This is a genomic window from Amycolatopsis sp. GM8 (genome assembly GCF_021653975.1).
GTDB lineage: Bacteria > Actinomycetota > Actinomycetes > Mycobacteriales > Pseudonocardiaceae > Amycolatopsis_E.
In genome coordinates, this window is the sequence record NZ_JAJKFK010000010.1 from 168,131 (window position 1) to 222,977 (window position 54,847).

The 54,847-nt window shown below is 70.8% G+C and carries 58 protein-coding genes and 1 pseudogene (2 of these 59 cut by a window edge); 35 read left to right on the forward strand and 24 right to left on the reverse strand.

Annotated features, from left to right (window positions below; genetic code table 11):
• Positions 1-234 carry the 3' portion of a DUF1801 domain-containing protein gene (locus LOZ83_RS35210; RefSeq protein WP_236796189.1) on the forward strand. It extends 78 nt beyond the left edge of the window, so the window shows 234 of its 312 coding nt (coding positions 79-312); its start codon lies off the left edge, out of view; its stop codon occupies positions 232-234.
• Between the two features lie 6 nt (positions 235-240).
• Here LOZ83_RS35210 and LOZ83_RS40620 read toward each other — a convergent pair whose 3' ends face one another.
• Together LOZ83_RS40620 and LOZ83_RS35220 are read right to left on the reverse strand one after the other, a co-directional pair.
• The gene (locus LOZ83_RS40620; protein ID WP_236796190.1) at positions 241-909 is read right to left on the reverse strand and encodes a CPBP family intramembrane glutamic endopeptidase; all 669 of its coding nucleotides are present in this window, start codon (positions 907-909) and stop codon (positions 241-243) included.
• An 18-nt stretch (positions 910-927) separates the two neighbouring features.
• Positions 928-1,809 carry an RNA polymerase sigma-70 factor gene (locus tag LOZ83_RS35220; RefSeq protein ID WP_236796191.1) on the reverse strand — a complete coding sequence of 294 codons (882 nt, stop codon included), beginning with the start codon at positions 1,807-1,809 and terminating at the stop codon, positions 928-930.
• 109 nt (positions 1,810-1,918) lie between these two features.
• On the opposite strand from LOZ83_RS35220, the gene LOZ83_RS35225 reads away from it, so the two are divergent.
• From LOZ83_RS35225 to LOZ83_RS35245, 5 genes are all read left to right on the forward strand, one after another.
• Entirely contained in the window at positions 1,919-2,404 is a 486-nt protein-coding gene (locus tag LOZ83_RS35225) for a carboxymuconolactone decarboxylase family protein (RefSeq protein ID WP_236796192.1), read from the forward strand.
• A gap of 91 nt (positions 2,405-2,495) precedes the next feature.
• Positions 2,496-6,935, forward strand: a complete 4,440-nt coding sequence (locus tag LOZ83_RS35230; RefSeq protein ID WP_236796193.1) for an RHS repeat-associated core domain-containing protein — start codon at positions 2,496-2,498, stop codon at positions 6,933-6,935.
• Complete coding sequence (locus LOZ83_RS35235) at positions 6,928-7,467, forward strand: Imm5 family immunity protein (protein WP_236796194.1); 540 nt, start codon at positions 6,928-6,930, stop codon at positions 7,465-7,467. Before LOZ83_RS35230 ends, LOZ83_RS35235 begins: the two co-directional genes overlap by 8 nt.
• Before the next feature lie 10 nt (positions 7,468-7,477).
• Positions 7,478-8,488 (forward strand): zinc-binding dehydrogenase, encoded by a 1,011-nt coding sequence (locus LOZ83_RS35240; protein ID WP_236796195.1) that lies wholly within the window; start codon positions 7,478-7,480, stop codon positions 8,486-8,488.
• A gap of 29 nt (positions 8,489-8,517) precedes the next feature.
• Complete coding sequence (locus tag LOZ83_RS35245; protein ID WP_236796196.1) at positions 8,518-9,534, forward strand: DUF2235 domain-containing protein; 1,017 nt, start codon at positions 8,518-8,520, stop codon at positions 9,532-9,534.
• Here the strand turns inward: LOZ83_RS35245 and LOZ83_RS40940 are convergent.
• Positions 9,531-9,764: a DUF4436 family protein gene (locus LOZ83_RS40940; RefSeq protein WP_374202759.1), complete on the reverse strand. Its 234-nt coding sequence runs from the start codon at positions 9,762-9,764 to the stop codon at positions 9,531-9,533. The two genes, LOZ83_RS35245 and LOZ83_RS40940, sit on opposite strands and share 4 nt — an antisense overlap.
• Between LOZ83_RS40940 and LOZ83_RS40945 the strand changes: the two genes are divergently transcribed.
• Positions 9,688-9,885, forward strand: a complete 198-nt coding sequence (locus LOZ83_RS40945) for a DUF4436 family protein (RefSeq protein WP_374202760.1) — start codon at positions 9,688-9,690, stop codon at positions 9,883-9,885. The genes LOZ83_RS40940 and LOZ83_RS40945 overlap by 77 nt on opposite strands.
• On the opposite strand, the pseudogene LOZ83_RS40950 reads toward LOZ83_RS40945, so the two are convergent.
• Positions 9,810-10,247, reverse strand: a pseudogene (locus LOZ83_RS40950) (DUF4436 family protein); the annotation flags it as partial. The gene LOZ83_RS40945 and the pseudogene LOZ83_RS40950 overlap by 76 nt on opposite strands.
• 88 nt (positions 10,248-10,335) lie before the next feature.
• Between LOZ83_RS40950 and LOZ83_RS35255 the strand changes: the two are divergent.
• Complete coding sequence (locus tag LOZ83_RS35255; RefSeq protein ID WP_236796198.1) at positions 10,336-10,956, forward strand: TetR/AcrR family transcriptional regulator; 621 nt, start codon at positions 10,336-10,338, stop codon at positions 10,954-10,956.
• Between the two features lie 329 nt (positions 10,957-11,285).
• On the opposite strand, the gene LOZ83_RS35260 is transcribed toward LOZ83_RS35255, so the two are convergent.
• Positions 11,286-12,161 carry an NAD-dependent protein deacetylase gene (locus tag LOZ83_RS35260; protein WP_236796199.1) on the reverse strand — a complete coding sequence of 292 codons (876 nt, stop codon included), beginning with the start codon at positions 12,159-12,161 and terminating at the stop codon, positions 11,286-11,288.
• 89 nt (positions 12,162-12,250) lie between these two features.
• Between LOZ83_RS35260 and LOZ83_RS40195 the strand changes: the two genes are divergently transcribed.
• Positions 12,251-12,382: a hypothetical protein gene (locus LOZ83_RS40195; RefSeq protein WP_255826621.1), complete on the forward strand. Its 132-nt coding sequence runs from the start codon at positions 12,251-12,253 to the stop codon at positions 12,380-12,382.
• Positions 12,383-12,474: 92 nt separating this feature from the next.
• Here LOZ83_RS40195 and LOZ83_RS35265 read toward each other — a convergent pair whose 3' ends face one another.
• On the reverse strand, positions 12,475-12,894 hold the full coding sequence (locus tag LOZ83_RS35265) for a hypothetical protein (RefSeq protein ID WP_236796200.1): 420 nt from the start codon (positions 12,892-12,894) through the stop codon (positions 12,475-12,477).
• Positions 12,895-12,980: 86 nt separating this feature from the next.
• Between LOZ83_RS35265 and LOZ83_RS35270 the strand changes: the two genes are divergently transcribed.
• The 3 genes from LOZ83_RS35270 to LOZ83_RS35280 all read left to right on the forward strand — a co-directional run bounded on the left by LOZ83_RS35270 (position 12,981) and on the right by LOZ83_RS35280 (position 16,755).
• Positions 12,981-13,709, forward strand: a complete 729-nt coding sequence (locus LOZ83_RS35270) for a TetR family transcriptional regulator (RefSeq protein ID WP_236796201.1) — start codon at positions 12,981-12,983, stop codon at positions 13,707-13,709.
• Positions 13,710-13,843: 134 nt separating this feature from the next.
• Positions 13,844-15,193 carry a M14 family zinc carboxypeptidase gene (locus LOZ83_RS35275; RefSeq protein WP_236796202.1) on the forward strand — a complete coding sequence of 450 codons (1,350 nt, stop codon included), beginning with the start codon at positions 13,844-13,846 and terminating at the stop codon, positions 15,191-15,193.
• Positions 15,190-16,755, forward strand: coding sequence for an amidohydrolase (locus LOZ83_RS35280; protein WP_236796203.1), 1,566 nt, complete (start codon positions 15,190-15,192; stop codon positions 16,753-16,755). The genes LOZ83_RS35275 and LOZ83_RS35280 overlap by 4 nt, the downstream gene beginning before the upstream one ends.
• Here LOZ83_RS35280 and LOZ83_RS35285 read toward each other — a convergent pair.
• Positions 16,740-17,543, reverse strand: coding sequence for a DUF1295 domain-containing protein (locus LOZ83_RS35285; protein ID WP_236796204.1), 804 nt, complete (start codon positions 17,541-17,543; stop codon positions 16,740-16,742). The two genes, LOZ83_RS35280 and LOZ83_RS35285, sit on opposite strands and share 16 nt — an antisense overlap.
• A 24-nt stretch (positions 17,544-17,567) precedes the next feature.
• On the opposite strand from LOZ83_RS35285, the gene LOZ83_RS35290 reads away from it, so the two are divergent.
• Positions 17,568-18,062: an emopamil-binding family protein gene (locus LOZ83_RS35290; protein WP_236796205.1), complete on the forward strand. Its 495-nt coding sequence runs from the start codon at positions 17,568-17,570 to the stop codon at positions 18,060-18,062.
• A gap of 29 nt (positions 18,063-18,091) precedes the next feature.
• On the opposite strand, the gene LOZ83_RS35295 is transcribed toward LOZ83_RS35290, so the two are convergent.
• Positions 18,092-18,742, reverse strand: a complete 651-nt coding sequence (locus tag LOZ83_RS35295; RefSeq protein WP_236796206.1) for a class I SAM-dependent methyltransferase — start codon at positions 18,740-18,742, stop codon at positions 18,092-18,094.
• Positions 18,743-18,885: 143 nt separating this feature from the next.
• Here LOZ83_RS35295 and LOZ83_RS35300 point away from each other — a divergent pair, with 143 nt between their 5' ends.
• On the forward strand, positions 18,886-20,592 hold the full coding sequence (locus LOZ83_RS35300; RefSeq protein ID WP_236796207.1) for an MFS transporter: 1,707 nt from the start codon (positions 18,886-18,888) through the stop codon (positions 20,590-20,592).
• Positions 20,593-20,644: 52 nt separating this feature from the next.
• Here LOZ83_RS35300 and LOZ83_RS35305 read toward each other — a convergent pair whose 3' ends face one another.
• The 3 genes from LOZ83_RS35305 to LOZ83_RS35315 are packed head-to-tail and all read right to left on the reverse strand — an operon-like array spanning position 20,645 to position 23,170.
• Entirely contained in the window at positions 20,645-22,285 is a 1,641-nt protein-coding gene (locus LOZ83_RS35305) for a hypothetical protein (RefSeq protein ID WP_236796208.1), read from the reverse strand.
• Positions 22,282-22,614 carry a hypothetical protein gene (locus LOZ83_RS35310; protein WP_236796209.1) on the reverse strand — a complete coding sequence of 111 codons (333 nt, stop codon included), beginning with the start codon at positions 22,612-22,614 and terminating at the stop codon, positions 22,282-22,284. Before LOZ83_RS35310 ends, LOZ83_RS35305 begins: the two co-directional genes overlap by 4 nt.
• A 10-nt stretch (positions 22,615-22,624) precedes the next feature.
• A complete protein-coding gene (locus LOZ83_RS35315; protein WP_236796210.1) occupies positions 22,625-23,170 on the reverse strand; it encodes a YbaB/EbfC family nucleoid-associated protein in 546 nt (181 codons plus the stop codon).
• A 268-nt stretch (positions 23,171-23,438) separates the two neighbouring features.
• Here LOZ83_RS35315 and LOZ83_RS35320 point away from each other — a divergent pair, with 268 nt between their 5' ends.
• A complete protein-coding gene (locus LOZ83_RS35320; protein ID WP_308190374.1) occupies positions 23,439-24,263 on the forward strand; it encodes a hypothetical protein in 825 nt (274 codons plus the stop codon).
• Between the two features lie 44 nt (positions 24,264-24,307).
• Here LOZ83_RS35320 and LOZ83_RS35325 read toward each other — a convergent pair whose 3' ends face one another.
• Complete coding sequence (locus LOZ83_RS35325) at positions 24,308-24,502, reverse strand: hypothetical protein (protein ID WP_236796211.1); 195 nt, start codon at positions 24,500-24,502, stop codon at positions 24,308-24,310.
• Positions 24,503-24,672: 170 nt separating this feature from the next.
• Here LOZ83_RS35325 and LOZ83_RS35330 point away from each other — a divergent pair, with 170 nt between their 5' ends.
• From LOZ83_RS35330 to LOZ83_RS35345, 4 genes are all read left to right on the forward strand, one after another.
• Complete coding sequence (locus LOZ83_RS35330; protein WP_236796278.1) at positions 24,673-25,467, forward strand: helix-turn-helix domain-containing protein; 795 nt, start codon at positions 24,673-24,675, stop codon at positions 25,465-25,467.
• Positions 25,468-25,574: 107 nt separating this feature from the next.
• Entirely contained in the window at positions 25,575-26,420 is an 846-nt protein-coding gene (locus LOZ83_RS35335) for a universal stress protein (RefSeq protein ID WP_236796212.1), read from the forward strand.
• Between the two features lie 96 nt (positions 26,421-26,516).
• Complete coding sequence (locus LOZ83_RS35340) at positions 26,517-26,885, forward strand: YciI family protein (RefSeq protein ID WP_236796213.1); 369 nt, start codon at positions 26,517-26,519, stop codon at positions 26,883-26,885.
• The gene (locus tag LOZ83_RS35345; RefSeq protein ID WP_236796214.1) at positions 26,882-28,081 is read left to right on the forward strand and encodes an RNA polymerase sigma factor; all 1,200 of its coding nucleotides are present in this window, start codon (positions 26,882-26,884) and stop codon (positions 28,079-28,081) included. Before LOZ83_RS35340 ends, LOZ83_RS35345 begins: the two co-directional genes overlap by 4 nt.
• A gap of 13 nt (positions 28,082-28,094) precedes the next feature.
• Here LOZ83_RS35345 and LOZ83_RS35350 read toward each other — a convergent pair whose 3' ends face one another.
• A complete protein-coding gene (locus LOZ83_RS35350; RefSeq protein WP_236796215.1) occupies positions 28,095-29,042 on the reverse strand; it encodes an NADP-dependent oxidoreductase in 948 nt (315 codons plus the stop codon).
• 48 nt (positions 29,043-29,090) lie between these two features.
• Here LOZ83_RS35350 and LOZ83_RS35355 point away from each other — a divergent pair, with 48 nt between their 5' ends.
• Genes LOZ83_RS35355 through LOZ83_RS35385 form a run of 7 tightly spaced genes read left to right on the forward strand, consistent with a single transcriptional unit; the run spans position 29,091 to position 34,465 of the window.
• On the forward strand, positions 29,091-29,714 hold the full coding sequence (locus LOZ83_RS35355) for a TetR/AcrR family transcriptional regulator (RefSeq protein ID WP_236796216.1): 624 nt from the start codon (positions 29,091-29,093) through the stop codon (positions 29,712-29,714).
• Positions 29,715-29,760: 46 nt separating this feature from the next.
• Positions 29,761-30,936: a CdaR family transcriptional regulator gene (locus LOZ83_RS35360; protein WP_236796217.1), complete on the forward strand. Its 1,176-nt coding sequence runs from the start codon at positions 29,761-29,763 to the stop codon at positions 30,934-30,936.
• A 9-nt stretch (positions 30,937-30,945) separates the two neighbouring features.
• Entirely contained in the window at positions 30,946-31,317 is a 372-nt protein-coding gene (locus LOZ83_RS35365) for a YidH family protein (protein WP_236796218.1), read from the forward strand.
• Complete coding sequence (locus LOZ83_RS35370) at positions 31,314-31,595, forward strand: DUF202 domain-containing protein (protein ID WP_236796219.1); 282 nt, start codon at positions 31,314-31,316, stop codon at positions 31,593-31,595. Before LOZ83_RS35365 ends, LOZ83_RS35370 begins: the two co-directional genes overlap by 4 nt.
• 51 nt (positions 31,596-31,646) lie before the next feature.
• Positions 31,647-32,480, forward strand: a complete 834-nt coding sequence (locus LOZ83_RS35375) for a hypothetical protein (RefSeq protein ID WP_236796220.1) — start codon at positions 31,647-31,649, stop codon at positions 32,478-32,480.
• The gene (locus LOZ83_RS35380) at positions 32,477-33,265 is read left to right on the forward strand and encodes a CoA ester lyase (RefSeq protein ID WP_236796221.1); all 789 of its coding nucleotides are present in this window, start codon (positions 32,477-32,479) and stop codon (positions 33,263-33,265) included. Before LOZ83_RS35375 ends, LOZ83_RS35380 begins: the two co-directional genes overlap by 4 nt.
• A 12-nt stretch (positions 33,266-33,277) precedes the next feature.
• Positions 33,278-34,465 (forward strand): CaiB/BaiF CoA-transferase family protein, encoded by a 1,188-nt coding sequence (locus LOZ83_RS35385; protein WP_236796222.1) that lies wholly within the window; start codon positions 33,278-33,280, stop codon positions 34,463-34,465.
• A 114-nt stretch (positions 34,466-34,579) separates the two neighbouring features.
• On the opposite strand, the gene LOZ83_RS35390 is transcribed toward LOZ83_RS35385, so the two are convergent.
• Positions 34,580-35,095 (reverse strand): DUF6069 family protein, encoded by a 516-nt coding sequence (locus LOZ83_RS35390; RefSeq protein ID WP_236796223.1) that lies wholly within the window; start codon positions 35,093-35,095, stop codon positions 34,580-34,582.
• A gap of 59 nt (positions 35,096-35,154) precedes the next feature.
• Positions 35,155-36,720 carry a CdaR family transcriptional regulator gene (locus tag LOZ83_RS35395; RefSeq protein ID WP_236796224.1) on the reverse strand — a complete coding sequence of 522 codons (1,566 nt, stop codon included), beginning with the start codon at positions 36,718-36,720 and terminating at the stop codon, positions 35,155-35,157.
• A 61-nt stretch (positions 36,721-36,781) separates the two neighbouring features.
• Between LOZ83_RS35395 and pruA the strand changes: the two genes are divergently transcribed.
• The 6 genes from pruA to LOZ83_RS35425 all read left to right on the forward strand — a co-directional run bounded on the left by pruA (position 36,782) and on the right by LOZ83_RS35425 (position 43,327).
• Complete coding sequence (pruA, locus tag LOZ83_RS35400) at positions 36,782-38,407, forward strand: L-glutamate gamma-semialdehyde dehydrogenase (RefSeq protein WP_236796225.1); 1,626 nt, start codon at positions 36,782-36,784, stop codon at positions 38,405-38,407.
• Positions 38,408-38,419: 12 nt separating this feature from the next.
• The gene (locus tag LOZ83_RS35405; RefSeq protein ID WP_236796226.1) at positions 38,420-39,346 is read left to right on the forward strand and encodes a proline dehydrogenase family protein; all 927 of its coding nucleotides are present in this window, start codon (positions 38,420-38,422) and stop codon (positions 39,344-39,346) included.
• A 345-nt stretch (positions 39,347-39,691) separates the two neighbouring features.
• Positions 39,692-41,077: an OFA family MFS transporter gene (locus tag LOZ83_RS35410; RefSeq protein WP_236796227.1), complete on the forward strand. Its 1,386-nt coding sequence runs from the start codon at positions 39,692-39,694 to the stop codon at positions 41,075-41,077.
• 67 nt (positions 41,078-41,144) lie between these two features.
• A complete protein-coding gene (locus tag LOZ83_RS35415) occupies positions 41,145-41,813 on the forward strand; it encodes a family 16 glycosylhydrolase (RefSeq protein WP_236796228.1) in 669 nt (222 codons plus the stop codon).
• Positions 41,814-41,827: 14 nt separating this feature from the next.
• Positions 41,828-42,064, forward strand: coding sequence for a KTSC domain-containing protein (locus tag LOZ83_RS35420; RefSeq protein ID WP_236796229.1), 237 nt, complete (start codon positions 41,828-41,830; stop codon positions 42,062-42,064).
• Positions 42,065-42,130: 66 nt separating this feature from the next.
• Entirely contained in the window at positions 42,131-43,327 is a 1,197-nt protein-coding gene (locus LOZ83_RS35425; RefSeq protein ID WP_236796230.1) for a CoA transferase, read from the forward strand.
• 262 nt (positions 43,328-43,589) lie between these two features.
• Here the strand turns inward: LOZ83_RS35425 and LOZ83_RS35430 are convergent, their stop codons facing one another.
• Positions 43,590-44,483 (reverse strand): LysR family transcriptional regulator, encoded by an 894-nt coding sequence (locus tag LOZ83_RS35430; RefSeq protein WP_236796231.1) that lies wholly within the window; start codon positions 44,481-44,483, stop codon positions 43,590-43,592.
• Between the two features lie 107 nt (positions 44,484-44,590).
• Between LOZ83_RS35430 and LOZ83_RS35435 the strand changes: the two genes are divergently transcribed.
• Positions 44,591-45,451, forward strand: a complete 861-nt coding sequence (locus LOZ83_RS35435; RefSeq protein ID WP_236796232.1) for an aldo/keto reductase — start codon at positions 44,591-44,593, stop codon at positions 45,449-45,451.
• Positions 45,452-45,472: 21 nt separating this feature from the next.
• Here the strand turns inward: LOZ83_RS35435 and LOZ83_RS35440 are convergent, their stop codons facing one another.
• The 8 genes from LOZ83_RS35440 to LOZ83_RS35475 form a co-directional block, all read right to left on the reverse strand.
• The gene (locus tag LOZ83_RS35440; protein ID WP_236796233.1) at positions 45,473-46,360 is read right to left on the reverse strand and encodes a winged helix-turn-helix domain-containing protein; all 888 of its coding nucleotides are present in this window, start codon (positions 46,358-46,360) and stop codon (positions 45,473-45,475) included.
• Between the two features lie 74 nt (positions 46,361-46,434).
• Positions 46,435-47,982, reverse strand: a complete 1,548-nt coding sequence (locus LOZ83_RS35445) for a metallophosphoesterase family protein (protein ID WP_236796234.1) — start codon at positions 47,980-47,982, stop codon at positions 46,435-46,437.
• Positions 47,983-48,105: 123 nt separating this feature from the next.
• A complete protein-coding gene (locus LOZ83_RS35450) occupies positions 48,106-49,530 on the reverse strand; it encodes an FAD-dependent oxidoreductase (RefSeq protein WP_236796235.1) in 1,425 nt (474 codons plus the stop codon).
• A gap of 4 nt (positions 49,531-49,534) precedes the next feature.
• Positions 49,535-50,437: a diiron oxygenase gene (locus LOZ83_RS35455; RefSeq protein ID WP_236796236.1), complete on the reverse strand. Its 903-nt coding sequence runs from the start codon at positions 50,435-50,437 to the stop codon at positions 49,535-49,537.
• 81 nt (positions 50,438-50,518) lie between these two features.
• Positions 50,519-50,734: a helix-turn-helix transcriptional regulator gene (locus LOZ83_RS35460; protein ID WP_236796237.1), complete on the reverse strand. Its 216-nt coding sequence runs from the start codon at positions 50,732-50,734 to the stop codon at positions 50,519-50,521.
• A 167-nt stretch (positions 50,735-50,901) separates the two neighbouring features.
• The gene (locus LOZ83_RS35465) at positions 50,902-51,510 is read right to left on the reverse strand and encodes a TetR/AcrR family transcriptional regulator (protein ID WP_236796238.1); all 609 of its coding nucleotides are present in this window, start codon (positions 51,508-51,510) and stop codon (positions 50,902-50,904) included.
• Positions 51,511-51,537: 27 nt separating this feature from the next.
• Positions 51,538-52,626, reverse strand: coding sequence for a winged helix DNA-binding domain-containing protein (locus LOZ83_RS35470; protein ID WP_236796239.1), 1,089 nt, complete (start codon positions 52,624-52,626; stop codon positions 51,538-51,540).
• Positions 52,627-52,629: 3 nt separating this feature from the next.
• Positions 52,630-53,193 (reverse strand): DinB family protein, encoded by a 564-nt coding sequence (locus tag LOZ83_RS35475; RefSeq protein ID WP_236796240.1) that lies wholly within the window; start codon positions 53,191-53,193, stop codon positions 52,630-52,632.
• 62 nt (positions 53,194-53,255) lie between these two features.
• Between LOZ83_RS35475 and LOZ83_RS35480 the strand changes: the two genes are divergently transcribed.
• The gene (locus tag LOZ83_RS35480) at positions 53,256-54,194 is read left to right on the forward strand and encodes a YafY family protein (RefSeq protein WP_236796241.1); all 939 of its coding nucleotides are present in this window, start codon (positions 53,256-53,258) and stop codon (positions 54,192-54,194) included.
• A 37-nt stretch (positions 54,195-54,231) separates the two neighbouring features.
• A protein-coding gene (locus tag LOZ83_RS35485; protein WP_236796242.1) for an SDR family oxidoreductase crosses the window boundary here: on the forward strand, positions 54,232-54,847 show its 5' portion. Its footprint extends 173 nt past the window's final position; the window shows 616 of its 789 coding nt (coding positions 1-616); it begins with the start codon at positions 54,232-54,234; the stop codon falls past the right edge of the window.

Here is a 54,847-nt window from a genome sequence, read left to right on the forward strand (position 1 = left end):
CGCTACGAGTCCGGCCGCGAGGGTGACATCGCGGCCGTCGGCTTCTCGCCGCGCAAAGCCCAGACGGTGCTGTACCTGACCAGTGGTCTGGACCAGTACGAAGCCCTGCTCGCCCGGCTCGGACGGCACACGACCGGCAAGGGTTGCCTGTACCTCAAGCGCGTCGACGAGGCCGATCCCCAGGCTCTGCGCGACATCGTCGAGCGTTCCTACCGCAAGGCGACGGAAGCCTGACGCACCTCACGGCTGGGCGGCGCCGTGGTAGAAGTACTGGCCCAGCCCGACCGTGAACATCAGCAGGCCGTAGAGCGAGTGCTCCACGGAGACGGTCAGGAGCGAGCGGGTCCGGCGGTAGCGGCTGCCGAAGATCACGCCGCCGGCGGCGGAAAGCACGACCGCGACCCAGTTGCCGAACGCGATGTGCACGAACCCGAACGCCGCCGCGCTCGCCGCGACCATCCCGGCCCCCTCGCCGAACACCGGGCGGTAGCGCTGGAACACGAACGCGCGGAACAACAGTTCCTGCGGGTACACGCTGGCCAGCGGATACCCGACCACGATCAGCGCCCACAGGCCGGGATTCTGGCGCGGCAGGCTCAGCAGCAGGTCCGGCGTGGCGAGCGCGACGACGACCGCGCAGCCGGCCGCGGTGATCAGCCACAAGATCAGCATCGGGCGCAGCTGCCCGCGCAGCGCGCCCGCCCGCCAGAACGACTTCCGGTCGAACGACGGCGAGCGGAGCAGGTACACCACGGCCGCCGCGCCGAGCACGAGTAGCACCGGGATCGGGCTCGTGCCACGGAAAAACACCGTGTACACGATCACCAGACCGAAGAACACCACCGCGAACTCGAGTGCGAGATACAGCCGTGGCACGGTTTTCGGCGACGTCTCCCCGGGGGCGGTCACGTGCTCAAACTACGGGAGTCAGCGGCGCAGCGTGGTCTCGCGCTCCATGTGCGAGAGCTTCGCGGGATTGCGCACGGCGTAGAGCCCGGTGATCAGCCCGTCGTCGATGCGCAGCGCGACGACGGTGTCGATCTCGCCGTCCAGCCGCATCACCAGCGCGGGGTAGCCGTTGACCTGCGCCGGCCGCAGCCACGTCGCGTCGATCCTGGACAGCCCGGCGGACAGCACCCGCGCCACCTTGTCGGCGCCCACGATCGGCCGGGGCACCGCCTGCTTTACACCGCCACCGTCACCCATCAGGACAACATCGGGTGCGAGCAGGTCGAGCAGGTCCTGCAGCTCACCCGTTTCGACCGCGTGCCGGAACGCTTCGAGCGCGTCCCGGGTCTCGGCCGCGGTCACCGTGCCGCGCGGCCGCCGCGCCGCGACGTGGGCCCGTGCCCGGTGCGCGATCTGGCGGACCGCGCCCGCGTTCTTGCCGACGGCTTCCGCGATCTCGTCGTAGCCCAGGTCGAACACCTCGCGCAGCACGAACACCGCGCGCTCGGTCGGCGCGAGCGTTTCCAGCACCAGCAGCATCGCCATCGAGACGCTCTCGGCCAGTTCGATGTCCTCGGCCACGTCGGGCGCGGTGAGCAACGGCTCTGGCAGCCAGGTGCCGACGTAGGACTCCTTGCGGCGGCCGAGCGTGCGCAACCGGGTCAGCGCCTGGCGGGTCGCGATCCGCACCAGGTACGCCCGCGGCTCCCGCACGGTGCCGAGGTCGACCCCGACCCATCGCAGCCAGGTCTCCTGCAGCACGTCCTCCGCGTCGGCCGCCGAGCCGAGCATCTCGTAGACCACGGTGAACAGCAGGTTCCGATGCGCCAGGAACGTTTCGGTGGCGGGATCTTGTCGCATGCCCTTCAGACTCCGCTCCTCGCCGTTGTGTGACACCGCGGGCTGTCACAGGAACCGCGGCGCCGGCGTCTGGTGGCCGTTCCGACAGCAAACGGCAGGAGGCCACCCCATGGACACCCGATTCGACATGCTCGGCAACGAGCTCGCCGCGAAGTTCGCCAAGCGGTTCGCCAACGCGGCACTGGTGATCCACCAGTCGCCGCTGCCGGCGTCCACCCAGGAACTGGTGTCGCTGCGCGCGAGCCAGCTCAACGGCTGCGGCTGGTGCGTCGACATGCACACCAAGGAGGCACTGGCCGCGGGCGAGTCGCCGGTGCGGCTCAACCTGGTCGCCGCCTGGCGCGAGTCGACCGTGTTCACCGAGGCGGAGCAGGCCGCGCTGGCGTTCGCCGAGGAGGGCACCCGGCTCGCCGACGCCTACCAGGGCGTGTCCGACGAGACCTGGGCCTTGGTGCGCAAGCACTACGACGAGGACCAGCTCGCCGCACTGGTCTGCCTGACGTCCCTGATCAACGCGGCCAACCGGCTTGCCGTGATCGTGCACCAGAAGGGCGGTTCGTACGAGGCCGGCATGTTCGCCGCCATGACGAACTGAGCAGACCCGGCGGCCATGCGGGCATTCAGGTGATTGTGGAACCAAATGCCCGCATGGTTACGTCGTAACCTCGACTGTCGAGGGGGTCATCATGGCGGACGGGAATCCGCTGGTCGCGCAGGCGCAGTCGCAGACCACCGCTGTCACGGGGATCGGCATCGCGGAGTCGGCGAGCGATCTGGCCAACGGTGTCAAGGACGGTTCGTGGGTCGAGTTCGGTATGGGCGCGCTCGGCGTGGGCATGGAAGCGCTGTCGATGGTGATGGATCCGATCGGCACGCTGGCGCAGTACGGAGCGTCGTGGCTGATCGAGCACGTGCAGCCGTTGAAGGAGGCGCTCGACTGGCTCGCGGGGAACCCGCCGGTGATCCAGTCCTACGCCGACACCTGGGGGAACGTCGCGAAGGAGGTCAACGCGGTCGCCGGTGACCTCGCGAACGAAGCGAAGACCGGCACCGCGGGCTGGACCGGCGGCGGTGGCGACGCGTATCGCCAGCACGTCGCGGAACAGACGGACGCGATCGCGGGGGCCTCGACGCTCGCGGACGGGATCTCCACCGGCGTGATGGTGATGGGCCAGGTCGTCGCCATGGTGCGGGAAACCGTGCGCGACCTGGTGGCCGAGCTGGTCGGCAAGCTGATCTCGTGGGTGCTCGAAGAGGCCTGCACGCTCGGCTTCGCGACCCCGCTGGTGGCGGCGCAGGCGACGACGGCGATCACGAGCACCATCTCGAAGGTCTCGGACCTGGTGCGCAAGCTGATCAAGACGATCGGCAACGTGACGCCGAAGATCCGCAAGATCGTCGACAAGCTCGGTGAGATCATCGAGAAGCTTTCCAAGCTGGGCAAGAAGTTCGCCCGCCGCGCGGACGGCGCCACCACCCCGTCGGCGGCGCATCACATCGACTCGCCGGACGTGCACGCGCCCGACACGCCGCACACCCCGGACGCGCCGGATTCGCCGGACCTGCCCGACGGCACCACTCCGTCGGGCACGCACAGCGGCGACGGCACCCCCGCCGGTTCCGACGGTTCGGTCAAGAACAGCGTCGACGACACGAAGACCGACTCGCGTGAAGGCGAATGCCTGCCGGGCTCGGGCGACCCCGTGGACCTGGCCACCGGGCAGATGTTCACCACGCAGCTCGACGTCGAGCTGCCCGGCATGCTGCCGCTGATCGTCAAGCGCACACATTTCTCGTCCTACCGTGCCGGGCGGTTCTTCGGCCGGTCCTGGGCGTCCACTGTGGACCAGCGCATCGAGGTCGAGGGCGACGGCGTCTACTTCGCCGACGACGGCGGGGTGCGGCTGATCTACCCGATGCCGGCGCCGGGCGGGGAACCGGTGTTCGCCGTGGACGGGCCCCGCTGGGAACTGTCCCTTGTGGACGGTGAGTTCCGCATCCGGCAGCCGGAGAACGGGCGCACGCTGAGCTTCCTGGCGGGCGACGGGCACGTGCACCCGCTGGGTTCGATCGTCAACCGCAGCGGGCACTGGATCGACTTCGACTACGACGCGAACCTGGCGCCCACCGAGATCCGGCACTCCGGCGGCTACCGGATCAAGGTCGAGACATCCGGCCGGCAGGTCACCAAGCTGTCGATGGCCGGCCCGGGCGGCGACCTCGATCTCATCGCCTACCACTACGACGAGTCCGGCAATCTCACCGAGATCGTGAACTCCTCGAACCGGCCGATGCGCTTCGACTACGACCTCGCGGGCCGCATCACGCGCTGGCAGGACAGCAACGGCGAGTGGTACCGCTACCACTTCGACGACCGCGGGCGCTGCGTGCGGGCCGAGGGCTCGGGCGGCGCGCTCGCCGGAACCTGGGACTACGACGAGGAATACCCGATCACCCGGTACACGAACTCGCTCGGCGAGACCACCGAGTACCACCTCAACGAGCGCAACCAGATCGTCCGCCGGATCGACCCGCTCGGCGCCGTCACCACCCAGGAATGGGACCGGTTCGACCACCGGCTCGCGATCACCGACCCGCTCGGCCGCACCACCCGGCACACCTACGACGACGAGGGCCACCTCGTCACGATCACCCGGCCCGACGGCTCGCAGGCGCTGGCCGAATACAACGAACTCGGGCTGCCGGTCGCGGTGGTCGAGCCGGACGGTTCCGGCTGGCGCTACAGCTATGACGAGCAGGGCAACCTCACGTCGGTCACCGATCCCGCCGGCGCGACCACGCGGTACGACTACGACGGCACCGGCGGTCTCGTCGCGGTCACCGACGCGACCGGCGCCGTCCGCCGCCTGCGCAACAACGCGGCGGGACTGCCGCTGGCTTCCGTCGACGCGCTCGGCGCCACCACCAGTTACGAACGCGACCAGTTCGGCCGGATCGTGGCGCTCACCGATCCGGCGGGCCACACTCACCGGCAGGCCTGGACGATCGAGGGCAACCTGTTGTCCCGCACGCTTCCCGACGGCACGACGGCCCGCTGGCGGCACGACGGCGAAGGCAACCAGATCGAGTACACCGACCCGCTGGGCCGCGTCAGCACCACCAGCACCACGCATTTCGACCTGCCCGCCGACGAGATCGCGCCCGACGGGTCCCGCCTCGAATTCGGTTACGACACCGAACTGCGGCTGGTCTCGGTCACCAACCAGCAGGGCCGGGTCTGGCGCTACCACTACGACGCGGCCGGAAACCTCGTCTCCGAAACGGATTTCAACGACCGCACCGTGCGGTACGCCTACGACGCCGCGGGGCAGCTCGTCGCGCGCACCAACGCGGCGGGCCAGACCACGAGGTTCGTCCGCGACCCGCTGGGCAACATCGTCGAACGGTATTCCGGCGAATCGGTCGCCACCTTCGAGTACGACCCGATCGGCCGCCTGCGGCGGGCGCGCAACGCCGACGCGGAACTCGTCTACCAGCGCGACGCGCTGGGCCGTGTGCTGGCCGAGACCGTCAACGGGCACACCGTCGCGTCCGGGTACGACACGCTCGGCCGCCGCGTGTACCGCCGCACCCCGACCGGGGCGGAGAGCCGCTGGCGCTACGACGGCGCGGGCCGCCCGGTGGCGCTGGAAACCGCGGGCCGCACCGTCACCTTCGGCTACGACTCCTCCGGCCGCGAGATCGAGCGGCTCCTGGACACCGGCACGATCCTCGCCCAGGCCTGGGACGCGAACAGCAGGCTGACCGAGCAGACAGTGTCCACTGTGGCCAGAACCCGGCAGCCGCGGCTGATCCAGCGCCGCGGCTACCACTACCGCGCGGACGGCCTGCTCGACGCCGTCGAGGACCGGATCCAGGGCGCCCGCCGGTTCGAGCTCGACGAAGCCGGGCGCGTCACCGCCGTGACCGGCAGCGGCTGGACCGAGCAGTACACCTACGACGCGTCCGGTCAGCTGGCCGCCGCCCGCGCCCCGGGCGACGCCACCGAGCAGGGGCCGCGAGAGTTCGACGGCACGCTCGTCCGGCGCGCGGGCAACGTGCACTACCAGCACGACGCCCAGGGCCGGGTGGTGCTGCGGCAGAAACGGCGGCTGTCGGCGAAACCCGACACCTGGCACTACACCTGGGACGCCGACGACCGGCTCGTCGCCGTGGTGACCCCGGACGGCAGCCGGTGGGCCTACCGGTACGACCCGCTCGGCCGCCGGATCGCCAAGCAGCGGCTCACCCCGGACGGCACCCGCGTCGCCGAGCAGGTCAACTTCCACTGGGACGCGGTCGTCATCGCCGAACAGGTCACCCTCGGCGGGAACGCGCTGACCTGGGACTGGGAGCCCGACAGCTTCCGCGTGATCGGCCAGACCGAGCGGACGTCCGCGCGGCACGCGCCGCAGGACTGGGTCGACCGGCAGTTCTACTCGATCATCACCGATCTCGTCGGCACCCCGACCGAACTCGTCGACCAGGCGGGCAATCTCGCCTGGCACGCCGACCGGACGTTGTGGGGCCAGGCGCTGGCCTCGCTCAACGCGACCACGTCCACGCCGCTGCGCTTCCCCGGCCAGTACTTCGACCCGGAAACGCAGCTGCACTACAACTATTCGCGCTACTACGACCCGGCGTCCGGCGGTTACGCCAGCGCGGACCCGCTCGGTCTCGGCGGCGGGTTCAACCCGCACAGCTACGTGCCCAACCCGCAGTTCTGGATCGACCCGTTCGGCCTCGCGAAACGCAAGAAATGCGAGGGCGAGACGGACGCGGTGGAGACGATGAGCGGCTGGCAGGGCAAGAAACCCGACCCGCCGAACATCACCCGCGCCGATCCGCAGGACGTGCTCGACCTGCAACAGGAGATCGGGCACCCGGCGAAACGCGCGGGCGCGATGGACCAGGGTGTGCCCGGCAAGTACTTCGCCTCGCACGCCGAGCGTCAGGCAGCCGTGCTGGACCCCGGTGCGCCCATTAGGATCAACCTGCCGATGTGCCCGGACTGCCAGGACTTCTTCAAGGCGCTCGCCGCGCACCGGCAACAGACGCAGATCGTGACCGAACCCGGTGGTATCACCAGGACCTTCCATCCAGACGGGAGCATGACAGTTGATTGACCCGGCCGTTCTCGACCGTCTCGCGGAGTCTCTGCCGGAGAACGGGGAACCGAGCTACGCCGACCGGATCGCCGTGCGCCGCGAGCTGGACGCGGAATCGTTGCTGCGCCTGGAAGAATCGTGCGCCCGCCGGGTCTTCCCGGTGTGGGAGGCGATGTTCACCGGCGACGAGCAGCCGGTGCGGGTGATGGAGGCCGCGCTGGCCGCCCGCTCGGGGCTGGCGCGTGAGCTCGGCGAATTGCGGGTGCACCTGGACAGCGCGTTCGACCGCGGTGACGAGGCCTTCGCCGCGATCTACGCCGGCAACGCCTGCTGGGCCGTCGCCCGCGACGCCGTCGGCGACGTGACCGAGGTGCCCGAGGGCGACGGCGAGTTGGAGGTCGACCCGGCTGAATGGTCGCCGTGCTTCTACGCCTCGATCGCCGAAGCGGGCGGCGCCGTCTGGGAAGAAGGCGTGGGCGACAACGAAAAGCGGCGCGCCTTCTGGCGCTGGTACCTGCTCGAGGCCGTGCCCGCCGCACAAGCCGGCTGATCCCCGCTCGATGCGCGCGTTCGTCGTCACCGCCCCCGGCGAAGCGGGCGTGAAAGAGGTCGAACCGCCGGTCGCGGTGGCGGGCGAGGTGGTCGTCGACGTCGAGCGGGTCGGGGTGTGCGGCACCGACGTCGAGTTCTTCACCGGCGAGATGCAGTACCTCCACGACGGCCACGCGCAGTTCCCCATGCGGCTCGGGCACGAGTGGACCGGCACGGTGCGCGCCGTCGGCGACGGAGTGGACCCGGGCTGGCTCGGCAAACGGGTCATCGGCGACACGATGCTCGGCTGCGGGAAATGCCGCCGCTGCCGCACCGGATACCAGCACGTCTGCGAGTTCCGCGCCGAGATCGGGATCCGCGGCGGCCGGCCGGGTGCGCTCGCCGAACAGCTGCCGGTGCCGGTCACGGCGCTGCACGAGCTGCCGGACACGGTCGGCGTCACGAGCGGGGCGCTCGTCGAGCCCGGTGGCAACGCGTTGCGCGCCGTGCGTGGCGCGGACCTGCGGCCCGGTGACCGGCTACTCGTGCTCGGACCAGGCACGATCGGTCTGCTCGCGGCCATGTTCGCCCGCGCCGCGGGGGCGGAGGTGCACGTACTGGGCCTGCCCGGCTCGCAGGATTTCGTGCGCTCGCTCGGTTTCGAGTACGCGTGGACCATGGAGTCGTTGCCGTGGCTGCCTTTCGATGCCGTGATCGACGCGTCGAACGCCCCGGCGCTGCCCGCGAGGGCCGTCGAACTCGTCGAACCGGGCAAACGGGTTGTCTACATTGGACTGTCCGGCAGCCCGAGCCGGATCGACACCCGGTCGCTGGCACTCAAGGACGTGACGGCCGTCGGCGTGCTCAGCGGGTCGCCCGGGCTGGCCGGGGCGATCGAGCACTACGCGCGCGGCGCGGTCGATCCACGGCCGCTCGTCGCCGCGACCGTCGGGCTCGACGAGGTCGCGTCCGTCCTCGCGGGCGAGCGGCCGGGTGCGGGCGGGCCGAAGATCCACGTCGATCCCCGGAAAACGCCCTGACGCAGCGGAAAACCTGCTAGCTTCGCGCGATGGCCAAGCGCATCGTGATCTGTTGTGACGGGACCTGGAACTCGCGGAAACAACCCGCCCCGACCAATGTCGTGCGAATCTCCGACGCGCTGGCGAAACGCGACGATCAGCTCGTCAACTACCACGAAGGCGTCGGCAACCAGTGGTACGACCGGTTTCTCGGTGGTGCGTTCGGGTTCGGGCTGTCCCACAACGTGCGTGACGCGTACCGGTTCGTGGCCGAGCACTACGAACCCGGCGACGAGCTGTTCCTCTTCGGGTACAGCCGCGGCGCGTACACCGCGCGCAGCACCGTCGGGTTCATCCGCAACTGCGGCGTGCTGCGGCGCGAGGAGCTCGGCCGGATCGACGAGGCGTACACCCTCTACCGCGATCGCGATCCCAGCACCCACCCCACGGAGGCCGAAGCGACGCGGTTCCGCAAGGACTACGCGGTCGAAGACGTGACGCCGATCCGCTTCATCGGGGTCTGGGACACCGTTGGCGCGCTGGGGATTCCGGTGAGCGGGCTGCCGCTGGTCGGCCTGATCAACCGGCAATGGCAGTTCCACGACACGAAGCTGACCAAGATCGTGGCGTCGGCGTTCCAGGCGCTGGCGATCGACGAGCAGCGCGGGCCGTTCGTACCCGCGATCTGGCAACCCGACGACGCGCCGGAGCAGGAACGCGAACAGGTCTGGTTCGCGGGCTGTCATGGTGACGTCGGTGGCGGGGTGCCGGATCCGACGCTGTCGGAGATCACGTTGCTGTGGATGATGGAGCAGGCTCGCCGCTGCGGGCTGGTGTTCGAGCCGGGTACGTTGCCGCAGCTCGATGCCGACGCCGCGCTGCGCGCCGTGCACAATTCGCGGACGTCGTACTACAAGCTGCTGAAACCGTTCGTGCGCACGCTCGGGGTCACCGACTCCGGCCACGAGTACGTGTCGTTCAAGACGGTCGAGCGCACCGAACGCGACCATTCGTACGCGCCGCAAAACCTGCTCGCGTACCTGCGGGGCGAACCGCAGTACCGCTAGCGGCGCCGTTCGACGACGGCACCGGTGAGCACCGCGACGACCACCGTCAGCGCGATGACCACCTCGGCCCACAGGAACGCGGTGTAGTCCAGGAGCGACCCGAGCGGCGGCGAACCCGGTGTGGACAAGCTGGACAGCCTCTTCGCGGTCGGCGTGGCGCCCGGCGGCGACAGCGGGCTCGACCTCCACCTCACCCGCTCCACCGCCGTGCTCGTCTTCGCTCTGTTCATGATGATGACCTTGCGGGCGCTGGCAATCGCGGTCGCAACGAGCGTGAGCAACACCGGCACCGGTTCTCCGTTGTACAGCGCGGCGAACTCGACGTGGGTGCGGTACCCGTCGAAGGGATAGTCGGTGACCGGGCCGCCGGACAGCGGGACCGGCAGGTCGCTGCCGGCGATGCGCTGATGCGCGGGGAGCAGCTGGTCGCCGCGCAGGCTCGACGAGGTCAGCAGCCGCAACTCGCCGGCCGGCGCGCTCCCGTCGTCCTCGCCGAGCCGCCCGCGCGGGATCACGAGCACGCGGAGCACGACCTCGCGCGCGGCGGCGTCCACCCGCTGGACCGTCGCGTACACGTCGACCCGATCCGGGCTGCCGGCCCCGATGGAATGCCAGGACTCGCCTGTGGTCCGGTCCACCGAGTGCAGCCAGAGCCCCAGCCCGACGGCGATCACCACGCCCGCGATACCGGCCGCGACGGCCCTTGAGATCACGAAGATCGATTGTGCGGGATCGGGCCTCGGCGCGCTTCCCGAGCTTATTGGCGTTGCCTGAGTTACTCAGCCGAGTTATTATCTACTCATGCAAGTACAAGTGGACCTCCAGCCCGAGCTGGGCCTGAGCGTCACCGAGGCGGCGCGGCGGGCGCAGCTCATCTCGGTCACCATCGCGGCGATCGCCGAGCTGGGCTACCGCAGGACGACGTTCGCCCGGATCAAGGAACGGGCGGGCCTGTCCAGCACCCGGATCATCGGCTACCACTTCGGCACCAAGGCCGGGCTGATGCAGGCGGTCGTGACGACCGTGCTGGGCATGAAGGAGAAGTTCCTCCAGGAGCGCGCGGGCGGCACCGCCGACCGCGGGGAGATGCTGCGCGCGCAGATCGAGACCGAGGTCGCGTTCCTGCGTGACTGCCCGGAATGCGTGAAGGTGCTGCGCGAGGTGGCGGCGAACGCGGACGATCCGGACGGCTGGTCCGTCGCCGGGCCGATGCTGAAGGACCTCCAGGCCGGCCAGATCGAGCGGCTGCTGCGACAGGGGCAACGCGAGCGCGCGTTCGGGAAGTTCGCCCCGGAGGTGATGGCCCGCACGATCGTGCACGCGATCGACGGCGCGGCCGAGGCGTTCGCCGCGGACCCGTCGCTGGACCTCGACGCCTACGCGAGTGAACTGGTCGAGACCTTCACCCGCGCGACGGGGTGACCGGCAGCCAGAGCCCGATCTCGCGGTGGTAGAACTCGACCAGGTGCCGGCTTTCGTCGGCGTCGGCGGCCGCCGGACCTCGGGCCCGATCCGCTCGTACACCCCGGGCGGTTCGCCCGTAAGGCGCTTGCACAGGTACGCGCCACCGGCGAGCGTGCCGGTCTCGAGACCGAACCGGTCGGCGGGATCGTCCTCGCGGACGGCGGCCGCGACGAGATAGTCCGGCTCCCGAACGACGCCGTAGAACTTGCGGCCGCGCAGCCCGACCCGGTCCTCGAGATCGCGCCAGCCTCGCTCCATGGCGGGCACCTCGTCGGCCCGACGAGGCGTCAGGCCAGCCGCTCCGTCAGCTTCGTCAATGCCTGTCCCAGCGGGAGATCCACCAGCACCCGGGCATGCGTGTCGCCGCGGGTGACGCCCTGGTTGATGATCAGCACCGGGGTGCCGGACTTCGCCGCGTGGCGGACGAAGCGCAGGCCGGACATGACCGTCAACGACGAGCCCAGCACCAGCAGCGCCCGGGCGTCGTCGACGAGCCGGTAGCACTCCTCGACCCGCTCCCGCGGCACGTTCTCGCCGAAGAACACCACGTCCGGCTTCAACACGCCCGACTCGCACGCGGTGCACGACACGAGCTGGAACTCCCGCACGACGTCGTCGGCCAGCTCGACGTCGCCGTCCGGGTTGATCCGGGTCGCGGCCGCGGCGAACGACGGGTTCGCCGCTCGCAACCGGCGGTCGAGCACCTCGCGAGCGCTGATGCGGCGGCAGCCCAGGCACACCACCCGGTCCAGGCTGCCGTGCAGCTCGATCACCGCACCGGTGCCCGCGGACTGGTGCAGCCCGTCGACGTTCTGCGTGATGACCCCCGACACGAACCCCCGCGCCGCCAGCGTCGCCACCGCCTGGTGCCCGGAGTTCGGCCGCGCCCGCGCGATCGTCCGCCAGCCGAGGTGGCTGCGCGCCCAGTACCGCTGCCGGCCCTCCTCGCTGGTGACGAACTCCTGGTACGTCATCGGCGTGTGCCGCCGCAGGCTGCCCTCGGCGCCGCGATAGTCCGGGATGCCGGATTCGGTGGACAGGCCCGCGCCGCTCAGGACCACGACACCGCCCTCGGCCACGGCGCGCACGACCTCGTCCAGATCGGTCGTGCGCGGTGCTGGTTCGCCGGTCGGCGTCCAGGTCAGGGTCGGTTTCGTCCGCACGCTGCCAGCTTACGGGCCGGTACGCGGTGCGATCCGGGGTGAAACTCCTTCGCCGTGCGGTATGCCGCGGTTGGGGTGACAATTCCGCCATGGCAGGTGGGGAGCAGGAGCCGACGCCGGTCTTCGACGCGGTGGTGGCGAGCGTACGGGCGACCGCTCAGGCGGAGCCGGAGCCCGAACAACAGGACACGAGCCCGGCGGAGATCGTCGCCGTCGGCTGAGCCTCGGCCGGGACTCCGGGTGCGCGGAAGCTGCCGTGCGCTCGGTCGAACGCGCCCCACGACCGTCCACATCGGACGGGAGCGCCGGAGTGTCAGGGGCGGATGCAGGCGAGCACGGCGGTCAGGCTCGGCAGCCAGCGGTTGTGCGTGTCGGGCGGGACGATCCAGTGGGTCAGCTGGTGCGGGACGCGTTCGTCCGGCAGTGGGATCGCGGTGCCGGCCGTGAGCACCCGCACGCCCGGGGGCAGCGCCCCCGGGGCGAGCACGTCGGCCTCGACCAGCAGGATCACCACCGCGCCGTGCTTGGTCGGGATGGAGACGGCCGGCCCCGCGCAGCCCTGCCGCGCCACGCTCGCCAGCACCCGCTCCGAGATCGACCGGGGAATCGCGATCGCGCCGATGCCCGAGCCGGTGACCAGGGTGAGCGCCCCGTTCTCCCAGCGCACCGGCCAGCCGAAGACGCGCCGGTAGTCCAGCGCACCGGTCCCGGCCTCCCGCTGAATGGTCATCATCGTCCCTCCGGCCGCGTCCTTGATGCCTGTCCCGATCCTAACGGCACTGAGTGCCTTTAGCAACCGCGCCTGCTAGCTTCGAGGGCATGTCCGTCGAGTCCCGGCAAGCGCCGCGTCCCCGTGCCGGCCGCACCACGGCCGGGCGCCGCAGGCTCCGTCACGCCCTCACCGTCGCGGCCATCGACCTGTTCGGAGACAACGGGTACGACGCCACCACGGTCGACGAGATCGCCGCCGCCGCGGGCGTCGGGCGGCGCACCTTCTTCCGGTACTTCCGGTCGAAGGAGGACGCGATCTTCCCCGACCACGAGGAGGTGCTCGGCGACATCGAGCGCTCGCTCGCCTCCGCGGCGCCGGCACAGGACCCGGTGAGCGTCGCGTGCACGGCGGTGCGCCTCGTGCTCGACTACTACGTCGCCGACCCCGACGTGTCGGTGAAACGCTTCGCCCTCACCAGAACCGTGCCGTCACTGCGGGATCGCGAGGTCGCCACCGTCGACCGCTACCAGCGTGTGTTCGCGAGCTATCTGCGGGAGCGGTTCGAGGCGGCCGGCGACCCGGCGGCCGGGCTGCGGGCGTCCGTCGCCGCGGCCGCGATCGCGGCGGCGAACAACCACGTGCTGCGGCGGTGGCTGCGCGGCGGCGGCAAGCACGACATCCAGGCCGACGCCACCGAGGCGTTCCAGCTCGTCGTCGACGCGTTCTCCGCGCCGGGCAAGGAAAACGAGCGGACCGTGGTCGCGGTGATGGCGTCCACGGCGTCGATGGCGGAGGTCGTTCAGCAGATTTCGGTGGCGTTACGGCCGGAGCACTGACTGGCACTGAGTGCCGCTAGCACTTACTGGCCCGCGTTCAGCGGGCAGGCGATAGGCTGCGAGACGACTTCTTTCTTGAGACCTCGCCCGTTCGGACGCGGTGCGCCGCCTGCTTTCCCGAGGAGGAAGATCGGTTGTTCGCACGTATTTCCCGGCTCGCGGCCAGGGTCGCGGATCCCGGCCGGTTCGCCGGGGTGGACGAGCTGCGCGCACGGATCGAAGAGCTCGCGCACGAGCACCCCGAGACGGCCGCGGTACGCCGGATCGGCACCTCCCGGCTCGGGGAGCCGCTGTGGTGCCTGACCGTCCACGGTGGACCGAAGCAGGTGGTGGTGGTCGCGGCCGTGCACCCGAACGAGCCGATCGGCGGCCTGACCTCGGTCGAGCTGGCGCGAGTCCTGCTGGCGGACCCCGGCTTGCGCGACGAGCTGGGCTGTACCTGGCAGATCGTGCCGTGCATCGATCCCGACGGCACCCGGCTCAACGAGCCGTGGTTCACCCGGGCGATGACCCTGGAGTCCTACGGCCGCTCGTTCTACCGGCCCGCGCCGGACGAGCAGGTCGAGTGGAGTTTTCCGTTCTCGTACAAGGGATTCTTCTTCGACCGGGTGATGCCGGAGACGATCGCGCTGATGCGGCTGATCGACGAGACCCGCCCGGCGCTGCTGTGCTCACTCCACAATGGAGAGTACGGCGGCGTGTTCTACTACCTGAGCCACACCAGTGACGTGCTCAACCGCCAGCTCGCCGCGCTCCCGGCGGGCCTCGGGCTCCCGCTGCAGACCGGCGAGGGCGAGGCCGCGTTCATCGAGCAGATCGCGCCCGCTGTGTTCCGGAACTTCACCGCCGAGCAGGAGTGCGACTTCATGCTGGCGCTGGGCATCGACCCGGCGCGGCGCACCGCCGGGGCGTCCAGCGGGGCCTACGCGGCCCGATACGGAACCGCTTACCTGGCAACGGAAGTCCCGTACTGGGCGGACGGCGACGCCGATGACCACACCCCGATCGGGATGTCGTACGCGGCCCTGCTCGCCGAGCGGGGCAAGCGCATGGAGGAGACCGCGAAAACGCTTTCCGGGATCCTCGACTGCGTGCGCGCGGACCTCACCGCGCGCTCGCCGTTCCTGCGCGCCACCGAGGCTTTCGTGCCGTACCTGGAGGATGCGGCGGGGTCCGATCTCGCCCGTGCCGCCCTGCCCGACGCCGACCGGCCCGCGGTCGTCGCCGAGCGGTTCCGGTCCACGTCGAGCCTCCAGTCCGCCCGGATCCGGTTCGGCGGGATGCTGCTGCGGGCGCTGGCGGGGGAGCTCGCCATCGGCAACGGGACCCCGGCCATCCGCGCCGGGCACGGCCGGCTCGGCGAGGTCTACGCCGGCTGGCTCGCGGAAGCCGATATGCCGCAGGCGATCCCGCTGGCCAAGCTGGTCGGGGTCCAGCTCGGCGCGATCCTGTCGACCGCGACGACGATAGCCTTAACGGCATGATCGACCTCCTGATCGAGGACGCGACCGTGCTCACGATGAACCCGGCGCGGCCGCGGGCCACCCGGGTGGGCATCTGGCAGGGCCGTCTCGCCGGCGTCGACGACGAGCTGGACGGGATGGCGGCGCGGCGCACGATCCGCCTCGGCGGCGCGACCGTGCTGCCCGGGTTCGTCGACGCGCACACGCACCTGGTGTGGTCGGGTATGAGCCAGGGCGGCACCGACCTGACCGGCCTGCGCGAGCGCGCCGAGGTGCTCGCAGTGCTGCGCCGGGCGTGCGCCGCGGCGAGCCCGGGCGACTGGGTGGAGGTGACCGGCTACGACCAGCGCGCCATCGGCGGGCATCTGACCACCACCGAGCTGGACGCGGTCGCGGACGGGCGGAAGCTGTGGCTGCAGCACACCTCCGGGCACGCGGGCGTGGTGAACAGTGCGATCCTCGACGGCCTGGACGCCGACCACGACAACGGGCTGCTGCTCGAACGCGCCCACACCGCCGTGCGCGAGGCGAGGTTGCCGTACCGGGTGAGCGAACTCGTCGACGCGATCGAGCGCGCCGGGCGCACCTGCCTGGCACAGGGCATCACGACCTGTGCCGAGGCCGGGATCGGCGGCGGGCTGATCGCCACGCCGCCGGTCGAGGTCGCGGCGTACCAGGCGGCGCGGGAGGCCGGGCGGCTGCCGGTGCGGACCCAGCTGATGGTCGCGTCCGACGGGCTGCGCGATCTCGCCGGACATCCCGGCGACGGCATCACCCGTGGCATCGATCTCGGACTGCGCACCGGGTTCGGCGACGAGACGCTGAGCATCGGGGCGCTCAAAGTGTGGCTCGACGGCGGCATCATGGCCCGCACCGCCGCGCTGACCGAGTCCTATGTGGACAGCGATAGCGCCGGGCAGCTGCAGGAGGATCCGGCGGTCCTGCGGCAGATCATCATCGACGGGCACCTCGCGGGCTGGCAGCTCGCCGTGCACGCGATCGGCGACCGCGCACTGGACATCGCACTCGGCGCGATCGCCGAGGCACAGGCCCGCAAGCCCCGCTCGGACGCCCGGCACCGCATCGAGCACTGCGGCGTGGTCCGGCCCGATCAGCTCGAACCCTTGGCGCGGCTCGGCCTCACCGCCGTGATCCAGCCGGAGTTCCTGTGGGACAACGGCGACGACTACTCCGGCGTGCTCGGCCCGGAGCGCGCGGGCTGGCTCTACCGCGGGCGCGCGTTCCTCGACGCCGGGATCCCGGTCGCGTCCAGTTCGGACCGTCCCGTCACCGGGGGAGCGCCGCTGCGGGCCATCCAGTTCATGGTCGAACGTCGGTCCAACACCGGGCGGCCCGTCGGTCCCGGCGAGAAGCTGACCGTCGGGGAAGCGCTTTCCGCGGCGACGATCGGCGCCGCCCGCGCCTGCCGCCGCGAACACCTGTCCGGCACCGTCGAAGCCGGCAAGCTCGCGGATCTCGTTGTCCTGGAACGGAATCCGCTCGACGTGCCGGTGCCGGAGCTGGCCGGTACCGGGGTGCGCGCGACGCTGCTCGGCGGCGAGGTGGTCTACGGCGCGCTGTGACCGGGCCGCCAGGGCACGAGCGCGGAGGTGTGGCGCTGGTACTCGGCGTACTCCGGGTACCGGTGCACGCTGATGCTCTCGGTGAACCGGGTCGAACCGAGGAACAGCAGCGTCAGCAGCACTGCCCCGGCCACCGTCCACTGCCACGGCGAACCGGCGGCCGCCGCGCCGAATCCGAACACCACCCACCACTGCAGCTGCTCGAAGAAGAAGTTCGGGTGCCGCGAATAGCGGAACAGCCCGGTCCGCACGAACCGCGCGGCGGGTTCGCGGCCCGCGTCGAGCTCCGCGCGCTTGCGCCGCTGGAAGGTCCACTGCTGCTGGTCGGCGATCGTCTCACCGGCCAGGAAAGCCAGGAACAGCACGGCCAGCACCGCGTCCCACGCGCCGAACGGCGAGCGGTGTCGCAGCGCCGTGTAGGCGGGGAGCGCGATCAGCAGCAGGATGATGTTCTGGTACAGCGAGATGAAGAAGAAGTTGAACAGCTGGAACTGCCATGGCTTCAGCCGGGCCCGCAGCACACCCCAGCGGTAGTCCTCGCCGCCGGGCGCGTACCCGCCCTTGCGCGCGTAGTTGAAGGTGAGCCGGGCGCCCCACAATGTGACGAGCGCGAACAGCACGTCGAGGCGGGCGTCGGCGAACCCCGCGCCCGCCGCGAACACGGCGACGTAGGCGATCGGCACGAGCGACCAGATCCGGTCGACCCAGGAGTATTCCCTCGTCGCGAGCGAGAGCAGCCAGGTGCCGAGCACCACGCCGCCGAAGATGTACACGCAGAGCAGGAGCACATGGTCACTTTACGATGTTCGTCCATGACCACTCTGCCGCTGCGCCGGCGCGGGATCGACATCTTCTTCGCGATCGTGTTCACGGCGTTCACCGTCACGTCGCTGATCAGCGACCTGCTGCCGACGGTGGGGGTGGACTTCTCGCACGCGTCCGGGAACTTCTTCGTCAACTCCAACTACTGGTACGCCCACGACACCGATCCGCTGTTCATGGACCCGCCGTCGTGGATGCGGATCATCACCGGGCTGTCCGCGTTCGGGTACATGCCGTTCTACCTGGTGCTCGTGTACGCGCTGGTCACCGGACGAGAGTGGATCCAGCTGCCGGCGGTCATCTACGCGACGATGATCGTCACGCTCACCGGGATCGTCGTGTTCGGCGTCGAGTTCTTCGGCGAGCCGCAGTGGCGCACCCCGAACCCGGCGAAGTTCCTCGCGTTCAACCTGCCGTACGTGCTGGTGCCGCTCCTGCTACTGGTGCGCATGCGCAAGCCGGCGCCCTTCACCCGCCGGTTCTGACGCGGCGGAAGCCCCACCCCGGCAGCCCGCTAAGTGCCGGTACTCATCGTGATCCGCCACAGCCGGCGCGGCAGGTCGCCTTCGCTGAACGGATGCACTTCGCGCAGCCGCCAGCCTTCGGCGAGTGCGTCGACCAGCTCGCGAGAGAAGAAGTGCACGGCGAAGCCACCGTGCTCGAAGATGTCGTCGCCGTGGGCGACACCGGCGCCGTAGTGCGCGTCGCCGGTGTGCCGCACGGTGTAGACGAAGGTGCCGCCGGGCACGAGCACACGCCGGACCTCGGCGACGGCGGTGTGGATCTGCGGTGTGGTCAACGCCATACACAACAGCATGTGTGCGAACACCCCGTCGACGGAGGAATCGGGCAGCGGCAACGGATCGCGCACGTCGTGCTCGTGCGTGTGCACCCGCTCGTCCCCTGCGGCCGCCTTCCGCAGTTGGGCGAGACCGGTCGCGCTGAAGTCCGTGGCGTGCACGACGAAGCCGCGGCGGGCGAAGAACAGTGCGTCCCGGCCGTGCCCGGCGCCCAGCTCCAGCACCGTTTTCGCGCCGGCGAAGACCCCGGCGGCGTACACGGCGGGCGCGGACGGCTCCGCGCCGTACATACCGGGGTGCTCGTCGTAGGTGCGCTGCCAGTGCCGGCGCTGCGCCGCCGCGAGGTCTTCGTCCTGTTCGGCCATATTGCGCCCTTCGTGACCGCGGAAATTGTGCGCTGCGGCGGATTTGCGCTGTTCCACCACCGTAGTGAGCTTGCCTTCACGTGGTGCGATCGGCTGGAATCGGTGTCGGTGGATACTTGCTGACGCTAAGGAGTTGAGGGCGCGTGGCCGCGGCGGACGTGCGTGGGGATCGGTACAAATGGGTGGCACTGACCAATACGACGATCGGCGTGCTGCTCGCCACGATCGACTCGTCGATCATGCTGATCGCGATGCCGGACATCTTCCGTGGCATCCACCTCGACCCGCTGTTGCCGGAGAACAGCTTCTACCTGCTCTGGATGATCCTCGGCTACCTCGTGACCAGCAGTGTGCTGGTGGTCAGCGTCGGGCGGCTCGGTGACCTGTTCGGCCGGGTCAAGATGTACAACCTCGGGTTCGTCATCTACACCTTCGCCTCGCTCCTGCTCACCATCGACTGGATGACCGGGCACCCCGGCGCGATCTGGCTCTTGGTGTGGCGGATCGTGCAGGGGGTCGGCGGCGCGTTCCTGGTCGGCAACGCCGGCGCGATCCTCACCGACGCGTTCCCGGCCGGCCAGCGCGGGCTGGCGCTGGGCATCAACAACGTCGCCGGGATCAGCGGCACGTTCATCGGGCTCGTCCTGGGCGGGCTGCTCGCCCCGATCAGCTGGCGGCTGGTGTTCCTGATCTCCGTGCCGTGCGGGGTGTTCGGCGCGGTCTGGGCCTACCGGCGGCTGCGCGACGTCTCACGCCGCTCCGGTGAGCCGATCGACTGGCTGGGCAACATCACGTTCGCGGTCGGGCTGATCCTGGTGATGGTCGGCATCACCAGCGGCATCCAGCCCTACGGCGGGCACACGATGGGCTGGACGAGCCCGCTCGTCATGGGCAGCCTCGCGGTCGGGGTCGCGCTGCTGATCGCCTTCGGGATCATCGAGACCCGGGTGCGGTTCCCGATGTTCCGCCTGCCGCTGTTCAAGATCCGCGCGTTCACGTTCGGCACGCTGTCCACGTTCCTGTCCGCGCTCGGCCGCGGCGGGCTGATGTTCATGCTGATCATCTGGCTGCAGGGGATCTGGCTGCCGTTGCACGGCTACAGCTTCGAGGAGACCCCGCTGTGGGCGGGCATCTACATGCTGCCGCTGACGATCGGTTTCCTTGCCGCGGGGCCGGTTTCGGGCTACCTGTCCGACCGGTTCGGGGCGCGGCCGTTCGCCACCTCCGGGATGCTCGGCGCGGCGCTCACGTTCGTCCTGCTGGAGTTGCTGCCGATCGACTTCTCGTATCCGGCGTTCGCGGCGATCCTGCTGCTGAACGGGCTCGCGATGGGCTGTTTCGCGTCGCCGAACCGGGCAGCGGTGATGAACAGCCTGCCGGCGGGCGACCGCGGCGCCGGTGGCGGGATGAACTCGACCTTCCAGAACTCGGCGCAGGTGTTCTCGATCGGGATCTTCTTCTCGCTGATGATCGCCGGGCTCGCCGCGACCCTGCCCTCGGCGCTGACCGCCGGCCTCTCCGCGCACCACGTGCCCGCCGCGGCGACCGCGCAGGTGGCGGGCAGCCCGCCGGTGTCGGTGCTGTTCGCCGCGTTCCTCGGCTACAACCCGATGGAACATCTGTTGGGGGACAACGTGATCTCGCAGCTGCCGCCCGCGGACGCGGCGGCGCTGACCGGGCACTCGTTCTTCCCGGAGCTCATCGCGGGACCGTTCGACTCGGGCCTGCACATCGCGTTCGGGTTCGCCATCGCCGCCTGCCTGATCGCCGCCGGAGCAAGCGCTTTCCGCGGCAGCCGCTATGTGGCGGAGCTGGAGACTCCCGTGCTGTCACAAGGAAAAGCCTCCTGAAACGGGAAACGCCGCCCCGGCTGCCGGGGCGGCGTTCTCCGTTGTGTAGCCCTCAGGCGGGGGGCGGTTGCTGACCCTGGGCGGCGGGATCGGGGTGCTCCGCGCGCCACTTCTCGTCCGAGGAGTTCCAGGCCGCCTCGGCCTGCATCTGGATGTCGGTCATCTGCCGGTCCACCTGCACGATGTCCTTGCCGACCCAGCCGGCCCAGTTCTTGGTGCTCTTGGCGTCCGACATGGTCTTGAGGATCTCGTAGGCCTTCAGCTGGGCCGGGTTGACCGGACGGCCGGCCGCCGCGTCCTCCGCGGCCTTCTTCGACCAGGCCTTGAGCTTGTCGTCGACGTACTTGACCTTCGCCCAGCTGTCCTTGAAGTTGCCCTTCAGCCAGTTCTCGTGCTTCTTCAGCACCGCGATTTCCTGCGGCTTCAAGGCGGACGCCGGATCGGGCACGTTGGTGTTCGCCGGCGGCGGGGTCTCCTCGTGCGGCGTGTTCCCGGACGGCGTGGTCTCGTCGTGCGCCGGCGGTGTCTCGTCGTGGGGGCTGGCCGGAGGAGTCTCGTCGTGGGGACTGGCTGGCGGTGTTTCGTCGTGCGGGCTCGCCGGCGGTGTCTCGTCGTGGGGAGTGTTCGGGGTGTCGTGCGGCGTGGCCGGTGGCGTCTCGTGCGGCGGGTTGAAGTGGTTGTCCGCCGCGAGCCACGTGTCGAACGGGTCGTCCTCGTGCTGGCCGGCCGGCGGTGTCTCGTCGTGGGGACTGGCCGGAGGTGTCTCGTCGTGCGGAGTCGCGGGTGGTGTTTCGTCGTGCGGGCTGGCCGGTGGCGTTTCGTCGTGGGGGGTGTTCGGGGTGTCGTGCGGCGTGGCCGGCGGGGTCTCGTGCGGCGTGCCACCGCCGGTGTGCGGCACCGGGGTCATCTCGTGCGCGCTGCCCGGCCGCGGCGTGGCACCCTTGCCGGTCTTCGCCAGGTCCGCCAGCCGCTTGGCCACGCGGCCGCCGAACGAGATCACCTTCGCCAGTTTCGCCATCATCGCGGCCACCTGGACGGTCGCCGTGATGACGCATTTGGTCACCCCGACCACGATCGAGGCGCCGAACGTGATGATCGCCGTCGCCAGCGCGACCAGCATGGTGGCGATGATGTCGCCGAGCACCGTCGTGATCATGTCGCGGACCAGCGTGCGCACCGCGGCGACGAGCGCGCCGGTGGTCTTGACCACGTACCCGGCGATGTCGACCGAGTGGCCGGCCTCGTCGACCTGGGCCTTGTGCCCTTCCATCCGGGTCTTGAAGCTGTCGTAGCCGGAGCCCTGCCACTGGGTGATCTGGGCCGTCAGCGCGGAATCCAGGTCCTTCCCGGCATTGCGGAGGTCCTCGGCGATCGTGTGCAGCTCCTCGGCGAGCTTGTTCACCCCCGCCGGGTCCCCGGCGACCCAGTCGAGCGGTTTCTTGAGGAACGAGATGTGCTCGATCAGCCAGCCCAGTCCCGCGGCGATCAGTTTGGCGAGCGGGTCCAGCGCGAACGCGACGGTGTCCAGCACCGCGCTGGCCACGTTGATACCCAGCTCGACCCCGATCGCGGCCGCGTCGGCGCCGTGCGCGTTCTTGATCTCGTCGGCCGAGATCGCCACCTGGTGCCAGCTGTCGATGACCCCGGCGCCGCTCGTCGAGTTCGACGAGGTGATCGGTTCTACAACGGTCACTGCCCCAGCTCCTTAGCGAAGTCGCCCAGTCCGGCCAGCGCGGCGTCGTCCTGGTTCTTGTAGGCATCCGCGGCCTTGACGGTCGTGCTGGCGACGTCCGTGATGTCCTGGGACGCCTTGGTGACGTTGTCACCGACCGCGGCCAGCGCGATCCGCGCGGGGATGGCGAGGATCTGCGCGAGGAAGATGCCGAACGCGTTGATGTCGCCACCGTTGGCGGCGTGCACGGCGTCCGAGGATTTCTTGACCGCGGGCGCGGTGGTGTTCGTCAGGTACTCGCCGAACTTGTGCAGTTCCGCGGGATCGACCTTGTACGCGTCTCCGGCCACCGTTTCTCTCCTACCAGGGGTTGTTGTCCTCGTCCTCGTCGTCCACCGGCGCGGGGCGCGTGGGGCGGCGGGGCGGCTGCGGGGCCTGCTGCCGCGGCTGAGACGGTGGCGGGGGCGGCGGCGGTGGCGGGGGAGGCGCAGGTGTGCCCTCCTGGTCATCTTCCTCGTCACTTTCGGGCACGAACTCCCGTAGTATCTCCATCGCCTGGGAGTCCGGGCCGACGAGATCGCCGAAGGCGCCGGACACCTCGGCGGAGACCCGCTGCTGCGCCTCGCCGATCAGCTTCATCACCATCGCGGAAAGCGCTTCCGGCGGCCGGCGGTAGGCGGCGGGCGTGAAGTGGATCTCCTGCAGGACACCGCTCGCGTTGACGGTCACGGTGACGGCGCCGTCCGGGGCCCGCACAGTGGCGGACGCGGTGCGGAGGCGCTCCTGCACCTCCTCCGCCCTCGCCTTGATCTGCTGGAGCTCGGCGTCGAACGCGGCGAACGGGTCTCCATCGCCGCCGGGGGGTGCGAACTGAGTCAATGTTTCCCTTGCCGCCAGGACGAACATGAGCGCTGCGTAGTAGACCAGTGACGGCTGAACTTCCGGGGGCCTGCAGTTGAACGCCAGCTTGCGGCGGCGACTCGATACCCTGCGTGACCGCGGCGGCGGGGTGGCCGAACCGGGCGGCCGGCCACCAGGTGTCCGAAGTGGACGACGACATACCGGATCATTCGTAACACCCCGGTACGGACCGCCGACTGATGGTCGTCAGCGCGTGTCCAAACGCGACGGTCACAACCGGTGAGGGGTTATGAAACGCAATCGCCGAAGACTCATGATGTTCACCCTGGTGGCGGCTGGCGCCACGGCGTTGTCCGTGGCACCGGCGGCCGCGGCGCCGCCGTTCAGTTCGGCCGAGGTCAGTCCCGCGTCGGTCGCGCAGGGGGAGACCTTCACGGTCACCGAGCAGATCTACAACCCGCAGGACTTCACCGTCACGTTCGCCAAGGCGGCGCTCTACAGCACGCCGCGGGCGCTCACCGACATCGCGGATCTGGTGTCCTGCACCGGAACGACGAGCGACTGCTTCGTCTACGGCAGCAGTTTCCGTGCCCCGGTCGGTGATTTGCCCGCCGGCGAGAGCCGGACGGTGACGTTCACCCTGCGCGCCAAGGCGGACGTCGACCCCGGCACCGTCACCCTGCAAACCCAGTTCGCCGGCGACAACTACGCGTTCGACACGCTCGGCGGTCCGGACCTCACGATCACGGGCACGCCGCGCACCGCGGACATCGGTGTTGCGGTGAAGGCCTCGGCGCGCGGCTCGCAGATCACCTACACGATCACCGCGACCAACACCGGCCCCGGTGACGCGACCGGTGTCCGGCTGTCCGCGACCTACCCGTCCGGACTGAACTACGGCGGTTCGGCGACGTGCGCCCGTGTCGGCACGACCCGCCAGGTCACCTGTGACATCGCCGCGCTGCCCTCTGGCACCAGCCGCACGGTCAGCTTCTCGGCGAACACCGGGCTGCTCACCCTGGGCCAGCTCACCACGACCGTGACCCGGCAGGCGAGCACCCCGACGGATCCCCAGGCCGCCAACGACACGGCGAGCGCCACCTGCAACGCGCTGACGGGCCTGCTCGTCCACTGCTGATCCACTCCCCGAAGCGCCCACGCGGGTTCCGCCCGCGTGGGCGTTCAGCGTGCCCGGTAGGCGGCGACCACGCAGGCGAGCGCGATGGCGGCCAGCAGGGACGCCACCGTCCACGCCCACCACGCGGTCATGCTGACCGCGAGGTAGACCTGCATGCCGGCGGTGACCGTGAAGATCAGCGCGCACAGCAGCCACCACCAGCGGTACCGCGTGGGCGCGGCGCCGGAGTCGACGTGCATGACGCATCACCTCGGGCTGTTGGGTATGCCCGAGTTATCGGTGTGGGGCCGCGCGTGTTACGCGCTCCGTGTCCGGGGCGGGTTCAGTGGTGAACGGATGGCGGCTAACGCGTGCTGCTCGACAACTGTCCACATCGGACGTCGCCGGTACTGTGAGCCTCGTGGCGGTGATGGTCGAACGCGGTGTGCTCGACGTCGGGATGGACCTGTGGCAGCTGGGCGAGGTCACCGTGTTCCGCACCTGGTCCGCCGGAATCCGCTTGCCGCACACGGTGAAGCAGGCCCCGCACGAGCCCATCGTCGCGCTGGCCGTGCCGGAGGCGGGTACCGTGGCGCAGCCCTCCGGCGCGCTCCTGATGACGGAACTGGCGTCGTCCCACGACTTTTCCTGGATCGGGCACGGCGCCGCGCGGTGCGTCCAGATCCCGCTGTCCAGCCTGGGTTTGCCGGTGGAGGTGGCGCGGCGGGCCGGTGCCGCGCTGCGGACGAGCCCGCTGTATCGCCTGGTGGCCCGGCATGTGGCCGAGGTGACCCGTGATCCGGACGCGCTCGTCCCGGTGGGCGCGAGCGTGGGCGCCGCGACGGTCGAGCTGGCGCGGGCGCTGCTGGTGTCGGCGGGCCGGCCCGACGCCCTCGCCGGTCCGCTCCTGGCGCGGGTCCGCGGTTACGTCCGGGCCCATCTGGCCGACCCGGCGCTGCGCCCGGCGACGATCGCCAAGGCGCACAACATTTCCGTGCGACACCTGTACAAACTCTGTGCCGACGCCGGTTTCAGCCTGGAACAGTGGATCATCGGCGAGCGCCTGGAGGGGGCCAGGGCGGAGCTCGCGCAGGGTGGCCCGGGGCGGCCGGTCGCCGAGGTGGCGCGGCAGTGGGGGTTCACCGATCCGACCCATTTCAGCCGCCGGTTCCGGGCTGCCTATGGCGTTTCGGCGCGGGAATGGCGGGCGGCGCATTCGCACTGACGATCGGCGCAGGGCCGAAAGTCCTCGTGGATCGGGGCCGAACGCCTGCGGCGGGGCCGCCGCGCCGCCCCTACCGTCGGGGTGGGGTGGTGGAAGGGCAGCGGAGCATGTCGGAGGCACTGGGCGGCGGCCCGATCGTGGTAGGAGTGGACGGATCCGCGGCGGCGATGGGGGCTGTGCGCTGGGCGGCGGACGAGGCTGCGCGGCAGCGCGCGCCGCTGCGGCTCGTGCACGCGGTCGCGACGCCCGCGGCACGCGTGCCCGGTCTCGCGCGGGTGGTCGCTTACCTGCATGTCGAGGGCCGGAAGCTGCTGGCCGAAGCGGCCACCGCGGCGCCGGGAATCGTGGTGACGAAAGCGATCCGCGAGCAGTCGCCGGCCGAGGCACTGCTGGCCGAGTCCAGCACGGCGGCGATGCTGGTGCTAGGCGCGACCGGACAGGGCGCCGTGCCCGGCGTGCCGACCGGTTCGCTGCCCGCGAAGCTCGCGGCGTACGCCCGGTGCCCGGTCGCGGTGGTGCGGGGGCACGGGGACGGGCCGGTGGTCGCGGGCCTCGACGGCGGTCCGCTGTCGGAAGCGGTGATGGCCGTCGCGTTCGAGGAGGCCGCGGACCGCGGGGTCGCGCTGATGGCCGTGCATGCCTGGAGCGACAGCGAATTCGACGAGTCGGCACGCGGTTACCTCGGCTGGGAGGAGATCGCCGGAGCCGAACGCCGCGTGCTGGTCGAAAGCCTCGCGCCGTGGCAGGAGAAGTACCCCGAGGTCCCGGTGAAGCGGGTCGCCGTGCGTGACCGGCCGCGGCAGCTGCTGCTCGAATGGAGCCGGCACGCGCAACTCGTCGTCGTCGGCCACCGCGGCCGTGGCGGCTTCCCGGACCTCGCCCTCGGCTCGGTCGGCCACGCGTTGGTGCAGCACGCGGAATGCCCCGTGCTCGTCGTCCGGCCGGGGAGCTGATCGTCCGGTAGGAATTTCTTCGCGAGAGGATGTCGAGAACGTGCCTGGTGCTCCGACCAGTACGCGAAAGGCACCGCGAGCGAAGGAGTGACCACCGTGAAGTACCTGCTCATCATGCACATGAACCCGGCGAGCTGGGAGTCGCTGACCGAAGCCGAGCGCCAGGCGGTGATGGACGGGCACGGCACGTTCATCGAAACCATCCGCGAGTCCGGCGAGCTGATCAGCACCGAGGCGCTCGGCGACCCGTCGGAGAGCGCGGTCGTCCGGGTGCGCGGCGGCGTGCCGGTCGTGACCGACGGGCCGTACCTGGAGACCAAGGAGTACCTCGGCGGCTACTACCTCGTCGACGTGGAAAACAAGGACCGCGCCTGTGCGCTGGCGGCGCTGATCCCGGACGCGTCGATCGACGGGTGGGGCGTCGAGGTGCGGCCGGTGATGTTCTCGGCCGGCATGGAGATGTGACCGCAGCGGCCCGCGTCGAGGACCTGCTGCGCGAGTGCGCGCCGCAGGTCCTCGGTGCGCTCATCCGCCGGTACGGCCGGTTCGACGCGTGCGAGGACGCCGTACAGGAGGCCCTGCTCGCCGCGACGGTGCAATGGCCGTCGGAGGGGGTGCCGGGGAACCCGCGCGGCTGGCTGGTCACCGTCGCGTCCCGCCGGCTCGTCGACCTAACCCGCAGCGACGAGGCACGGCGGCGGCGCGAGGAAACCGTCGCGGCGATGCCCGTGCCCGGCGAGCAACCACCGGACGAGGACGACACGCTCACGCTGCTTTTCCTGTGCTGCCACCCCGAACTGTCCCCGGCTTCGCAGATCGCGCTCACCCTGCGCGCGGTCGGCGGGCTGACGACGGCGGAGATCGCGCGGGCGTTCCTCGTCCCGGAGGCGACGATGGCGCAACGGATCAGCCGCGCGAAACAGCGGATCAAAGCGGCCGGGGCCCGGTTCCGGATGCCGCCGCCACCGGAGGTCGCCGACCGGCTTCGGGTGGTGCTGCACGTGCTGTACCTGATCTTCAACGAGGGTTACACGGCCAGCTCGGGCCCGGACCTGCAGCGCAACGACCTGACGAGCGAAGCGATCCGGCTGGTCCGCGCGGTGCACGCGCAGTTGCCCGGGGAAGGGGAGGTCGCGGGCCTGCTGGCGTTGATGCTGCTGACCGACGCGCGGCGCCCGGCGCGCACCGGCGCCGGCGGCGCGTTGATCCCGCTGGCCGAACAGGATCGCGGCCGGTGGGACACCGCGTCGATCGCGGAGGGCGTCGCGCTCGTCTCGGACTCGCTGGCACGCTCGGCGCTCGGGCCGTACCAGGTGCAGGCGGCGATCGCCGCCGTGCACGCGGAAGCACCGTCGATGGCGGCCACCGACTGGGCGCAAATCCTGGTGCTGTACCGGATTCTGGAGCGCATCGCGCCGAACCCGATGGTGACGCTGAACCGGGCGGTCGCGGTCGCGATGGTCGACGGACCGCGCGCCGGGCTGGCCGTCCTCGACACGGTCGGCCTGGCCAGGCACCACCGTCTCGACGCGACGCGGGCGCATCTGCTCGCGATGGCCGGCGACACCGAAAAGGCCCGCGAGTACTACGAGCGCGCCGCGCGAGGGACGGCGAGCATCCCGGAGCGGCGGTACCTGGAAGGCCGGCTGCGGAACCTGTGAGCTCCCGCGCCAATCAGTTCACCAGCACGATTTTTCCGCGCGCGTGACGGGTCTCGCTCAGCTCGTGCGCCGCCGCGGCCTCGGCGAGCGGGAACTCGGCCGCGACCGGCACTCGTAGCCGGCCCTCGCCCGCGAGGGTGACCGCGATCGTGAGGCCGTGCACCGCCACCGGGTCGGCGTGTCCCACGGCCGAGCCTTCGCCGTCGGACGGGGCTCCGTGCGACAGGTGTACGCCGTGGGACGCCGCGCCGACGTCGGCGATCGTCACCACGCGCGCCGGATCCCCGGCGATGGCGACCAGGTCGGGCAGTGACCCGCCGGCGCAGTCGAAAACCGCGTCCACTCCTGCCGGTGCGAGCGCGCGGACCCGTTCGGCCAGCCCCGCCCCGTACGTCGTCGGTTCCGCGCCGAGGGAACGCAGGAAATCGTGGTTGTGCTCGCTTGCGGTGCCGATGACGGTGGCGCCGCGGGCGACCGCGAGCTGGACGGCGACCGTGCCCACGGCGCCGGCCGCACCCTGGATGAGCACGGTGTGCCCGCTGCCGGCCGCGAGCCGGTCCAAGACCCGCGTGGCGGTCTCGGCGCTGCCGGCGGCGCCGCCCGCCTCCGTCCAGGTCCACGCGGCCGGTTTGGGCGCCCAGGCGGTGAGGATCGCGAAATCGGCGTTGGTGCCGCGGATGGCGGTGGCGGCCATGCCGAACACCTCGTCGCCTATGCCCACGCCGGTGACGCCGCCGCCGATCTCGTCCACGACGCCGGCGGCGTCGAATCCGGTCCTGAAGGGGAACTCCACCGGCACGACCGCACGCATCGCCCCGGAGCGGATCCGGACCTCGCCGGGCGCGACCCCGGAGGCCCGGACCGCGACGCGGATCTCGCCCGGACCGGCGTGCGGCGCCGCCACCTCGGCGACGTGGACAACGGTGGCCGGGCCGTACTCGGCGAACTGAACTGATCTCATGCGCCGACCGTAACGAAGCACCCCGTCCGTTTGGCTAAAGTGAGAACCGTGACGGCCAAAGCGAGAGTGCGGCTGCGTTCGGACGCCCGCGACAACCGCGCGCGCATCCTCGCGGTCGCCCGCGCCGCCTTCGCCGCCGAGGGCCTCGACGTGCCGATCCGCGAGATCGCCCGGCGCGCCGAGGTCGGTGTCGCCACCGTCTACCGGCACTTCCCGGCCAAGGAGGCGCTGCTGACCGAGGCGTTCGCCGAGCGGATGGCCACCTGCTCGGCGATCGTGGCGGAAGGACTGGCGGCGGCCGACCCCTGGCACGGGTTTCGGTCGGTGATCGAGAAATTCATGGAACTGCATGCCCTCGACCGCGGCCTCGCGAGCGCGTTCACCTCGCAACTGCCCGACGCGGCCGCCCTCGCGGCGGAGCGTGATCGCACGCTGCGCTTGCTGCGCGAACTGATCCGGCGCGCCAAGGAGACCGGCCCGCTGCGAGCGGACTTCGTGCTGGAGGACGTCGTTCTGGCGCTGATGGCCAACGAAGGCATCCGCGCCGACTCGCCCCAGTTGAGGGTGGCGGCTTCACGCCGCTTCGCGGCCCTGATGCTCCAGTCGTTCCAGGCAGACCCGGTTCTGCTGCCCCTTCCCCCGGCGGTCGGGCTCCCGCTTCCGAGACGCTAGGACGCCGCTGTCCGAACCGGAACGGTGACAGAGCCGTGATGGGTTCGTGCTGGAAGAACGAAGAAGCCGGCTCGCCGCGCTGCTCCGCCTGGAGCTGCCCGGCCTCGTCGACGAGATGACACGGGAGATCCGCCAGGCAGTGCCCGAGTACGGGAAACCCCTGGACGACGCGCGCGCGGGCGTGCTCAGGGACCGGGTGCAGTACACCGTCAAACTGTTCCTCGACCTGCTCGAACATCCCCATCCGACCCGCGCCGACGCCAACCGGATGTTCCGCGGTATCGGCCGCGCGGAAGGGCACGCGGGCCGCACGCTCGACCCGCTGCACGCGGCGCTGCGCACCGGCGGCCGCGTCGGATGGCGGCGGGTGGTCCGGGTCGAGCGGCAGCGCTCCCTGCCCGCCGCGGACGTCTCGCTGCTCGCCGACCGGTTGCTCGGGTTCCTCGACGAACTGGCCGCGCTGTCGGTACGCGGCCACCGCGAGGCGCAGAGCAGGGCGAACGACGCCGGCCGCGGGATCCGCCGGCGGCTGCTGCAGCTCATGCTGAAGCGACCCGCTGTGCCGCCCACGACCATCGCCGACCTGGCCCGCACGATCGGCTGGCCGGTGCCCGAGCAGTGCGCGCTGGTCGCGGTCGACGCCGAGCCCACCGGGCACCTGCGCCCCGATCCCGTGCTGGGCACCGACGTGCTCGCCGATCTGCGCGAACCCGAACCGTGCCTGCTGCTGCCGGGACCGGTCACCAGCGAACGGCTGCAACGGCTGTCCGCCGCGTTCCACGGGGTCCGGGTCGCGGTCGGGCCGACCGTGCCGGTCGCCGACGCGCCGTCGTCGCTGCGCTGGGCCCGGCAGGCGTTGCGGCTGGTCGCGGACGGGGTGCTGCCCGATGTGCCGGTCACGGTGTGCGCGGACCACTGGTCCACGCTCTGGCTGCTGAGCGATCCCTCGCTGCTCAACCAGGTCACCAAGCGCCGGCTCGCCCCGCTCAACACCTTCCCGGCGAAGCAGCGCGCGCGGCTGGCCGGCACGCTGTTCGCGTGGGTGCAGGCGCAGGGCAACGTGCAGGAGACCGCCACGAGCCTGCGAGTGCACCCGCGGACCGTGCGGTACCGGATGCGGCAGATCGAAGACGCGTTCGGCGCGGACCTGCGCGACCCGACGGCACGGTTCGAGATCGAGGTCGCACTGCGCGCGCTCGATCTGCTGGGGCTCCAGCACTAACTTGTGATCATGCCTGACAAGCCCCGCCACCCGCACTGGTACGAGGAGGGGAAGGAGCCCGACTACCGCTTCACCCTCGCCAACGAGCGGACCTTCCTCGCCTGGCTGCGCACCGCGCTCGCGTTGCTGGCCGGTGCGATCGCGCTCGCCCAGTTCTTCCCGCGGTTCAGCATCGCCGGGCTGCGCACCGGGCTGGCCGCCCTGCTGGCCGTGGCCGGCACGCTGCTCGCGGCGCTGTCCTACCGGCGGTGGGCCCAGGTCCAGCGCGCGATGCGCAACGACCGGCCGCTGCCGATGACGTGGTTGCCGCTGATCGTCGGCTGGGCCGCGGCGCTGGCCGGGCTCGTGGTGTTCGTCCTCGTCCTGACGCACACGGCGTGACCACCCGCGACCCCGGGCTGCAGCCCGAACGCACCACGCTGGCGTGGCAGCGCACCGGCCTGTCCGCCGCGGTGGTCGCCGTGCTGCTGATCCGCAGCGGCATCGTCGGCGGCTCGCCACTCGAGATCGCGGCCGGCGCGTGCGCGGCGTTCGTCGTACTGCTGTGCGCACTGGCCGCCCGGTCGGTGCCCAGCGCGCGGGTCCGGCTATGGCTGGTGACCGTCGCGGTGCTCGCGTGCGGGTTGTGCACGACCGTGTCGTTGTTCCTCTCACATTGACGGGGACGGCGCCGCCGACCGAAACTCGAACCGGCCGAACAAAGGAGTGGCATGGATCTGGGCTCGTACGTGGCGGACTGGCAGCCGGGCCCGGTGACCTCGGCCGACGAGCTGCCGCCCGGTCCGGCGGCCGCGCTCGCCGCCGTCTTCGACCAGGCTCCGCCCGGCGGGGCGCTGCCGCCGCTGTGGCACTGGCTGTACTTCCTCGACTGGCCACCGCAGCGTGAGCTCGGCGACGACGGGCATCCGCGCGACGGGCATTTCCTCCCGCCGATCCCGGCCCGCCGCCGCATGTTCGCCGGTGGCCGGCTCGACGTGCGCCGGCCGCTGACGCCCGGCACGCCCGCCGAACGGGTCAGCAGCCTCGGCGAGGTCGCGGTCAAGCAGGGCAGCACCGGCGAGATGCTGTTCGTGACCGTGCGCCACGAGATCAGCCAGGATTCGAGCTTGTGCGTCGTCGAGGAGCAGGACATCGTGTACCGCTCGGGCGAGGACGAGCGGCGGGGCGGCATGCTGTCGTCCACTGTGGACGAAGTGCCGGAGTCCGATGCCGAACTGCAGCTGGCGGCGCGGCCGGATTCGCGGTTGCTGTTCCGGTTCAGCGCGCTGACCGCGAACGCGCACCGCATCCACTACGACGAGCCGTACACGCGAGACGTCGAAGGTTATCCCGGACTGGTGGTGCACGGCCCGTTGCTGGTGCTGCTGATGCTGGAACTGGTGCGGGACAAGGAAGTCCGCTCGCTGTCCTACCGGCTGCGGCGGCCGGTGTTCGCCGGCGAGCACCTGCGGGCGCTCGGTGATCCGGCCGGCGGCGGTGTGAGCCTGCGCATCGCCACCGCGAAGGAAGAGCGCAACGCCACGGCCGAGGTGAGGTTCGCATGACCGTCCACTTCGAACAGATCGTCGCCGCACGGGCGCTGCTCTTCGTGCCGGGTGACCGCCCCGACCGGTTCGACAAGGCTGTCGCGTCGGGTGCCGACGGGGTGATCGTCGACCTCGAAGACGCCGTCGCCGACGCCGACAAGGACGCGGCGCGTTCGCAGGTGGACGAATGGCTTTCCCGCGGTGGCGAGGCGCTGGTGCGGATCAACGGCAGTGGCACGCCGCAGTTCGAGGCCGACCTGGAGCTCGTGGCGAAGCACGGTTGCCCGGTGGTGCTGCCCAAGGCCGAGGATCCGCGGGTGCTGGCCGGGATCGAGGTGCCGCTGGTGCCAATCCTGGAAACGGCGCTCGGGATCGAGGCCGCGATGGCGTTGTGCGCGGTGAAGAACGTGGCGCGGGTGGCGTTCGGCAGTGTCGATCTGGCGACCCAGCTGGGGGTCCGGCACGACGACGAGCTGGCGCTGGGCTACGCCCGCTCGCGGCTGGTGCTCGCGAGCACCGCCAACGGGATCGCGCCGCCGATCGACGGCGTCACCACCACCCTCGACGAGGAAAGCGCTCTCATCGCGGACATCCAGCACGCCCGCCGGCTCGGTTTCGGCGCCAAGCTGTGCATCCATCCCAAGCAGGTGCCCGTGGTGCGCAAGGGTTTCCTGCCGACGGAGGAGGAGCTGCGGTGGGCGCGGCAGGTGCTCACGGCCGGTGCGTCGGCGTCCGCTGTGGACGGTCAGATGGTGGACCGGCCGGTGCTGGAACGCGCCCGGCGACTGCTCGCGCAGCAGTAGGGGAGACGCGCGATGCTGCCGCTGGAGGGGTTCACCGTCGTCAGCCTCGAACAGGCCGTCGCCGCGCCGTTCGCGACGCGGCATCTCGCGGACCAGGGCGCGCGCGTGCTGAAGATCGAACGGGTCGACGGCGGGGATTTCGCGCGGGCGTATGACGGTTCGGTGCGCGGGATGGCTTCGCACTTCGTGTGGCTCAACCGGGGCAAGGAATCCGTCGCGCTGGACGCCAAGACCGAGGAGGGGCTCGCGCTGCTGCGGGCACTGATCGCCCGGGCGGACGTGTTCGTGCAGAACCTGGCGCCGGGTGCGGCGGCACGGTTGGGTTTGTCCGCGGCGGAGTTGCGGGCCGGGCGGCCGGAGCTGGTGGTCGTCGACATGTCGGGCTACGGCTCGTCGGGTCCGTACCGGGACAGGCGCGCGTACGACCTGCTGGTGCAGAGCGAAGGCGGGCTGGTGTCGATCACCGGCACGCCTGAGGCACCGGCGAAGACCGGGATCCCGACGGCCGACATCGCGGCCGGGATGTACGCGTACTCGGGTGTGCTCGCGGCGCTGTTGCGGCGCGGGCGGACCGGCGAGGGCGCGCACCTGGAAGTGTCCATGTTGGACGCCATCGCGGAGTGGATGGGTCATCCGCTCTACCTCGCGGCGCACACCGGGGAGCAGCCGCCGCGGGCGGGGCTGAGCCATCCGGTGATCGTGCCCTACGACGCGTACCCGACGGCGGACGGCACCGAGGTGCTGATCGGCATCCAGAACGATCGGGGCTGGGTGCGGCTGGCCACGGAGGTGCTGGGCCGTCCGGAGCTGGCGGACGACCCGGATTTCGCGACGAACATCGCCCGGGTGCGCAACCGCGCGCGGGTCGACGAGGCGGTCACGGCCGGCACGAAAGCGCTTTCCGCGGCGGAGCTGACCCGCCGCCTCGACGCGGCCGGCATCCCCGCCGCGCGGCTGAACACGGTGCGGCAACTGATCGAGCACCCGCAACTGTCCGAACGCGACAGATGGCGCACCGTCGGCACGCCGGTCGGTGACATCAGCGCGGTGCTGCCGCCGGCGACGTTCGCCGACACCGAGGCCAGGATGGGCCCGGTCCCGGCCCACGGGGAGCACACCGCCGCGGTCCTCACGGAACTCGGCTACACCGAACCGGACATCGCCGCCCTCGCCACCCGCGGCATCATCCACACCACCTGACCCCCCGCGAGTCCGACCCCCACGACACCGAGTCCGACGCTCGCGACGGCGAGTCCGACGCTCGCGACGCCGAGTTGGCCACTCACGACACCGAGTTCGACGTTCGCGCGGTTCTTACCGGTCGTAGTACTGCGAACCCTGACCGTACGGCCGGGTCTGATCCCAGTCCCGTGGCGGTGGCGTGGTCCGCGTGTTCGTCCGCCGGAGGGCGGCGCCTGCGGTGCTGACCAGCAGCAGCGTGATCACCAGGCCGATCAGCAGGTTCAGTAGGGCGGTCGCGATCTTGGTCTCCTGGGCCACGTTGAGGCTCAGCGGCACCACGACCCCGATCAGCGTCACCAGCACCATGATCCACCCGAAGAACGTCGTCGGCTTCGGGGTGGCGATGGACAGCAGGTGCAGCAGCCCGGTGGCGGCCAGCGCGACGAGCGCGGAAGCGATCGCGTACGTGACGGTGTTGGCGTTGCCCCACACCCCCGAGCCCTTGGGCGCCAGGATCGACACCCCGGCGAGACCCCGCGCGATCAGGATGCCGACGACCGCCGTCAGGGCCGCGACCACCGCGGTCGCGGCGCCGCCCGCCCACAGCCGGGCCGGATCGAGCCGGAGCTGCCTGTTGTAGTCGGTCATCGCTGCGCCCCTCCTGGAATCGGCCCGCCGGGCTACCCGCTCACCACCACGGTAAACCCCTATCGGGCCGTGAGCAGCAGTTGCAGGTGCCACGCCAGCCGTTCGCGTGGATCGTCGAGGTGCAGGCCGCCGACCTCGGTCGCGCGGCGGAGGCGGTGCCGGAGGGTGTTGGGGTGGATGTGCAGCACCGTCGCGGCTGCGCGGACGTCGCCGAGGGCGTCGAGGTAGGCCAGCAGCGACGTGACCAGCTCCGTCCCGTGCTCGGCGTCGTGCGCGACGAGCGCGCTGACCGCCGGGTCGCGCAGCTCCGGGTTCGCCGCCAGCAGCGACAGTGTCTCGTCGAGCAGGATCTCGGCGCGCAGGTCGGAGATCGTCGCCACGTCGCGGCCGGTGCGGGCCATCGCGTCGAGCACGCGGTCCGCTTCGGCGCGCGACCGCACCACGTCGCCGAGCGCCGGCACCGCCGACCCGATGCCCGCCTGCGCCCGCATCCCGGCGCGTGCCAGGGCACCCACGATATGACCGGCCACAGTGGACAGTGAAGGGCCGGCTTCCGGCAGCACCGCGTACACCCGCGAGCCCACCGTGCCGACCAGCGCGCCCCGCCGGTACGACGTCGCGTGCACCGACACCACATTGCTCAGTTCCAGTTGGTGCAGCTCATGTTCCGACCGGTCCCGCTCGACTTCGCGTGCCGTGAACGCCAGCACCGTCACCGGCGCCGACGGGTCCAGCCCGAGCTGCCCGGCCACCAGATCCGCGCTGATCCGCCCGTCCAGCAGGCCCTCGACCAGGTCCTCGCGCGGCCGGACGCTCGGCGAGCGCCGCCGCAGCAGTTGCACGGCGGCCAGTCGCGCGGCGCCCAAGAGAGCGCTTTCCGCGCGCTCCGCGAACGGTTGCGCGCCCTCCTGCACCCAGATCGTGCCGAGATGCTGTGTGCCGGCGCGGATGCCGACCGCGAGCCGCCGCCGGATGCCCAGCTCGGGCCGCTCGTCGACGCGCACGACCTCCTCGCTCGAGCGCAGCCGCTGGTAGACGCCCCATTCGCGGAGTAGCGCCAGGTACTGCTCCGGCCCTTCCCAGCCGAGGATCGACAGCCTGCGCAGCTCGTCGATCTCGTCGTCGGACCGGGAGTAGGCGAGCACCCGGTGGCCCGCGTCCTCGATCGTCACGCTGCCCGCGGTCAGCACGGCCACGGTCTGCGCGAGGGAGAACAGGTCTCCACTGTCCGAAGTGGAATCCGCGGTGAGGCTCGCCGCCTCGAGCACCTCGCGCAGCAGGGTCTGCAGCTGGTCCCACCGCATGCGCGACCCGACGGTCAGCAGGGCGATCCCGCCCTCCTCCGCGGCCGCGCGCAGCTCGTCGAGCGGGCCGTCGTGCTTCACGACGGCGGCCGCCGCGCCGGCTCGCGCCGCGGCGCGCACCGAGCGGACCGCGTTCCGTCCGCGCGCGCCCACGAGCAGCACCAGTTCGCCGGGGAAACCGCCCGCGTCGTCGTCGAAGATCCCGACACCGCGCACGGGCACGTCGAGACCACCCGCGACGGGCTGCAGCAGCGGCTCGCCGACGGCCAGGAGCAGCTGGCGCAGCGGCAGGCTGGGTGTTGTGCGATCGGACAAGGTCACCCTCTCGATATTAGCCGATCGACCAGTCCGGCAGGCCTGGTTCGCTGCCTAGCCTTGGCGCATGGACGCGCTCACCCACCCGCCCGCGCCGCGCAACGAACCGGCGCGCGACTACGCCCCCGACTCACCGGAACGAGCGAGCCTGACCGCCGAACTCGCCCGGCTCTCCGGCGAGCGGTTCGAGCTCACCGCCACCATCGACGGCGAGCAACGGATGGCTGGTGGCGCCACGATCGACGTCGTGCAGCCGCACAATCACGCGCACGTGCTCGGCACGATGCACAACTCGACGCACGAGGACGCGAAGGCCGCGGTCGCCGCCGCGCTGCGCGCCGCCCCCGCGTGGCGCGAGTTGCCGTTCGACGAGCGCGCCGCGGTGCTGCTGCGCGCCGCCGACCTGCTGTCCGGGCCGTGGCGCGACACGATGAACGCCGCCACGATGCTCGGCCAGTCGAAAACCGTTGTGCAGGCGGAAATCGACGTGGCGTGCGAGCTGGCCGACTTCTGGCGGTTCAACGTGCACTTCGCGCGTCAGATCCACGCCGGGCAGCCGGCGAGCAGCCCCGGTGTCTGGAACCGCACCGACTACCGGCCGCTGGAAGGGTTCGTCTACGCGATCACCCCGTTCAACTTCACCGCGATCGCCGGGAACCTGCCGACCGCGCCCGCGCTGATGGGCAACACGGTGATCTGGAAGCCCTCGCCGACGCAGGCGCTCTCGGCGCAGCTGACCATGCGCCTGCTCGAAGAAGCCGGCCTGCCGCCGGGCGTGATCAACCTGCTGCCGGGCGACGGGCTGGCGGTGTCCGATGTGGTCCTCGCCGACCCCGCGCTCGCCGGGATCCACTTCACCGGGTCCACCAGGACGTTCCAGCATCTGTGGTCGACGGTCGGCGCGAACATCGCGAACTACCGCACGTATCCGCGGCTGGTGGGGGAGACCGGCGGCAAGGACTTCGTGGTGGCGCACGCTTCCGCGGATGTCGACGTGCTGCGGACGGCGTTGGTGCGCGGCGCTTTCGAGTACCAGGGGCAGAAATGCTCGGCCGCGTCGCGGGCGTTCGTGCCGCGTTCGGTCTGGGCGAAGCTGAAGGACGATCTGGTGTCCGAAGTGGACTCGCTCGCGATGGGCGATGTCACGGACTTCCGGAACTTCCTGGGCGCGGTGATCGACCGGCGTGCGTTCGACCGGCTCGCCGGCGTGCTGGGGAAGGCGAACGCGGCGTCCGATCTGGACGTGGTCGCCGGTGGCCGGGCGGACGACTCGGAGGGATTTTTCGTGCGTCCCACCGTGATCGTGGGCGAGGACCCGGCGAACGAGGTGTTCACAACGGAGTTCTTCGGCCCGCTGCTGGCGGTGCACGTGTACGCCGACGGCGACTACGACCGGGTGCTCGCGCAGGTCGACAAGGGTGCCCCGTACGGGCTGACCGGCTCGGTGATCGCCACCGACCGGGCCGCGGTGCGGCAGGCGAGCGAGGCGCTGCGCTTCGCCGCCGGCAACTTCTACGTCAACGACAAGCCGACCGGTGCGGTCGTCGGGCAGCAGCCGTTCGGTGGCGCGCGGGCGTCGGGCACGAACGACAAGGCGGGCTCGATCGCCAACCTCCAGCGCTGGGCGAGCCCCCGGTCGATCAAGGAGAACCTGTTGCCGCCCAAGGCCAGCGGCTACCCGCACCAGGGCTGAAAGGAGACGGTCATGCTGCGTTCCGCGTTGATCGCCGCTTCCCGGTCGGCCACCTGCCGGTCCGTTGTCGAACGCGCGCGGATGATGCGCCCGATCGTCGACCGGTTCGTCGCGGGTGCGGGTGTGGACGATGCCGTGCGCGTCGCGCACGAGCTGGCGGTGGACAGGCTGATCTCGCTCGATCATCTGGGCGAGGACACCCTGGATCGCGCGCAGGCGGAGCGGACGGTGCTCGCCTATCTAGCACTGCTAGCGCGGCTCGACGCGGAGGGCCTCGGTGACCGGGCCGAGGTCTCGGTGAAGCTTTCCGCGCTGGGGCAGGCGTTGCCCGTGGACGGAGAGAAGATCGCGCTGGAGAACACGCGGCGCATCTGCGAGGCGGCGGCGTCGGCGGGCACGACTGTCACGGTGGACATGGAGGATCACACGACAACCGACTCGACGCTGTCGATCGTACGGTCGCTGCGGGCTGATTTTCCTTCCACCGGAACGGTGCTGCAGGCCTATCTCAAGCGAACCGAGGGCGACTGTGCTGATTTAGCCGGGCCGGGCTCGCGGATCCGGCTGTGCAAGGGCGCCTACGACGAGCCGGCGTCGGTGGCGTATCGCGACAAGTCCGAAGTGGACAGTTCGTATGCCCGCTGTCTCAAGGTTTTGATGGACGGCAAGGGCTACCCGATGGTCGCGACACACGACTCGCGCCTGATCGAGATCGCGGAGCGGCTCGCCGCGGAGGCGGGCCGGGCGGTGGACGAGTACGAGTTCCAGATGCTCTACGGCGTGCGGCCCCAGGAACAGCAGCAACTCGCCGGGCGTGGCTTACGGATGCGCGTGTATGTGCCGTATGGCACCGAGTGGTACTCGTACTTCATGCGCCGCCTCGGCGAACGCCCGGCGAATTTGGCCTTTTTCCTCCGCGCCCTCACTCGTCGCGGCTGAGGCGTCCGTCCTCAGGCCCCGGAAGACAGAACTCGCGCGCGAGCCCCACCTCCCTGCGCGAGTCGCCCGTTCCGCGGTGCGAGTTCCGCGTTCCTTGTGTGCATTCGCCTTCTGCGACGGGACCATCATCCACCAATAAATCAGACATTCAACGCAAACATCGCGACCGTCTGGACAGCGCCGGGCGAGGGGTGTACCCATGAAAGGCGACCACATACGGTATACAGCCTACAGTGTCCACAGTCGCAGTGCCGGTCGGCGCGCGGGGCGCACTGCTGCTGCCGGGGTGGGCGGAAAGGGAACCAGCAGCCAGGGAAGCCGGCTTCACTGTCGAAAGAGGCTCTCATGGAACCAAGCCCCGCAAGCTATTCCGAAATAACGGACGAGAACGGGCGAACATACCGCGTCGGTGAATCGCCGCACGACATTCTCGGCCGGTCCCGGGTGTGGATGATGTGGCTGCCCTGGGTGGCCATGTTCGCGGTGAGTTCCTTCGAATACGGCTGGGGGGCCGTGGAGGAAACCGTGGAACAGCAGTACGGCTGGACGCTGACCCAGGCGTTCTGGCTGGCCAGCATCTGGGCGGTCTTCCAGGCCGGGGTCGCGTTCCCGGCCGGGCGGCTGCGCGAAAAAGGGGTCTTCTCCGCGCGTACCGCCATGGTCACCGGCGCGGTCTGCTGCGGCATCGGGTATTTCACGCTCGCACACGTCGGGAATCTCGTCATCGCGTTCATCGGATATTCGGTGCTCGGCGGAATCGGCGCCGGATTGGTCTATGCCACCTGTATCAACATGGTCGGCAAGTGGTATCCGGAGAAGCGCGGTGCCCGCGTCGGCTTCGTCAACGGCGCCTTCGCGTACGGCACCGTGCCGCTCGTCTACATTTTTTCCTACGCCATGACCCCGCACAATTTCTCGCTGATCCTCGATATCGTCGGCGGCTACATGCTGATCGCGGTCCTGGTGTGCGGCCTGATGTTCCGCGACCCGCCGAAGAACTGGTGGCCCGCGCAGATCGACCCGCTGCGCTGGGCCGCGGGCGGTCGCACCGCGGCGATCCGCAGCCTCGTCAAGAACCCGCCCGCGGTCCGGCAGTTCTCGCCGATGGAAGCGATCCGCACCGGCATGCTGCCGCTGATGTGGTGCTGCATGGTGGTCATCGGCATGGTTTCGCTGTTCGGCATCAACTTCGAGGTGCCGTTCGCGAAGGAGAGCGGGTTCGGCCCGTTCGTCGTCGCGTCCTCCGCCGGGGTGCTCTCGATCGTCAACGGCACCGGGCGCGCGCTCGTCGGCTGGGTGTCCGACGCGATCGGCCGGCGGCAGACGCTGACGATCGTGCTGGTGATCGCCGCCGTCGCGCAGTTCGGCGTGCTGTACGCGGGGAACACCCACAACCTGTGGCTGTTCATGGTCGCCGCGTTCCTCACCGGGTTCGGCAGCGGCGCGTTCTACCCGCTGTTCGCCACGCTCGTGCCGGACTACTTCGGGGAGAACCACAACGCCACCAACTACGGAATCGTCTACAGCTCCAAACTCGTCGGCGGCATCGGCGGTGGCGGCGTCGCCGCTGCTGTCGTCGTGGTCTGGGGCTACACCGGGGCGTATCTGCTCGCGGGTGGGTGCGCGCTGCTCGCGGCACTGCTCAGCCTCTTCCTCCGTCAGCCGGGCAGGCGGAGCAGGCGCACCGAGGCCGTCGCCGAGGAGATCGGCGGCACCGCGGTCGCGGGCTGAGATCCGCCCCCGCCGGACGCTGCGTGCCTTCACCGGCGCGCGGCGTCCGGCGTGATCTACTCGGCGGGTGAAGGCGTGGCTGGTGGTCGTGCTGCTGGTGCTCGTCGCGGGCTGTTCGAGCGCGCCGGCGCCCGGCGAGTCCGAGGAGTTCGACGGTTCGTCGCTCGATTCCACGCACTGGACCGCCTATGACGGTTTCAACCGGGCCTCCGGGGAGACCTGGCGGGCGGCGCAGTGCACGGTGTCGGGCGGGGTGCTGAAGTTGCGCGCGGACAGCTCGGGCGTCTGCGGGGTCGCGTCGCTGACCCAGCGGACGTACGCGAAAGCCGAGGTACGCGCGCGTTTCAGCGTTCCGGCGGGGCAGGGGCTGGCGCCGGTTTTCCTGTACTGGCCCGAGAACGACGGCGATTGGCCGCAGGCGGGGGAGATCGACTGGCTCGAGTGCTATGACACGAGCCGGCAGTCGTTCGGGTCGTGGATCCACTACGCCGGGCTCTCCGGCGCCGACGACTCCGACAACGCCGGCGACTTCCGCGTCGACATGACCCAGTGGCACACCTACGGCATCGAGTGGAGCGCTTCCCAAGTGCAGGTTTCGGTCGACGGGCAGGTCTGGCACGTCTATACCGCGCACATTCCCCGCGGACCGATGCACCTGGCGTTCCAGATCGACCGGATCGGCGCGGTGACCGGGCCGGCCGAGGTGGAGATCGACTGGGTGCACGAGTCCGGCTGAGCGACACTGAGGGCATGGCGCACCGAAAGAAGCCCCGGATAGCCCGGTGGCCGGTGGCGTCCTCGGTGATCAGGGCGGTCGGCTACGACCCGGCCCGGCGCGCGCTCGACGTCGAGTTCCGCAGCGGCCAGGTGTACCGGTACGAGAACGTGGAAAGCGCGGTGTACAAGGAGTTCATGGCCGCGGAGAGCAAGGGCCGGTTCTTCAACCTGCACATCCAGTACGCGTACGAATTCGAGCGGCTCACCTGAAGGACATAGAACGTAGGACGTCCTACAACGGGCGAAGGTGTCGATGGTGGCGCAGAATCGTCCTTTGTGGCCGGCTGGAGACCTGAAACGGGTGGTCCGCTCGACGGGCTGCGGGTCGCGGTGTGCGGATCGGGCCCGGCGGTCTGGCACGCCGGGCGGCTGCTCGCCGCGCTCGGTGCGGTCGTCGACCCCGGCGAGGACGGCGCGTGGCGCGAGGCCGACGGGGTCATCGACGCCGCCGGCACGCTGCCCGCGACCGCGGAGGTGCCCGCGGTGCGGACCGTGGACACCACGGCGCTGGAGGACTGGGCGGCGTCGGGCGCGATGATGCTCACCGGCCGCCGGGGAGGTCCGCCCCTGCGGTGTCCGGGGCAGCCGGCGAGCGTGGCGTGGGGTGCGCTGCTCGCGACGGAACTGCTGGCGCGGCTCGGCGGCCGGGAGGCGGTGCTGCCGGGCCCGCGGGTGCTCTCCGAACGCGCGGCCATCGCGGGTTTCCGCCGGGACGCACCGCGCTCCGCGGATGGCACCTACCAGGCCGGGCTGGTGCGGTGCGTCATGGGCGAACCCGGCCCGCCGTTCGTCCTCAATGGACTCGCCCGGCGCGCGGTGCCGGGCGATCATCCGTTGTGGACAGAGCGGAAGCGTTGGCGGCTACCGGAAATGCTGGTCGCCGACCTGTCCTCGGGCTGGGCGGGACCGCTCTGCGGGCACCTGCTGACCCGGCTCGGTGCCCGCGTGCTCAAGATCGAGGACCCCGCCCGGCCGGACGTCGCGCGCTCGGGCCCGCGCGAATTCTTCGATCTCCTGCACAGTGGTCAGGAGTCGGTCGCGCTCGATCCGGCGGGCGCCGCGCGGCTGGTCGAGGCCGCGGACGTGGTGATCGACGACGGCCTGCTCGAACCGCTGGAGGATGCCAAGGACAAGTGCTGGCTGCGTATCACTGGCGGTTCCGGCGACGAGGACGCGGCGGCCGCGGGGCTCGTCGCCTACGACGTGGCCGCCGGGGTGGCCGCACCGTGCGGGGATGCGATCGCCGCCCCGCTGACCGGGGTCAGCGCGGCGCTGGCCGCGACCGCGTGCCGGCTCGGCGGCGGGTGGTGGTTCGCGGAATTCACGCTGCGCGCCCAGGCGTCCGCCGTGCTCACTGGTTCCCTCGGGGACGGCCCGAACCCGGAGCCGGCCCCGCCGGTGGCGCGCCGCCCGGCCGGACGGGCGCGCGAGTTGGGCGCCGACACGGGGCGTGTGCTCGACGAACTGGGCTGAACCCGCTGCCGCAGCTGGACGAGCTGGGCTGAACCGGCTGCAACAGCTCGGCGAGCCGAGTTGACCGCTGTCGCAGTTCGGCGACTTGGGTTGCACCCGCTGCCGCAGCTGGACGAGCTGGGCTGAACCGGCTGCAACAGCTCGACGAACTGAGTTGACCGCTGTCGCAGCTCGACGACGTGGGCTGACCCGCTGCCGCATCTCGGCGAACTGAGTTAACCGCTGTCGCAGTTCGGCGAACTGGGCTGACCGCTGCCACAGCTCAGCGAGCCGCTCCGGCCAATCCGCCTTTCGCCCTGGTCACCTCGCGCAGCAATGCGGCGGCCGCGGCGCTCGCCGGGGAACGGCGGACGCTCACCGTCTCCCACTGCGGCGGCCGTCCGTCGATGCCCAGGAACCGCACCTGGTCGGTCTTGACCGAGAACGACTGCGGCACCAGCGCCACCCCCAGCCCGCACGCGACGAGGTCGAGCAGCGAGTGCACATCGGTGACCTCCAACGCGACCCGGCGGTGCACCCCCGCCGCGGCCAGCACCTCGTCGGCGAGATCACGCGTGCCCCACCCGGCGGAGAAGTCGACGAATCGCTCATCTCCCAGCAGGGACAAGGAAATCCGGTTCTCCGCGGCCAGCGGATGCCCGGGCGCGCAGGCGAGCACGAGCGGTTCCGCGGCCAGTGCCTCGGCGGTGAGCCCGTCGGGCACCCGGGCGGTGCCCGACACGAACGCGACATCGAGCTGTCCATTTCGGACTTGCTCGACGAGGTCGCCGGAACGGCCGTGGCACAGCCGGAGTTCCAGTCCCGGATGCGCGCTCAGGAACGCGGCGAGCACCTTCGGCAGATGCACGACGTGCAGGCACTGCAGCGAGCCGACCGCGAGATTGCCGCGCAGCAGGCCCTGTACGGCGGACACGGCCTCGCGCGCGGCGTCGGTCGCCGAGAGTGCCCGCCGCGCCTCGGCGAGGAACGCGTGTCCCGCGGTGGTCAGCTCGACCTGGCGGGTGTTGCGCAGGAACAGCGACGCGCCCAGTTCCCGCTCCAATGCCCGGATCGAGGCGGACAGTCCGGATTGCGCGACCCGCATCCGCTGCGCGGCACGAGTGAAATGGCTCTCCTCCGCCACCGCGACGAAGTACTGGAGCTGCCGGAGTTCCACGATTCATCACCCAGACTGCTCGAACTGATCAGAATCTTCTGTTGGACAGCTTAATCGGGTTCGGGGAGGGTTGCTGGTGTAGTCCCGGATGACCAAAGGGGAACACCATGCGTACTCGCCGTCTCGGCGATGTCGAGGTCAGCGCCATCGGGCTCGGTGGAATGCCGATGTCCATCGAGGGCAGGCCCGACGAGGAGCGTTCGGTCGCGACCATCCACGCCGCGCTCGACGCCGGCATCACGTTCATCGACACGGCCGACGCCTATCACTTGCGCGCGAACGACGTCGGGCACAACGAGACGTTGATCGCCCGGGCGCTCGCCAGTTACGGCGGCGACACGTCGCGCGTGCTCGTCGCGACGAAGGGCGGGCACCTGCGCCCCGGCGACGGTTCGTGGACCGTCAACGGTTCGCCGGAGTATCTCAAGCAGGCGTGTGACGCGTCGCTCAAGCGGCTCGGCGTCGACGCGATCGGCCTCTACCAGTTCCACCGGCCCGACCCGCGGGTGCCTTACGCCGACTCGATCGGCGCGATCCGGGATCTGCTCGACGCCGGGAAGATCCGGTTCGCGGGCATCTCGAACGCGACCGTGTCCCAGATCCGCGACGCGAACGGCATCCTCGCCGGCCGCCTGGCGAGCGTGCAGAACCAGTTCTCGCCCGCGTTCCGCTCCAGTGAGTCCGAATTGGACTTCTGCGCCCAGCGCGAGATCACGTTCCTGCCGTGGAGCCCGCTCGGCGGCATCGCGAAGGCGGGTGCGCTGGGTTCCCGGTTCGCCGCGTTCGCCGAGGTCGGCCGTGAGCACGGGGTCAGCGCGCAGCAGGTGTGCCTCGCCTGGGAGCTGGCGAAGGCGCCGGTCGTCATCCCGATCCCGGGCGCCAGCCGCCCGGAGACGATCCGCGACTCCGCCGCGGCCGTCGAGCTGGCCCTCTCGCCCGAGGAGCTCGCCCGCCTCGACGCCGCCTGACTGTCCTGAGTGGACTCGGGCTCAGTCGAGGGCGGGCGGTGGGAAGGCGTAGAAGCGCACCGCCACCTCCCGCACGCCTGGTGCGGGGTGGCGGCGCAGCTGGCAGTACTGGGCGAGCAGCTCCCGGTACTCGGCCTCGAACGCGCGCAGGTCCGCCTCGGTGAGCCGGGCGGCGGCGCGAGATGCCTTGCCCCACGGGCCGAACTCGCCACGGTGCTCGGCAGCCCAGGCCAGGAGCTTCAGCTCGCGCTCGTACTTCGCATCGAGGTACTGGGCCATCCGTGTGCGATGGGGCTCGGCGATCTCCTCCAGCCTGGGCTCCAGCACGCTCTGCGGGAGCGCGCTCCAGCGGCCGTCCCGGCCTTCCCTGGCGTAGCCGTCCGCGGCGAGCACTCGCAGGGTGGTCGCGATTTCGCTTGCCGGGAGCCCGGTTTCCCCGGCCAAGTTGTCCACTGTGGATGGAAGAGCGGCAAGGATTCGCCGCGCCGACGGGTCGTGGTAAATCTCGATGTCGCGGACCGTCAGCGGCCGGTCCGGGAGCCGGTCGGCGAGGAGCCGCCGCGCCGCGAGGAGCAGCAGCACGGCGGTCGGCACCTCGGCGCCCGCCGCGAGCGCGACGCTGGTCCAGCGGTCGGATGATGTCCAGTCCAGTACGACGTCGAACCACGCGTCGCAGCACAGCAGCGCCGCTGTCGCCGCCAGCAACGGAACCGCCGCCCGGCGTCGCCGCAGCCCGAGCCAGGCCGCGCCGGCGAAACAGCACAGCAGCGCGATGTCGAACCCCACCCACGCGGTGCGCCACCGTCCGGTGTCGTACCGGTCGGGGAGCGTATGGGCGAGATAGACGATCCACGGCGCGAGGCACACCGCCGCCGCGCCGAGGAACACCAGCAGCATCCGTCGGGTCACGAACTCGACGCTAGAGACCGCGACGCGCGGCGGCATCCGGGATTTTCCCTACCCCGGCCGGCCGTTGCCGGGTTTCAGCCGTCCGAGCGGCGGCGCCGCAACGTGAACTTCTCGAACACCGACAATTCCCCCGACGGCTTGTTCACGTTGTAGTACGTCACGTACATCGACGTCACGTCACCGGGGTGCCGGCCAGGGTCGACGGTGAACGCGGCGAAGCCGTAAGGGTGCTCCTCGTCGCGCACGGCGCTCCAGACGGCCTGTTCGCGGACGTAGGTGGACACCCGCTTGCCGGTGCCCGGGTCCGCCGTCGCCGATACCGCTGTGATGACCTTTCCGGTGCCATCCTTGAAGAAGCTCTGGTTCGTCGTGCCGGAAACCCCGCCCCCGCCGAGCACCATGTGCACCGTGCCGTGCGTGGAGTCGATGACATCCGTCCGCGACGAGACCGGGTTCGGCGTCAGCGTCTCGCTGCCGGACACCACCCCGCGCACCGCGAGTGAACGCTCGTAGTCGTGTTCGTGCCCGCACAGCACGAGATCCACGCTGTACCGGTCGAACAGCGGCCCGTACTTCTCGCGCAGCCCCAGGTCCGCGCCGTTCGCGTCCGAACTCGACACCATCACCTGGTGCATCGCGACGACGACCCAGTCGATGTCCCGCGACGACCGCGCCGCGCGCAGTTCCCGCTCCAGCCACGCCAGCTGGCGGCCGCCCGAGTAACCGTTGATGTAGACGTCCCCGCCGTCCTGCAGGCAGTTGTCGTCGTTCTGCAGCACGATCACCCGCACCGAACCGGCGGTGAACGAGTACCACAGGCCGGCCAGCTCGGGGTCGGTTTCGGTGGAGGGCAAGGCGAAGTACGCCTGGTACGCGGACAGCCCGATCGGCCCGTTGGAGCGCTCGATCTCGTGGTTGCCGGCGGCCGGCATCCACGGCCGGAACCGCGCCGAACGCGTGTTGTTGGTGAAGAAGTTGTTCCACGTGCGGACCCGGTCGACGTCCAGGTTCGCGTAGCACAGGTCGCCGTTGAGCAGGTGGAACAGCGGCGCGACCGTTTCGATCCCGGTGACGATGTCCTTCGTGGCGGGCGTGGAGTTCGCGTCGAGCCCGACGGTGCCGTTGGCCGCCCAGGTGACCTGCGGGGCGGACTGGTCGCCGAAGCTGGTGAACGTCAGCGGCGCGCGGCCGGCGGGCGCGGTGCGGAAGGTGCCCGCGTCGGGTGTCGCCCCGTCGTGCTGCACCGCGTAGATGTAGTCGGTGCCCGGGCGAAGCCGGTCCAGTTCCGCGTGGTGGATCCACACCGTGCGGCCGGACTTTCCGTCCACATAGGTCCGGGTGTCGGCCTGAACCGTTGAGCCGAAACCACCTTCGAGGGTGCCGTACACGACGCGCGGGCGGCGGACCGAGCTCTCGGTGATCCACGAGGTGACCATCTGGCGCGACGGGTCGCTGCCGAACGTCAGGTGCAGGCCCTGCACCGGGGTCGCCCCGGAACCGGTCGTCGGCGCCACCCCCGCGGCGCTCGCGACGTTCAACCCGAGCAGCGGCCCGGCCGCGGCTCCGGTCCCGGCGGCGCCGAGCAGTCCGAGTGCGTTGCGGCGGCTGACAGTGTGCGACATTAGGGCCTCCTCGGGGTCGAAGAGAACCTAAATCCGATCAGCGACGCGACGGTGAACGGGCTCTTTCGCGTGTATGAAGCATTTTTGTTGCTGCATAAGGGAAAAATGGGACAATTGGGCTAATTAATGATTGAGCCGCCCCGCGATGGCGTCCTCAAGGAGGCTGCTCACCGTCTCCCGGGCGCACGTTCGGTTGGCGCCGATGCCGCCGGAGGGGCCGCGCTTGATCCAGCCGACGACGTACGTCCCGGGGCGCACGCGCCCGCCGGTGTGGGGGATCGTGCCGCTGTCCTCGTCGAAAGGCAGGCCCGGCAAGGGAGTTCCGCGCTGGCCGACGGCCGACACGACCTGGCCCGCCGTGATCTCGTCGCCACTGGCCGTGCGCACGCCGCGAACCTGGGTGTCGCCGAGGATTGCGGCCGGGGCGGAGTGGAAGCGCAGCACGATGCGCCGGCGGCCGTCCGGCGGCGGCGCCGACCAGCCGACCGGCTCGGTGGGCACACCCCGCAGCAGACCGGCTTTGCCGGTGCCCTCCGCGATGGCGGCCAGAACCTCCGCATCATGGGCGTCGACGACCAGGTCCCGCTCGCGCAGCGCCAGCAACTCCGGGCCCGTGTACGCCGCGGTTTCCGGCCCGCGCCGGGCGAGCAGCACGACCTCCCGCACCTTGCTCGATTCCAGTCGTGCCAACGCTTCCGGCGCGATCGACGTGCCGCGCAGCGTGGCCGGGTCGGCGGTGAGGATCCGGGCGACGTCCAACGCGACGTTGCCGGTGCCGACCACGACGACCCGCTCGGCCGACAGGTCGATCGTGTCCGCCGCGACGTCCGGATGCCCGTTGTACCAGGCGACGAGCGCGGTCGCGGCGACGCTGCCGGGCAGTTCCTCACCGGGAATGCCGAGCGGCCGCGCCGATGACGCCCCGACGGCGTAGATCACCGCGTCGTGCCGCGCGGCCAGCTGCTCGACGGTGAAGTCACTGCCGACCTCCACGCCCAGCCGCATCCGGAGCCGCGGATGGCTGTGGAACCGCGCGAACGTCTCGCCGATCTTCTTGGTGGACGCGTGATCCGGCGCGACCCCGTACCGCACGAGGCCGCCCGCGACCGGCAGCCGGTCGATCAGCGTGACGCGGGAATTGGTGTGCAGCAACAGATCCTCGACGGCGTACATCCCGGCCGGCCCGGTTCCGACCACCGCGACGTCGAGCGGCGCGAAGTCGCTCGGGATGGTCCGGGTGAACACCGGCGGGCCCCACGGGTGAAAGTTCGGCGACGGGTCGGGCGCGGGCTCCCGCCCGGCGTAGTAGCTCGCGTTGATCTCCGAATAGCCCGCGAGGGAAGCGGTCAAGGCGTCCACCGGGAAGATCGCGTCGACCGGGCAGGCATCGGCGCAGGCGCCACAGTCGATGCAGGCCCGCGGGTCGACGTAGAGCATGTCGGTGCTGCCGAAGTCCGGCTCGCCGGGCGCCGGATGGATGCAGTTGACCGGGCACACCGAGACGCACGACGCGTCGGCGCAACAGGTCTGGGTGATCGCGTAAGCCATGGCGTTACAGGAGATTCGCGCGCTGATAGACCCACGCCGACGCCTTCGTGAGCAGGCCGGCGGAGCCGAGGAACTCCATCAGGCCGGCGCAGCTCGAGCGCAGCATCGACTTGTGGTGCTCGTTCGCCCGGGCCTCGCGGACGGCGCGGCGCGGGTCGAGACCGGCATTGGCATAGACCTTTTCGCTCACCATGCTGGTCACGATGCAGTACGAGGCGATCGCCACGACGAGGCTGTTGATCTGCCTGCGCAGCCAGCCTGCGCCGCGCAGCCGCGCCCGGGTCTCCTCCCGGGCGAACTTCATGTGCCGGGACTCCTCGACCACGTGGATGTTGTTGATGGTGCGGACGAACGGCGCCACCCGCTCGTCGCGCATCCAGTCCCGCTGCATGACGTCGAGGACCTCTTCGGCGACCAGGATCGCGGCATACGCGGCCTCGCCGGAGGCGAAACTCTTGTGCGCGCGCCCGAGTTCGACCACCAGGCGGCGCGGGCGGTATGCGGGCGCGCCCAGCTTGGCGGCGCCACGGGCGAACATGATCGAGTGCCGGCACTCGTCGGCGATCTCGGTCAGCGCCCACTGGAACGCGGGATCGGTCGGGTCCTTCGCGTAGAAGTCCCGGAGCATCAGCTGCTGCAGGATCATCTCGAACCAGATCCCGGTGCTCGCGACGGACGCCGCTTCCTGCCGGGTGAGCTCGCGCCGCTGCGCGGGGGTCAGCTCCGCCCAGTACGGGGTGCCGTAGAGGGTGCTCCACTCCGGGCTCGCCCCGTGGTGGGTCTCGTCGAGCGGGGTCTGCCAGTCGACCTCGCGGACGGGGTCGTAGGACAAGGTCTCCGACGAGTCCAGCAGCCGGCGTGCGACTGACTGGCGGCCGGGCTCGTGGCGTGTCTCGGCGCTGGTCATGCGGCTCTCCCTGCCGACGGTTCCTGTTACCCTGATTTACAGTTACCAAAGGTAACATGAAGTCGGCGGGTCGCCAACAGGTCACGAGCCCAGGCGTCGTTCGGCGGCACGGAAGACTGATTCGATCCGGACGTCGAGTGCCGCGCACAGGGTGACCAGGGTTTCCACCTTGATCGCGCGGTGGCCGCTTTCGTAGCTGGAAATAGACGACGGTGCGACGAGGCCCGTGGTGCGCTCGCTCAGTTCCGCCCTCGTCCATCCTTGCCGGACTCGCGCCTCACGCAGAATATTTCCCACAGCTGCGGCAAAAGAGGCGGGTCTCGGCGGATGGGTGTCCCTGGGGTCCATGCCGACTCGACGTCGCGGCCCCAGGCCCATGACGCGACATCCCGCGACGCACTTTTCGGCACTGCGGCAGGGAAATTGCGGAAGTCGGCGCCGCGGCGGCCACCGACTTCGATCCGTCAGGCCGTGGCCCGCAGCAGGGTGAGAGACGTGTCCAGCGCCGCTTCCAGATGGGTGATCCGGCCGGTGGACATCAGGATGCTCACCCCGCCCTGCACGGCGGCCAGGATCGCCGCCGCGGTGCGGTCGGGGTCGAGCCGCCGGTCGATGTCGCCGGATTCCTGCATGTGCCGGATCCCGGTGCGCAGGGCTGCCTGCCACTGCTCCAGCAGACGCGCGGTGAGGGCCTGCGCGGCGGGGGTGGTGCGGCCCAGTTCGGTGATCAGGATCCCGAGCGGGCAGTTGATGCCCTGCTTGCGATAGCGCGCGACGACCGCGTCCCGCCAGCCGGTCCACGCCTGCCACGTGGTCAGGTTGCTCAGATGCGGTTCCTGGTCCTCCAGGACGAGATCGGCCTGCCGCTCGGCGACGGCGAGCAGGAGTTCCTCCTTACCACCGGGAAAATAGTGGAAGATCTGGCTCTTGCTCGTCGACGTGCGGGCGCACACCTGGTCCAGCGTGGTCGCGGCGGCCCCGTGCTCGCGGATCTCCGCCGCCGCGCCCTCGATGATGCGGCGCCGGGTCGCGGCTCCCTTGGCGGTCAGCTTGGATACTCGGACGGCGACCATGAGCCCTCCATTTCTGGACCAGAGGGTCTAGTTTACCAGCCGCGCGCGGTCGCTTTCCTTCTCCGACAGGAACAACGCCAGTTCCCGTGCCTCCTTCGTGACGGCGGTGCGTTCGGCCCGGGTGAACCGGCGCAGCGGGGTGACGAGAACCGTGTCGTCGTCGACGGTCCAGGTCGCCGCGACCCGGCCGTCGACCAGTGTCACGCGCTCCCCGGCGACCGAGAGGCCGCGGTGGGCGTCGTCGATGATCCGGCGGCGGTCGTGGTAGCCGAGGATCGCGTTGTCGAACGCCGGCAGGAACCGTACCGGGGCAGGGGTTTCGAGATCGGGACGCGGCGCGCCGGGCAGGTCGATCAGCTCGCGGCCACGTTCGTCGCGGAAGGCGACCAGTTCGCCGCGGATCGACTTCACCGCGACGGGCAGTCCGGCGAGGCCGCACCACGCGCGCAGGTCGGCCGTGGCCGCGGGACCGAAGGCGGCCAGATACCGCCGCACCAGTTCCTGGCCAACGGAATCCGAACCGTCCACAATAGACTCGATCTCGCGGCCCAGCCAGGACGACAGCAAGACATTGCGCACGCCTGCCTTGGTACGCCACAACCCGCGCGGCGGCAGCTGCGCCACCGGCACGAGCGCGGCGATCAGCGCTTCGCCCAGCGCCCGCGGTCCCGGCGCGGGCCAGCGTTCGGCGAGCGCCCGCCCGAGTTCCATCATCGATCGCGGTTCGTCGTCGGCCAGCATCGCGCGCCCCGCCGCCGCGAGCTCGTCGAGGTCGATCCCGTCGAGCTCGCGGCGGTAGTTCCCGAGCACCCGCCGGCGCAGCATCGCGTCGTGCCGGGCCCGCCAGGCCAGGGCGTCCCCGGCGGTGAGCAGGTGCACGGTGCGGCGCATGAGATGGGTTCGCACCACGCGCCGTCCGGTCAGCAGGCCCGACAGCTCCGCCGGGTCGAACGCGCGCAGCCGTGACCAGAGCCCGGCGAACGGTTCCTGCGGCTCCTGCGCCTGCAGGCCGCAGAGATGCGCGACCGCGTCGAGCACCGGGATGCCGGCGCGGTCGAGCAGCAACTGCCGCGCGAGCGTCGCGCGGTTGAGCGCCCGATCGCCGAGAACGGTCATGTGTCAGGTCGACTTCTGGCCATCGAGGGTCTCACGCAGGATGTCCGCGTGGCCGGCATGCTGCGCGGTCTCGGCGACGACGTGCATCAGCACCCGGCGCACGCTGTGCGTCCCGCCCGGCTCGTGCCAGGGCGCCTCCGGCAGCGGTTGCGTCGCCGACAGGTCGGGGACGGTGGCGATGATCTCCTCGGTGCGTGCGGCGACTTGTTCGTACCGCGCGAGAATCCCGGCCAGCGTCTCGCCGGGCAGCATCCGGAAGTCGTTCTCGCGGTCGATCATCCACTGCGGGAACTCGCGTACGGTGCCGGCGGCGAAATCGGCCCAGGTGACGCCGTCGGGCAGGTCGTAGCGCATCGCCGACGGGCCGTCGAGCACGAAGCGCAGCCACGTTTCCTCGGTGGACGCGACGTGTTTGATCAGCCCGCCCAGGCACAGCGCGCTGATGGTGGGGGACTCGCCGGCCTGCTCGTCGGTGAGGCCACGCGTGGTGGCGATCAGGGCGGCGCGCGCGTCGGCGAGGGAGGCGAGCAGTTCGGCCCGCTCGGTGTCGAGAGTGGTTTCTGGCATGGCACGAGCCTCGCAGAGGAAGAGGACAGGTTGTGGCCTCTTCTTCGGGCAAAATCAGCGCCATGCCGAAAACGTCAGCACGACTGCTGTCGCTGCTCTCGCTGTTGCAGGCGCGCCGGGACTGGCCGGGGGCGCTGCTGGCCGAGCGGCTGGAGGTCAGCCCGCGTACCGTCCGCCGCGACGTCGACCGCCTGCGCGAGCTCGGCTACCCGATCATGACCGTGAAAGGTCCCGATGGGGGCTACCGGCTCGGCGCGGGCGCGGAACTGCCGCCGCTTCTGTTCGACGACGAGCAGGCCGTCGCCCTCGCCGTGGCGCTGCAGACGGTCGCGACCACCGGCGCCGGCATCGAGGAAGCCGCGGCCCGCGCGCTGAACACGGTCCGGCAGGTCATGCCCACGCGGCTGCGGCATCGTGTCGACGCTTTCCGGATCACCGCCGTGGAACGGCGGAATCCGCGGGTCGATCCGCAAGTGCTCGTGACGCTCGGCGCCGCCGTGCACGCCCGCGAAGTGCTGCGGTTCGACTATGGCGGCGCGTTCCCGCCGCGCCGGGTGGAGCCACATCACCTCGTGACCTGGGGCGGGCGCTGGTACCTCGTCGCCTGGGACCTCGCCCGCGAGGACTGGCGCACGTTCCGCGCCGACCGGATCGCCCCGCGCACCCCGGGCGGGCCGCGTTTCAGCCCGCGCGAACTGCCCGGCGGGGACGTGGTCACGTTCGTCGCCGGGCGGTTCCAGGGCTCGGACGGCTCGGGCTGGCCCTGCCGCGGCGAGGTGATCCTCGACCTGCCCGCGGCCGCCGTGTCCGATTACGTCCGCGACGGCATCGTCGAAGAGCTCGGCCCGGACCGCTGCCGGCTCGTCCTCGGCGCCTGGTCGTGGCCCGGGCTGGCCGCGACCATCGGCCGGTTCGACGCCGACATCGAGGTCGTCGGCCCGGTCGAGCTGAGGGAGGCGTTCGGGTTGCTGGCCCGCCGCTACGCCCGCGCCGCGGGATGACCTTGTCCAAATCGAGAACGTGTTCTACTTTTTGAGGGTGGAACGGACCGAGCTGGAGCTGACCGGTGCGGTGGTGCTGGTGACCGGCGGCGCGCGCGGCGTCGGGCGCGGGATCGCCCGCGTGTTCCTGGCGCACGGCGCGACCGTGGTGATCTGCGCCCGCCACGAGCCGCCCGAACCCGTGACCGGGGAAGGCCGCGAAGCGCGCTTCCTGCCGTGCGACGTGCGGGACCAAGAACAGGTTGCAGCGCTCGTCGAGCGGATCACCACCGACCACGGCCGGCTCGACGTCCTCGTCAACAACGCCGGCGGCTCCCCCTACGCGCCCGCGGCGACCGCGTCCCCGCGGTTCCACGACAAGATCGTCCAGCTGAACCTGCTGGCCCCGCTGCTGGTCGCCCAGCACGCCAACGACGTGATGCAGCGGCAGGACACCGGCGGCTCGATCGTGATGGTGTCGAGCGTCAGCGCGACCCACCCCTCACCCGGCACCGCGGCCTACGGCGCGGCGAAGGCCGGTCTGGACAACCTCGCGGCGACGCTCGCCGTCGAGTGGGCGCCGAAGGTCCGGGTCAACGCGCTCGACGTGGGCATGGTGCGCACCGAGCAGGCGCACCTGCACTACGGCAGCGAGGCCGCGGTCGAGGCGGTCG

Bases quoted from the DNA above. Each gene is read 5' to 3' on its own strand.
- LOZ83_RS35220 (WP_236796191.1), bottom strand. From the start codon at position 1,809: ATGCGACAAGATCCCGCCACCGAAACGTTCCTGGCGCATCGGAACCTG.
- LOZ83_RS35225 (WP_236796192.1), top strand. From the start codon at position 1,919: ATGGACACCCGATTCGACATGCTCGGCAACGAGCTCGCCGCGAAGTTC.
- LOZ83_RS35230 (WP_236796193.1), top strand. From the start codon at position 2,496: ATGGCGGACGGGAATCCGCTGGTCGCGCAGGCGCAGTCGCAGACCACC.
- LOZ83_RS35240 (WP_236796195.1), top strand. From the start codon at position 7,478: ATGCGCGCGTTCGTCGTCACCGCCCCCGGCGAAGCGGGCGTGAAAGAG.
- LOZ83_RS35245 (WP_236796196.1), top strand. From the start codon at position 8,518: ATGGCCAAGCGCATCGTGATCTGTTGTGACGGGACCTGGAACTCGCGG.
- LOZ83_RS40940 (WP_374202759.1), bottom strand. From the start codon at position 9,764: ATGAACAGAGCGAAGACGAGCACGGCGGTGGAGCGGGTGAGGTGGAGG.
- LOZ83_RS35255 (WP_236796198.1), top strand. From the start codon at position 10,336: ATGCAAGTACAAGTGGACCTCCAGCCCGAGCTGGGCCTGAGCGTCACC.
- LOZ83_RS40195 (WP_255826621.1), top strand. From the start codon at position 12,251: ATGGCAGGTGGGGAGCAGGAGCCGACGCCGGTCTTCGACGCGGTGGTG.
- LOZ83_RS35265 (WP_236796200.1), bottom strand. From the start codon at position 12,894: ATGATGACCATTCAGCGGGAGGCCGGGACCGGTGCGCTGGACTACCGG.
- LOZ83_RS35270 (WP_236796201.1), top strand. From the start codon at position 12,981: ATGTCCGTCGAGTCCCGGCAAGCGCCGCGTCCCCGTGCCGGCCGCACC.
- LOZ83_RS35280 (WP_236796203.1), top strand. From the start codon at position 15,190: ATGATCGACCTCCTGATCGAGGACGCGACCGTGCTCACGATGAACCCG.
- LOZ83_RS35290 (WP_236796205.1), top strand. From the start codon at position 17,568: ATGACCACTCTGCCGCTGCGCCGGCGCGGGATCGACATCTTCTTCGCG.
- LOZ83_RS35295 (WP_236796206.1), bottom strand. From the start codon at position 18,742: ATGGCCGAACAGGACGAAGACCTCGCGGCGGCGCAGCGCCGGCACTGG.
- LOZ83_RS35315 (WP_236796210.1), bottom strand. From the start codon at position 23,170: ATGTTCGTCCTGGCGGCAAGGGAAACATTGACTCAGTTCGCACCCCCC.
- LOZ83_RS35320 (WP_308190374.1), top strand. From the start codon at position 23,439: ATGATGTTCACCCTGGTGGCGGCTGGCGCCACGGCGTTGTCCGTGGCA.
- LOZ83_RS35325 (WP_236796211.1), bottom strand. From the start codon at position 24,502: ATGCACGTCGACTCCGGCGCCGCGCCCACGCGGTACCGCTGGTGGTGG.
- LOZ83_RS35330 (WP_236796278.1), top strand. From the start codon at position 24,673: ATGGTCGAACGCGGTGTGCTCGACGTCGGGATGGACCTGTGGCAGCTG.
- LOZ83_RS35335 (WP_236796212.1), top strand. From the start codon at position 25,575: ATGTCGGAGGCACTGGGCGGCGGCCCGATCGTGGTAGGAGTGGACGGA.
- LOZ83_RS35350 (WP_236796215.1), bottom strand. From the start codon at position 29,042: ATGAGATCAGTTCAGTTCGCCGAGTACGGCCCGGCCACCGTTGTCCAC.
- LOZ83_RS35365 (WP_236796218.1), top strand. From the start codon at position 30,946: ATGCCTGACAAGCCCCGCCACCCGCACTGGTACGAGGAGGGGAAGGAG.
- LOZ83_RS35375 (WP_236796220.1), top strand. From the start codon at position 31,647: ATGGATCTGGGCTCGTACGTGGCGGACTGGCAGCCGGGCCCGGTGACC.
- LOZ83_RS35380 (WP_236796221.1), top strand. From the start codon at position 32,477: ATGACCGTCCACTTCGAACAGATCGTCGCCGCACGGGCGCTGCTCTTC.
- LOZ83_RS35385 (WP_236796222.1), top strand. From the start codon at position 33,278: ATGCTGCCGCTGGAGGGGTTCACCGTCGTCAGCCTCGAACAGGCCGTC.
- LOZ83_RS35390 (WP_236796223.1), bottom strand. From the start codon at position 35,095: ATGACCGACTACAACAGGCAGCTCCGGCTCGATCCGGCCCGGCTGTGG.
- pruA (WP_236796225.1), top strand. From the start codon at position 36,782: ATGGACGCGCTCACCCACCCGCCCGCGCCGCGCAACGAACCGGCGCGC.
- LOZ83_RS35405 (WP_236796226.1), top strand. From the start codon at position 38,420: ATGCTGCGTTCCGCGTTGATCGCCGCTTCCCGGTCGGCCACCTGCCGG.
- LOZ83_RS35410 (WP_236796227.1), top strand. From the start codon at position 39,692: ATGGAACCAAGCCCCGCAAGCTATTCCGAAATAACGGACGAGAACGGG.
- LOZ83_RS35420 (WP_236796229.1), top strand. From the start codon at position 41,828: ATGGCGCACCGAAAGAAGCCCCGGATAGCCCGGTGGCCGGTGGCGTCC.
- LOZ83_RS35435 (WP_236796232.1), top strand. From the start codon at position 44,591: ATGCGTACTCGCCGTCTCGGCGATGTCGAGGTCAGCGCCATCGGGCTC.
- LOZ83_RS35445 (WP_236796234.1), bottom strand. From the start codon at position 47,982: ATGTCGCACACTGTCAGCCGCCGCAACGCACTCGGACTGCTCGGCGCC.
- LOZ83_RS35450 (WP_236796235.1), bottom strand. From the start codon at position 49,530: ATGGCTTACGCGATCACCCAGACCTGTTGCGCCGACGCGTCGTGCGTC.
- LOZ83_RS35455 (WP_236796236.1), bottom strand. From the start codon at position 50,437: ATGACCAGCGCCGAGACACGCCACGAGCCCGGCCGCCAGTCAGTCGCA.
- LOZ83_RS35465 (WP_236796238.1), bottom strand. From the start codon at position 51,510: ATGGTCGCCGTCCGAGTATCCAAGCTGACCGCCAAGGGAGCCGCGACC.
- LOZ83_RS35470 (WP_236796239.1), bottom strand. From the start codon at position 52,626: ATGACCGTTCTCGGCGATCGGGCGCTCAACCGCGCGACGCTCGCGCGG.
- LOZ83_RS35475 (WP_236796240.1), bottom strand. From the start codon at position 53,193: ATGCCAGAAACCACTCTCGACACCGAGCGGGCCGAACTGCTCGCCTCC.
- LOZ83_RS35480 (WP_236796241.1), top strand. From the start codon at position 53,256: ATGCCGAAAACGTCAGCACGACTGCTGTCGCTGCTCTCGCTGTTGCAG.